Source organism: Yersinia thracica (genome assembly GCF_902170565.1).
Classification (GTDB): Bacteria; Pseudomonadota; Gammaproteobacteria; order Enterobacterales; family Enterobacteriaceae; genus Yersinia; species Yersinia thracica.
In genome coordinates this window covers 57,672-115,342 of the sequence record NZ_CABHXX010000071.1, presented here as the reverse complement: position 1 = coordinate 115,342, position 57,671 = coordinate 57,672, and the positions used below count along the sequence as shown (strand labels likewise).

The following is a 57,671-nucleotide window of genomic DNA, read 5'->3' as shown; positions in this document are numbered from 1 at the left end:
CCGTGGGACGAAGCGGTGCAATTGGTTTTTCCAAGCCTATTTTTACCGATAGATATTCCGGAAGATATGCGCAATGCGCGCCTGACATCCAGTGAGCGCCATCGTATTGTTGAGCGAGTTATTCGCCGGGTCAATGAGCGTATTCCAGTTGCTTACCTGACTAATAAAGCTTGGTTCTGTGGCATGGAATATTATGTTGATGAGCGTGTATTGGTGCCACGCTCACCCATTGGCGAGCTGATTAATAACAATTTTGATGGGCTGATTCGCCATCAACCTAAACATATTCTGGATATGTGTACTGGCAGCGGCTGTATTGCCATTGCTTGTGCCTATGCTTTCCCGGAAGCAGAAGTGGATGCCGTTGATATCTCCAATGATGTGCTGGCAGTCACTGAGCACAATATTCAGCAGCATGGTATGGAGCATCAGGTCACGCCAATTCGCTCCGATCTGTTCCGTGATTTACCGCCTATCAAATATGACCTGATTGTCACCAATCCGCCGTATGTTGATGCCGAAGATATGGCCGATTTACCGGACGAGTTCCGCTTTGAACCTGAGCTGGGCTTGGCTGCGGGTAGCGATGGTCTGAAACTGGCCCGCCGCATTCTGGCCTGTGCGCCAGACTTTTTACAAGATGATGGTGTGCTGATTTGCGAAGTGGGCAATAGCATGGTGCATTTAATGGATCAATATCCAGATGTGCCGTTCACTTGGCTGGAGTTTGACAATGGCGGTGACGGCGTCTTTATGTTGACTAAACAACAACTGATTGATTGTGCGCCACATTTCAGTATATATCGCGATTAATTATTCACTTTAAATCTGTCAGGGTGGCGAATACCGGCCTGACAAAGTGCTTATTAGAATTCAAGGAGCCGTGATGGCTGGGAACAGTATTGGGCAGTTTTTCCGCGTCACCACTTTTGGTGAATCTCACGGCATCGCCTTGGGATGTATTATCGATGGTGTTCCACCGGGCATTCCTATCACCGAGGCTGATATCCAGTTGGATCTCGACCGACGTCGTCCTGGCACCTCGCGCTATACCACTCAACGCCGTGAGCCGGATCAAGTGCGCATTTTGTCTGGTGTATTCGAGGGGGTCACCACCGGTACCAGTATCGGATTGATGATTGAAAATACTGATCAGCGCTCACAAGATTACAGTGCGATTAAAGATGTATTTCGCCCAGGCCACGCCGATTACACTTATGAGCAAAAATACGGCGTACGCGATTATCGCGGTGGTGGCCGCTCTTCTGCCCGTGAAACGGCGATGCGCGTTGCTGCCGGTGCTATTGCGAAAAAATATCTGGCGCAGAAATTTGGTGTGCAGGTGCGCGGTTATTTGGCACAAATCGGTGATATCAGCTGTGATGTGGTTGACTGGGATCAAGTTGAGCAAAACCCATTCTTCTGCCCGGATGTGAGCAAATTGGAGTCACTGGATGCCCTGATGCGCGAGCTGAAAAAGGCCGGTGACTCTATTGGCGCTAAAATTACGGTGGTGGCTGAACACGTCCCGGTCGGTTTAGGCGAGCCAGTTTTTGACCGTTTAGATGCTGATTTAGCTCATGCGCTGATGAGCATCAATGCGGTGAAAGGGGTGGAAATTGGTGATGGTTTCGCGGTGGTCACTAAACGTGGCAGCGAAAACCGCGATGAAATTACCCCGCAAGGTTTCCAAAGCAACCATGCTGGCGGCATTTTAGGTGGGATTAGCAGCGGGCAGCCAGTCGTAGCACATATCGCGTTGAAGCCGACCTCCAGCATCACGGTTCCGGGGCAGACGATTAACCGGCAGGGCGAAGCGGTTGAGATGATTACCCGTGGCCGCCATGACCCTTGCGTCGGCATTCGTGCTGTTCCGATTGCCGAAGCGATGATGGCGATTGTGTTAATGGATCACCTGCTGCGCCAGCGTGCACAGTGCGGTGATGTGGTTTCAGACGTCCCGCGCTGGTAAGCACCATGAAAAAATGGATAGCGGGCTTATTGGCACTGGTTGCCATCAGCCCGGTTATGGCGGTGACGCCATGGCAACAGATTACCCACCCGGTGGCAGGGTCTCCGCAGTCAATTGGTGGTTTTGCCAATGGCTGCGTTATCGGCGCGATGCCTTTGCCGCTTGAATCGACAGATTATCAGGTGATGCGCCCGGATCAACGTCGTTATTTTGGTCATCCTGATTTACTGAATTTTATCCATCGGCTGAGTGATAAAGCCCAGAAAAATCAGCTTGGTACAGTGTTAATTGGTGATATGGCGATGCCAGCAGGCGGGCGTTTTAGCAGCGGACATGCTAGCCATCAGTCGGGGCTGGATGTGGATATTTGGCTACAATTTCCGAAACAGCGCTGGAGCCAGCAGCAATTATTAAAACCGCAACCTATTGATTTGGTAGCTGTTGATGGTAAACGAGTGGTGCCAGTATTATGGCAACCGCAAGTTGAAAGCCTGATTAAACTGGCCGCCAATGATAATGAAGTAACACGTATTTTCGTCAATCCGGCGATTAAAAAGCAGCTTTGTTTAGATGCCGGTACGGACCGTACCTGGTTGCATAAAGTGCGCCCGTGGTTTGGCCATCGTGCCCATATGCATGTGCGCTTGCGTTGCCCAGCAGATAGTCTGGAATGTCTGGATCAAGACACGCCCCCGCCGGGTGATGGCTGTGGCGCAGAGTTAGAAAGCTGGTTCCAGCCTCATCAGCCCAGTGCTAAACCGGGTCAAACCTTACCACCGCCATTGCCGCCTTCCTGTCAGGCTTTGCTGGATAACCATTTCGCTGCGGAATAAATCATGGATTGGTTTACCCTTGGTCCTGCGGTCTTGGGGATATTGTTTTTAGTCGCTATATTGGCCGGATTTATTGATTCCATTGCTGGCGGCGGCGGGCTATTGACCGTCCCGGCGCTGCTGGCGGTGGGGTTACCTCCGGCGCAGGTTTTGGCGACCAACAAACTGCAATCGGTCGGTGGGTCATTTTCCGCCAGCCTTTATTTTATCCGCCGTGGGGCGGTTAATCTGAAAGAGCAAAAGCTTACCATTGCTCTCACTGTGGTGGGGTCAATGCTGGGCGCTATTTTAGTCCAGCATATGCGGGCCGATATTCTGCGCCAAATCCTGCCGCTGTTGGTGATTGGTATTGGTGTCTATTTCCTGGTGACCCCTAAGCTCGGTGAAGTTGACCAGCAACGCCGTTTGTCGGCGGTGCCATTTGCTTTGATTGCCGGTGGCGGTGTGGGCTTTTATGATGGTTTCTTTGGCCCCGGTGCCGGTTCTTTCTATGCATTGGCTTTTGTGACTCTGTGCGGTTTTAATCTGGCGAAATCCACGGCACATGCCAAAGTGCTCAATTTTACTTCCAATCTAGGCAGTCTGATTTTCTTCATTGTCGGCGGCAAAGTGGTGTGGAGTATTGGGTTGGTGATGCTGGTGGGGCAAGTTCTGGGCGCACGCCTTGGCGCTCACATGGTATTGACCCAAGGGCAGAAATTGATTCGCCCAATGATTGTCGTGGTGTCATTGGTCATGAGCTGCAAGCTGCTGTACGACAGCCACGGTGCCGAGATCTCCGCCTGGCTAGGATTACACGTTTTCGCCTAATAATTTGTTTTGCATAACTGAAGGTATCAAAAATAACAGTGAGCTGAATGCCGCTGCTGATACCGCGCTTACGGACCCAAGCATGACTCATGATTATCAGCAACTAATTGATATTTTTAATACCTGTTTTAGCGAGAAATATAATACGCGGTTGGTGAAAGGCGATGATGAACCTATCTATCTGCCCGCCGATGAGCAGTTTTCTTATCATCGAGTGATTTTCGCCCATGGTTATTACGCCAGCGGGATGCATGAAATCTCCCATTGGTGTATTGCCGGGGAAGAGCGCCGTAAATGGGTGGATTTTGGCTATTGGTACTGCCCCGATGGGCGTGATGCATTAACGCAAAGCCAGTTTGAAGCAGTAGAAATCAAGCCGCAGGCGCTGGAGTGGATGTTTTGTGTGGCCGCCGGTTTCCCGTTCAATGTCAGTTGCGACAATCTGGAAGGTGATTGCGAGCCAGACCGCATTACATTTCAGCGCAAAGTACGCGAACAGGTGCTATGGCACCTGGAAAACGGCATATCCCCACGACCAGCGGGCTTTATTCAGGCGCTACAATCGTTTTACAATACGCCACCGTTGGTGCCAGCGCTTTTCCCTTACCCAGAAGATTTAGCTTAATTTTCTGTTTGACTGAACACCCATTATTTTGGATATAAAATATAACCCTATAGATTTCAAGGTGCAGCCAACACACTTGCGGTTTGAAATATGGCGGGTTATTGAGGAAAATTGATGATCGCAGAGTTTGAAACGCGCATTCTGGCGCAGATAGATGACATGGTAGAGTACGCCAGTGATGATGATTTATTTGCTGGCGGCTACCTGCGCGGGCATCTAACATTGGCCGTTGCTGAATCTGAAGAGTTTGGTGAGCACACTGCTGAGCAGCTACATGCTCGGGTGCAGACCAGTCTGGATAAGGCCATCAAAGCCGGTGAGCTTTCTCCACCGGATCAGGCTTTGGTTTTGGGGTTGTGGGATCGTTTATTAGAACAAGCCCAAAATCCCCTTCGCCCTTGAAGTCGCAGGGGTGTTAGCTACGCTCACGCCCCCGAATCACTTACCGGTGTAAGCTCATCGGGACTTGTTCACTTGCTGCCTACCTGCGACGTCAATGACTTTGGGGATTGATACGCCCTTGAAGTCGCAGGGGGCTAGCTACGCGAGTTACTGGCTAAAATAATACTGGAACGCGCTGTTGCACCGGCCGGCCTTTCAGTAATTTTCGAATCCAAAACCGGTTAGGATTCAGTGCCGCCAGCGTGGTTGCATCTAAGGGTTGAGGCTCGCCAAACATTTGTGCGGCCAGAACCTCGGCTACCAATGGCGCACTGCACAAACCGCGCGACCCTAATCCGCCCACCATAAATAATTCCGGCCACACCGGCGCGAGAGGAATTTCTTCACCACGTTGGACTTTGCGCTGTAAATCCTGATATTGCGCCAGTGTTGCGCTGTAATCAGGCACTGCGCCGACCATCGGCAAATGATCACGAATAGCACAGCGCACACCGCAGCGCGCCTGATTATCACTGACATCCACTTGCTGCGGCCAACTGACATTCGGCAGGCAACGTAACAGGCGATCCCGATTTTCTTGCTGTTCATCGGCCCGAAAATCAGTCGCCACATCACCGCGCTGGTAACTGGCACCGATACAGTGATGCTGATTCGTCGGGTTTACCGGCGTCAGGTAACCGTCGTAGCACAGCACTTGCCGCAACTGGCTGAGTACCGGCGTGGTAGGAATGTGAGAAACTTGCCCGCGCACAGCCGACAGCGGCAGGTGCCGGGTTTGTTCCCATTCAGGTAAGCGGTGACCGGTGGCCAACACCACAGTGGCATGTTGTCTGCTTGTCAGTTGCTTGAATCCCAGTTGCCATAACCCGTCAACCCGGTCTAGCTGATGCAGTTCATGCTCATAGTGGCAGGTCATACCCTTTTGTTGCGCCAGCGCCATGAGGGCGGTGGTGAGGTCTGATGGGCAAAGCCAACCACCGGCGGGGTAGTGGATACCGTCGTGCGCGCAATCTAGCCCGGCCAACGCACTCAGTTGCTCACGGCTCATCGCTTCGGCAAGTAATAGCGGCCAGTCGGTTTGCAGCATTTTATCAATCTTGCTGCGACTTTTTTCGTCAAAGGCCAATTGGCTGACACCGCACCATTGATGATCAAAGTGAATACCTTGCTCAAGCAATTGGTCATATTGACGACGGGCAAAGGTAAACGCGCTGGTGAAGAAGGTTTCCAGTGCATCACTTTTACCATTCAGCAGGGGGTAGAGCGCCCCTTGCCGGTTACCTGAGGCACCTTGGGCGGGTTGTGCATCGGCACAGTAAAGTGTGACTTTTGCACCACGACGCAGCAGGGCCAACGCGGTTAATACGCTGACAATTCCTCCACCGATAATCGCGATATCATCACAACGGGCAGCAGAGGGCCGATGATACCAAGGTGCGGATTGGGCCGTAAGCTGGCGGGGTGGCAACGTGCCGGTCAGCATTTCACGTTTCTGGCCAAAACCTTTGACTTTCGCGACGTCAAATCCTGCTTGTTGCAACCCGCGGCGCACAAATCCAGCAGCAGTAAATGTGGCGAATGTGCCCCCCGGCCTGGCCATACGAGCCATGGCACTAAATAGCGCATCATTCCACATATCAGGGTTTTTAGCTGGCGCAAACCCATCAAGGAACCACGCATCTACCTGATTATTCAAGCTGTAATCCAGCTGTGGCAGCAGAGTATTCACATCACCAAACCATAGATCCAGTGTGATAGCTCCACCTGCCAGCAAAATACGGTGGCACCCGGCAAGGGGCAATGGCCACTGAGCACGCAGTTGCTCGGCAAAAGGGGCCAGCTCCGGCCAATGGTCATGGGCTGCGGTTAAATCAGCGACCTGAAGCGGGTATTTCTCGACGCTAATATAGTGAAAACGTTGGAGTTTCGCTGTGGGATGAAGCTGGCGAAATTGGGCGAAATCACGCCATAATGTCAGGAAATTCAACCCTGTACCAAAACCTGTCTCAGCAAAAACACAGTTATCTCGCGGGTGCTGCACAAAGCGCTCGGGGAAGCCATTTCCCTTAAGAAAAACGTGGTGAGTTTCTTCCAGCCCATCTTCATTGGAAAAATAGATGTCACCAAACTGTTCCGATACAGGTGTACCCTGTTCATTCCAGCTTAATGTCGCCGTTTGGATTGGGGAGTGGCTCACGTTTAAAGACTCGTATCTCAAGGGGTAGGGCGATTCTAACTATGTGACCCGCCGCGTGCAAATCGTAAAATTATCTGGGTATATTACGCTGATCGGACTTGTTCGGCGTACAACTGTACGCTAAAGTGCGTTGCAAAATCCCGAATGTAAAATAAGTGGAAGAGGTATTGAATGAAGCGTGCAGTCATTACTGGCTTGGGTATTGTATCCAGCATTGGTAATAACCAGCAGGAAGTTCTGGCATCTTTACAGGAAGGCCGCTCTGGCATTACTTTCTCTCAGGAATTTAAAGACGCAGGTATGCGCAGCCATGTCTGGGGCGATGTAAAGCTCGCACCTGAGACTATTACAGAAAATATCGATCGTAAAGTGCTGCGCTTTATGAGCGACGCCTCTGTTTATGCTTATCTTTCGATGAAACAGGCCATTGAAGATTCTGGGCTGACGGAAGAACAAGTTTCTAATTTCCGTAGTGGGCTGGTAGTTGGCTCAGGTGGCGGTTCACCTCGCAACCAGGTTGCTGGTTCTGATGGCATGCGCGCAAAAGGTCTGCGTGGCGTAGGCCCTTATATGGTGACGAAAGCCATGGCATCCGGCGTGTCCGCCTGTCTGGCAACACCTTTTAAAATCAAAGGCGTAAATTACTCTATCAGTTCAGCTTGTGCGACCTCTGCTCACTGTATTGGCCATGCGCTGGAATTGATCCAGTTGGGCAAACAGGATGTGGTGTTTGCCGGTGGCGGTGAAGAACTGTGCTGGGAGATGTCCTGCGAGTTCGACGCAATGGGTGCATTGTCTACCAAATACAATGAAACTCCGGCAAAAGCTTCCCGTACTTATGATCAAGACCGCGATGGTTTTGTCATTGCAGGCGGCGGTGGCATGGTTGTTGTTGAAGAGTTGGAGCATGCTCTGGCCCGTGGCGCACATATCTATGCTGAGATTGTTGGCTACGGTGCAACTTCAGATGGCGCAGATATGGTCGCGCCATCAGGTGAAGGCGCTGTGCGCTGTATGAAGATGGCAATGGAAGGAGTTGATACGCCAATTGATTACATGAACGTACACGGCACTTCTACACCGGTAGGTGATGTGAAAGAGCTGGGTGCTATCCGTGAAGTCTTTGGTGATAACACCCCGGCTATCTCCTCAACGAAAGCGATGACCGGTCACTCTCTGGGTGCGGCCGGTGTACATGAAGCTATTTTCAGCCTGTTAATGGTTGAGCACGGTTTTATTGCACCAAGCATTAATATTGAAAATCTGGATGAGAAAGCGGTAGGGATGAATATCATCACCGAGCCAACTCAACGTGGATTGACCACTGTGATGTCTAACAGCTTCGGTTTCGGCGGGACTAACGCCACATTGGTTATGCGTAAATACCAGAAATAAGATTAAACGCAGATATTTCTGCTAGTTTATCTTTAATAATTAGGCCTGCGAGAGATCGCAGGCTTTTTTATTTGCTATAAAATAAAATCCCCATCAGATAAACCTATTTTTTGCTAATTTTATCTTTTTATGCAAAAGAAATCGGACTGATCACAGGTTATTCATAAAAATATCTTATACTAAATATTATATATGTATAACACCACACAAAGTAGGTAGTTGAATACTAAGGTGTTAAGATAAATCTTACTGGTTATTAATAAGTTTATATTCTTTTAAGGTCAAATTTAGAGTTAAAAAATCCTTGCCTGCTCAAAACCGTTAATTCACAATATTAGAACAATAATTAAACAAAGTTATTCGTGTCTTTTAATTTATCAACACAGCAGGGTAGTTTAATGAACTATAATCAAAGTGATCATAAGCTTAAGATTGCCGATTTAAACGAGCGTGTTGTTCACGAAATTCTCGAAGTGATAAGTGATGGTATCTGGGATTGGAATGCAAACAATGGGTTTGTTTACCGTAATACCGGTTGGTATGAAATGCTGGGGTATCCTGCCCATGCTTTTGAAAATACAGTGCATACTTGGGAAAAAATTATTCACCCAGAAGATTTTGAAAGGGTTATGTTTCAGTTCGATGCGTATATTAATCAGCAGGCCGAAAAATACCAGATAGAATATCGTTGCCTAACTCATGACGGTGATTATATCTGGATTGAAGATCGCGGTAAGGTGATTGAACGTAATATTGACGGTACAGTGTCAAGAATGATAGGCGCACACCGGAATATTCATGATAGAAAACATCGTCTTGAAAAGTTGGAACTGAAAAATAAATCATTGGAAGCCTTAGTCGAAGAACGAACCGCCGAGTTACGTGAAAGTAATTTTCAGCTTCAGCAGCAATTAAATATCGAAAAGATACTTTCGGAAACGGATGTATTAACTTCCGCTGCAAATCGTTATTTGCTGGAAAAAGTACTGAAGCATGAATATAACCGTGCTAAGCGTTTTTGCCAGCCGTTATCATTGCTTGCGCTGGATTTAGATAATTTCAAATCAATTAATGACAAATACGGCCATTCAGTTGGAGACTTAACATTGACACATGTTGTTGATGTTATTAGCAACAATATTAGGGCGGTTGACCTGTTAGGTCGTTGGGGAGGCGATGAATTTATGATTGTTTTACCTAATACGCAATTAAATGAAGCTAAAAGCATCGCGGAGAAAATTAGGCACTTGATTGAGAGAATGCCTGTAGATGGCGATATTCATGTCACAATGAGTTTAGGTGTGGTTGAGTTGGAACAAAAAGAATCGCAGGAACAGTTATTAATTCGGGCGGATAAAATGCTCTATAACTCAAAAACTGCGGGCAAGAATAGGGTTAGTGGCTGATGTCCTTGGCCCGCGATATTAATATCTTTAGGTATTGCTAGAGTTAAAGATGGAGCTGGAGCGCATATTGTGCCGCTGCTTTGGCGTGTATTGCCGTGGTATCAAACACGGGCACACTGGCATCTTGCGCATTAACTAACAGGGTAATCTCCGTGCAACCAAAGATAATCCCTTGCGCACCCAGCGCCTCTAAATGGCCCATGATACGGCGATATTCCTGACGCGACGTTTCACTGATAATACCCAGACAAAGTTCTTTATAAATAATACGGTTAATAATTTCGCGATCCTCACTGTTCGGCGTAATGACCTCAATATTGTGCTTTTGGGTTAAACGGCCACGATAGAAATCTTGCTCCATAGTATAACGGGTGCCGAGTAAACCGATTTTACTGATCCCTTGCTGTTTGATTTGTGCGGCAGTGGCGTCGGCAATATGTAATAAAGGTAATCCACTGGCGGCTTCAATTTCATCTGCCACTTTGTGCATGGTATTGGTACACACGACAATAGCATCTGCCCCGGCACGTTTTAATGAAACCGCAGCATCAGACAGCATCTGGCCCGCCGTTTGCCAATCCCCCTTGGCCTGCAACTGCTCAATATCATGGAAATCCACACTGTAGAGAATAATCTTGGCGCTGTGCAATCCGCCTAATTGTTCTTTAACTTGCTGGTTGATCAGCCGGTAATAGGGAATGGTCGATTCCCAACTCATACCGCCAATAAGTCCCAAAATTTTCATCATTATTATTCCTATCTTTTGTCGGTGGTAGGCGAAGTATGACGTCATATAAATACCAAGATAACAGCCAGATATGCTGTAAGACAATATGAGGTAATGATGACCAGATGGGATTTTTATTAACGCTATATTATTCAGGATAACCGCCGGAGCGGCTATCCTGAATATGGACTAGAACCAGGCTTCCCACATTGCCCCGATGTTGAAAGAGTCAAGGCGTGTATCTTCGGTGTCAGTGGTGGTCGCAGTATGCTTGTTATCGACTTCACCACCGGTGACATAGAAGCGCAGCATTGGTCTGAAGTCTGCCCCCATCGCGATAGAGACATTCTGAGAAAGTGTCAGCTTCCAGCCTTTGTTATCACCGCCGGTATCATAATCTACGCGCTGATAACCCGCTTCAAGCCAGGTTGAATGGACATCGTTCCAGAAATGCATTGGGCGAATAATGACACCATAATTGCGGCGATTGTCTTCATTATGATGACTTCTGTCGTAATCATGGAATGCCGCGAGGTAAGTTACAGAGGTTTGCTGTGTGAACTTATAGGTGCCCTCAAGGCTGGTATAAACAGTGCGAAGATCGTCAGTTTTGTTATAAACGCTGTTATCTGAATTATCGGAATAGCGGGTAACCCACTTGTTTTCGATATTGTCGCCCTTATGACTGAGTACCACCGCAGTTTGCCAGGCTTTCAACTTTTCTTCGCTTTCAATAGCTTTAGAATCAAAACCATAGTTGGTAAACAGCTCAAAGTCGATTGGCCCCAACTTCACGCCATGTATTTTGGAGGTCAGAGCATAATGGCCGTTATCACCGGTTCCTGACCCTCCAGTACAGGTGATGCGTGATGGATTTGATTGGTCTGCGACAACTTCAGGATTACAGGATTGTACCGAGCCGACCGCGGCGGCATCAAGTTGAACACCACCGAGATCCAAGTTTTTTATCCCAGCGCCTTGTCCATCATGGGTCATCCAGAAATAGTCGTTAATACCTTGTTGTGGGCGCTGATGGAAATCACGACCGGCCCATAAATAGGCATTGGGTTGAGATTCAAATAAGTTAGTCACCCCGGCATAAGCTTTTTTCAGGTTAACTTCGTCACCCCAGTGGTCGAGCATGACCACCACATCCCATATTGCGCCATTATCGCCTTTAAAGGCTTTAGAAAGCTGGAACTCCCCGCCGTTGCCCTCATTTCCCAAGCGGCCAATAGCTGAGGAACCATTATAAGAACCATCAACACCCACATATTTTTGGTCACCCGCCTGGAATTGTGCTCCATAGCGCGCATAAGCATTGAATTTTAGGCCATAGGGGATGGCCATATCTGGAGTGGGTGGTATAGAGGCTTTCTCAACCACATCGACACTGGGTTTTTGAATCGTAGCGGTTTCTATTTTTTCCTTACGTTCCGCGAGCGCCTTTTCTACCGCATCGGCCACTATTTTATTAAGTTGTTCGGTCGTAATGGTTGTCACAGTTTCTTGTGCCAGTACAGAAATAGGGCAAAGCGCGGCGATAACCGCCATTGCTAAAGGAAGTTGTTTGTATATTGTCATTGCTATCTCATTTTATAATTATCCCCTTCGTACTTGAAACTACAGGGGTGTTAGCTATTATCACTCACCCGAATCACTTACTCGAGTAAGCTCATCGGGATGAGTTCACTTGCTGCCTACCTGTAATTCCAAGTTCTTTGGGGCTAGTTTAGATAATAATTATCCTGCCTGAATTTGACAGGATAATAGTGCTATCACCAAAGTAAGGTTGTCTCTATGATTTCATTAGAATAAGGTTTATTTAAATTTTAGGCGTAATAATCTCTCCGTTTAAGATGGGTAATATATACCCGTCATACTTCAAACTGCATGTGCGTTGGCCGCCCTCCTGCAACTCGAATTATTTAGGGTCTAATATTTTTTAATTTAAAAGTTAACGCTGATAAAGGTGAATAATTTCTTCTGATAATTCACGAGCCAGCAAAGACGTCATTAAATGGTCTTGCGCGTGAACCATAATAAGCGTCATTGGCTGTCTGGCTTCTCCTGCATCCTGTTCAATCAGCTTGGTTTGCATATGGTGTGCCTGACGGGCAAAGCCATCAGCTTCCTGTAGCAAACTTTTGGCTTTATTAATGTCGCCTTTTCGCGCGGCCTGTAATGCTTCAAAGCACAAGCTGCGTGATTGCCCGGCATTAACAATAATTTCCATTACTGCTTCTTCTAATTCGACCATTATTTATTCCTGGGTTAATCGAAACCATTATTAACAGCGGTAGTGGCAAACCATTCTCCGCTTTTTTTGACTGTACGTTTCTGGCTAGATAAATCTAATTGAATAAAGCCATAGCGGTTTTTATAACCATTGCACCAAGACCAGTTATCAATAAATGTCCACATGTGGTAACCAAGACAATGACAGCCTTCACTTATTCCTTTATGCAGCCATTTAAGATGGTCGGAGACAAAATCTATTCGATATTGATCGTTAATTTTTCCATCTTGTAAAAAACGCTCTTCATTTTCAACACCCATGCCATTTTCGGAAATAAAGCAACGAGGGTTACCGTAATTAAGCCGTAAATTGGTCAAAATATCGTAAATTCCAGGCTCATAAATTTCCCATCCCCGATAAGGATTCATTTTACGGCCAGGAATTTCGTAGGCATCAAACAGCCATTCCGGCATAAAAGGAGCTTGTGGGTTTACTGCACTGTCACGGCATTTTACGCGCCGTGGCTGATAGTAATTAATGCCCAGTAGATCGATTCTGCCTTCAGCAATGAGGGCTTTATCCCCTGGCTGGCGTACCGGCATCTGGTCGTAATCACACAGTAAATCAATCAGTTCCTGCGGATATTCACCGCGCAATGCCGGATCCAGGAAGCTGCGGTTAAACAATAGATCGGCATATTCGGCCGCTTTCAAATCGGCAGGGTTCTGCGAGCGTGGATATGAAGGTGTTAGGTTCAGCACGATACCTATTTCCCCCTCATACTGACCAGCGCGGTAAACTTTAACCGCCGTCGCATGTGCCAACACCGTGTGATATGCCACCGTCGCTGCTCGTCTAAAATCCACCACATTGGGATAGTGGAAGTCATACAGATAGCCGCCTTCAACAGGAACAATCGGCTCATTGAAAGTAAACCAATGCTTAACCCGGTCGCCGAACAGCTCAAAACACACTTCAGCATAGTGCTTCCAGGCATCAATCACTTCACGGTTTTCCCAGCCGCCTATCTCTTGCATCGCCATCGGCATGTCAAAGTGGAACAGCGTAATAAAGGGCGTAATATCTTGGGCCAGAAGTTCGTCTATCACATTGTTATAAAAGGCGACAGCTTCGGGATTGACTTCACCAACGCCATTTGGAATCAGGCGAGCCCAACTTAATGATGTTCGAAAGCTGTTGTGATTCAATTGTTTAAGCAACGCAATATCTTGCCGCCAGTGGCGATAGAATGTTGAGGTATCATTCGGGCCAATCTGTTGGTGAAAGCGCGATGGTTGGCTGGCGTACCAGGCATCCCAAGTTGTTGGGCTTTTGCCACCGTGCAGACTTTCTCCTTCAGTTTGCAGTGCTGAGCTGGCACTGCCCCACCAGAAGTTATCCGGAAATTGGTATTTCATTAATCTAGTCTCTTTATGAATTGTTATCAGTTGCTACGGACGGTATCTGCAAGGGATGGGGCGTTGTTCAGCGATTTCTCCACTTCGGTTTTCAGCAATGAACGTTCATAAGCACGCAGGAATGGCAGATAGATTAGGGCGGAAACCATCATACATATCAAGCACATCACTACCGGGCTAAAGGCCCAATTCGCCGCCCAGGATGCACCAATTGGAGCCGGAGTTGTCCATGGTGTCAGGGAGACCACTTGAGCCAACCATCCCAGTTTGGTTGCGCCATAAGCCAGAATGGCATTGATCATGGGTACGCAGATAAAAGGTATGAACATTATTGGGTTCATAATGATGGGAGCACCGAACAAGATAGGTTCATTAATATTGAAGAAGCTTGGTACCACACCTAATTTTCCAATGGTGCGTAAATGAGTGACTTTGCTACGCAACAGTAAGAAAGCCAGTGGTAATGTGGAACCTACGCCACCAATCAGTAAGTAGTGATCCCAAAAACCTTGCAGATAGATATGCGGTAAGGTTGCGCCAACGGCCAGTGCGGCCTGGTTTGCAGCCAGATTGGTCATCCAGAATGGGCTCATGATGCCCGTCACAATCAATGAGCCGTGAATGCCGGAGAACCAGAAAATCTGGCACAACAAGACGGACAGTAACATTGCTGGCAATGAGTCTGATGCGGAAACCAATGGAGCCAGTAAATGCATGATAGCTTCTGGAATGATCATGCCGGTCTGCGATTCAATGAATAAATTGAGTGGGTGCAGTGTGGCAATAATAACCAATACTGGGATCAATATTTCAAAAGAGCGCGCAACACCTGTTGGCACCTCTTTCGGTAAGCGAATAGTAATATTGTGTTGCTTCAATGCGGCATAAACACGGGTGGAATAAATAGCCGTAATCAATGCAGTGAAGATCCCTTGGCCAGAAAGATACTGAGTCGAGATTTTTCCGTCGGCAAAGGGGGCTGCAACAAGCAAAAATGCCATAAATGCCAGCAAGCCGGTCATTACCGGGTCGAGATTAAACTGCCGTCCCAGACTGGCACCCACCCCGACAGAAATGAAAAATGTCATGACCCCCATGCTCAGATTGAATGGCAGCATGAGCTGCGCACGATAGGTCTGAGAAAAGTCCAGCCATGACCGGGCGAATCCTATGGTGGTATCAGCCGAAAATGGAGGGAAAATAAACACCAGCATAAATGAGCCGATGATCATAAAGGGCAGTGCTGCGGTAAAACCATCACGGATAGCAATAACATATTTTTGCTGCCCGAGACGTCCGGCTAACGGAGTAATAGATTGTTCAATAACAGCAACCATCGATTGATAGAGAGAACTCATTTGAACACCTTCTTAGTGGGTCGCGTTAATGAGCGACAGTGCATAGTCCAGGACTTTATCGCCACGCTGCATTCCGTAATCCATCATATCGATGGACTGAACGGGAATACCCTGAGCAGCGGCTTTTTCTGAGAGCATACCTAACATGTATTTCACTTGCGGCCCGAGTAGAACAACCTGATAGCGTGGAAACTGAGTATCAAATTCAGATACGCCAAAAGCATCAATCTCGACAGGTATTCCTCTCTCCTCGGCAACTGTCCGCATCTTCCTCACCAGCATGCTGGTGGACATACCGGCGGAACAACACAACATAATCTTGAACATCGACAACCATCCTCAAAATATAAAAAACAGTGTGAAAAACGGGTTTGACACTCTATGGAAACCGTTTTCCAATTAGGTAATGCGGTTGTTTCGGCAATGATTGGATATCATACGGAAACCGTTTTCCATCCAAAGAGAATGGAATTGTGATAGCCATCAAAGTCCAGTATGTAAAGGGATTATTTATTTGATGAACATCACAGCTTTGGGGGTTGGATAACTATTTTGGATAGTGATGGAAATTCGGTTTCCATGGCAAATGGAAACGATTATACTCAGGAAGCTGCAATTTTTGGGCCAGAGCTATATTTAGGAATGATTGCAAGGACTAAAGCCTGCCGAGGAGAGAATCATGTCTACAATCAACGATGTATCACGTTTGGCTGGGGTTTCTAAAGCCACAGTATCACGGGTGTTGAGTGGTTCACGTGGCGTTAAGGAAGCTAGCCGCCTGGCCGTTTTAAAAGCGGTCGATGAACTCAATTATCGGCCAAATGTTATCGCGCAATCATTATTAAGTCAGTCAACAGGCTGTATTGGTGTTATCTGTGCGCAGGAAAACATAAACCAAACAACCGGTTATCTTTATGCGCTTGAAAAACATCTGAGCCAGCATCAAAAGCATTTGCTGCTGCGTTTTGCCAATAACAAATCTGAAGTTATGCAGGCACTGGATGAGTTGACCTGCGGTTTGTGTGATGACGTGTTGGTCATTGGTGCCCGTTTCCCACTTAATCTTGCGGATGAAAGTATCATTCTGGTCGATTGTATGGATGTCGATGCCACTAATAGTATCCATTTTGATCATGCTTTTGCCGCAGAAACCGCCTGTAATTATTTAATAAAACAGGGCAGAAGAAAAATTGCCTTAATAAATCCGGATACCAGCGGGTATGTGGACGAGGTGCTATTAGGTTATAAACGAGCACTGGAAAATAACTTTTTGCCTTTCAATCGTGACCTGATTTTTATGGATTCATCCTCGTCATCGGTTGCGTTACAAGTGCTGCTTAATAGTAGTGCGACACTCAATTTTAATGCTTTGTTGGTTGCTGATGAGCGGGAAGCACAAAGTGTTATTCCACAACTTCAGGCGTTTAATAAATCCGTTCCTGATGACATCATGGTATTTAGCCTCGCCGGATCGTTACATTATCCGGGGGTTCCAACCATTCCTGCGATTGAATATTCTATGGACGCCATGGCGGCGAAAATAGTGGCATGGCTTAATGAGAAAACCAAAAGTGTGCTAGGTTCCTATGCATTGCGTGGGGATTTAATTATTCCAGATATGCCCACCAGGAAATGATTTCTGTTTAAAACAGCGCGGTGCTAACACGCAGATGACTCCCCAAATACCCTAAATAATTCGTGGAACTGTGATGAGACTCCACTTTTACCTCTTTTCTGTATCTATCATGTCTGTTGTAACAAATCTGTAGCAATTGAAAGTCTACCGATTCTTATATCCACAGCGCTTGGTTTGTAGCTTACCCTGCAATGCCAGGCGGCAGGGGATATACCATCAACTGGATGACGGAGCTTGAGATGATAAAAGTAAAAACGGCCTATACCTTGACCTTATTGGCAATACTCCTACCTGTTTCAACCCCTATTATGGCTCAAGATAAAAGCGATAATTATAAACTTGAACAGGTTTTGGTCATGAGCCGCCATGGTATACGTGCACCTCTGGTGAATTATGGCGATATGCTTTCCAGTGCAACACCGGATAAATGGCCGCAATGGACAACACCCGGCGGTTATCTGACGCCAAAAGGCGCAGAACTTGAAGCGATGATGGGCGGATATTTCCGCGAGTGGCTGGCAAATACCAAGTTATTAAAATCAAGCGGATGCCCAGCACCTACCTCGGTATTTACCTACGCCAACAGCTTGCCAAGAACGATTGGAACTGCGCAACATTTCTTATTTGGTGCTTTCCCCGGTTGTAATGTACCCGTTGTTCACCAAAAAGAAATCGGCAAAATGGACCCGGTATTTAATCCAATTATTACCTTGGACATTACTCCAGAGTTTAAACAAAAAGCGCTGGCTTCTATTAATCAACATGCCGGGCCGGGTGGGGTAGAGGGCTTAAATAAGCGCTTGCAACCTAACTATGATTTGTTGTCCAAGGTTTTGGATTATAAAAACTCACCTGCGTGCTTAGTAGATAAGAAATGTGATTGGAGCACGCAACCGACAGATATTGTATTAGTGCAAAATAAAGAACCGGGTATTACCGGCCCACTGAGATTGGGCACCGGTGCATCGGATGCTTTCATGCTGCAGTATTATGAAGGTTTTCCGGCCAAAGATGTCGCATGGGGGCGTATTCAGTCATCGGAAGAGTGGCGCAAATTAATCGATATTAAAAACCTTTACCATGAAACTTTATTCGGCTCACCCGCTATAGCAGATAATGCTGCTGAGAAGCTGGTTGGTTTTATCAGTTCAGCCCTTGATCCCGTGGGTGAGAAAACGCCGAATGAATTAGCGGCACAAAAAGCCAAATTGGCGGTATTGGTCGGGCATGACTCCAATATTGCGTCATTATTGGCCGCACTCAAGACCAAAGAATATCAATTGCCAGATCAATATGAGAAAACCCCCATTAGCGGCAAGGTGGTATTTGAACGCTGGAAAGATATTAAACAAAACAAAGAATTGATGAAGATTGAGTATATTTATTTGTCGACCGAACAAATCCGTAATAAAACACCGTTATCACTTCAAGCTCCGCCTAAACGTGTCACACTGGAAATTGAAGGTTGCCCGATCGATGCTAAAGGATTCTGTTCTATGGATGACTTTAGAAAAGCGGTAAAACAAAATACCCAAATCTAGCTTGAGGCCACTGGCTGTATGTAAGCTTGGCAGTGAACAGAGATTCGCTGCCATTCTTATTCTGGAGTGCATTAGTCGGCTGGCTATTATTAGTGCTCTGAGAGGATAGTGGTCACTTTATTGGCTCAGGGATAAATAACCTAAGCCAATAAGTCGTGACTCAACGCGCTTAAAGAAAAATAGCCAATAAAATGGCCATGACAATAATGAGCGCGATAAAAGCCAGTGATGGTTTTTGCAACAAAGGCTGTAATGATTGCGGCAGTGCGGCAATCAGCGGGTTAATCAAAGGCTGAAGGGTTTTTTGATCTTCAGCCAAACGCTGGGCGGCATTAGCGCGGTCTAATCGGGCGGCAAACAGAACATTAATAATGTCGTTTAACTGCGCCTGTGTCAGCGGTGTGGTTGGGTTGGCCTGGAAGCGATTCAGACTATAATCAATCAATAGCTGCTGTTCCTGTGCATCGGCGGGCTGTTTGAGTGCAGTTTGCAGATTAATTAATGTCGGGGCCGTTTGTTGGCTGAGGGTCACTTTGGCCTGTAAAAACTGGCTGAGTATCTGAAAATGACGAGCAGGCAGCGGGTCATGATTTTTCACTCCCACCATATCAAACAGTGCTTGCCAAATTTTAGTCGGTTGCTCGCCGGTTGCCGCACTGAGTTTCGCCACCAACGATTGAATGTGTTGATGTTCCGCAGGTAACAATGGCCTGTCAGTTATGGTTGTTAACTGAGGTTGTGGAATATTCAGCGTGCCGGATTGCAGTAATACCAGCACCTGTTGCAGCTCTGCATGGCTTAACTGGCTTAACACCGTGTGACCAAATTGCTGGCGGATAAAGTCACTCACTGCCTGGCGGTTATTACCTTGGGGCAGTAACTCGGTAAGTTGCTGGCGCAGTTGGTGATTGGCATGGTTTTCCTGCGCTTGCGACAAGCGGGTTTGCAGCAATTGCTCTGCCGGTTGGAAGTGGCGAGCCAGTAAATCGCTGGTGCTGCTAAGGGATAAATCGTGGCGCAAGCCCGCCCAAATCTCGGCAGATTTTATTGGGCTGAGCGCGATGATCCGTACAATCAGTTTTTCCAGCGTGGTGCGCTGTGCTGGAGTTAGTGCCCTATCTTCCACTTGGCCCGGAGAGGGCAGTTTAGTCGGCGCGACATTGCTGCCACTCGCAATAGGAACACTTGGGCCGTTCAAAGGTTGCATATAACCCGTCCTTCGCAGTGGGGCGACAGTGTGGAAGATTTATCGGTGACCCGCGGGTTGATGCAGGTTACAGATATATACCCGTCATCTTTCAAGATGCAGGGTTGTTGGCTGCCATCAATCCCCCAAGTCATTGAGTTATCTCAACTCCTTGGGTTCATTTCGTTGCCGCCTACCTGCAACTCGAAATCTATTGGGTATAATACCTGTAAATGTGGGCGACCAATACATCCTGGTTATGTTTTTGGCCAAATGCTTTTGTAATTAAATGTCACTTTGACTGATTGTTTAGGTTCAAAGATTGATAATCTTAATTATGCCGCTAAGATGGGCGCTCAACCTTAAATGGAATTGATTTAATCATTTAAGGGATAACTCATTCAGCTGGTGGCTGATAATAGTTAAGCATGGATAATGGTCAAATACGGATGATGTTTAAATACAGATGATGTTTAAAAGACAACGCGCCGCCAAATGGTTTCTCTCTCTGGCTTGCCTGGTCATACTGGTTTGTATGACGCAACGCATCGCCAGCTTGCACGCGCTGGAAAAAAGTCTTCTTTTGACGTCATCATCACAAGTGGTTACCGATGCAAATGACGGCCCAACCTCTTGTGAGTTAAGTGCCAAATCCTTGCTAGCATCCCCCCCTGTTCTGTTCGAATTAGCCATTTTCTCTCTGGGCTTATTGCTTCTGCTGTTGATCCCCATCATACCAGCCAGTATGCGGTTCCCTCCGCCCAGAGTCATATCACCCAGTGGTTTGAGGGTGCATTTGCGATTATGCATTTTCCGGGAATAGCTCAGCAACTTTCGATGTTGTTGTAATTAATCTATTTTTGGAGAAAATAATGCTCAATTTAAGCAAGACAGCTTTGTTCTGTCTGTTGCTGCTCTGGATGCCGACTCTTTGGGCGGCAGATAGCGGCTGGCTGGTCAGTGCGCAAAATGATCATGCCAAGGTTCGCATTCGTGCCGAGCCTTCTGCTGGCAATGAAACCCGCATGTTACTTAGCGTCCAGTTGGAAAAAGGTTGGAAAACCTATTGGCGTTCGCCGGGGGAAGGGGGTATTGCACCCACTATTGCCTGGTCGCCGCCTCTCGACGCGGTGAAATGGTACTGGCCGGTACCCCAACGTTTTGATGTGTCTGGGATTTCTACTCAGGGATATCATGAGCAGGTCACTCTGCCGATGGTGATTTCCGGCAAGGTTCCCGACATATTAAGCGGAATACTGACTCTGTCGACATGCAGTAATGTCTGTATTTTGACCGACTATCCCTTTAGCCTCGATTTGTCCTCTGCCGTCAGCGCGGAAAATCAGCAGCAGTTCGAACACGATTTTGCCCAAGCGATGGGGCAGGTACCGATTGCCAATGCGTTGACTCCGCATATTCAGGCCGGTTTTAGTCAAGGAGAAGTGCAAATCCTTGCTCAGCGTGATGAGGGTTGGCAGAAGCCGGAATTGTTCTTCGATACTCTGGAAGATGTCGATCTTGGCAAGCCTATCGTCACTGTGCAGGGTAATCAATTGTCGGTGCGGGTACCCGCCACAGATGGTTGGGGGGAGAGCGTGGGAGACCTGCGCGGCAAGCCATTGACTCTGGTGCTGACGGATGGCGGGCTGGCGCAAGAGGCCAGGGTGACTATCGGGCAAGCGCTGACGTTACCGCAATCCAACGCCTCATTTTGGTCTTGGGTTCTGATGGCGCTGGCGGGGGGATTAATCCTTAACCTGATGCCCTGTGTGCTGCCAGTATTAGCAATGAAGCTGAGTTCGATTCTGCAAACCGAGCAGCAAACTCGCCGTCAGGTGCGGTGGCAGTTTTTGGCCTCATCGGCCGGAATTATCACCTCATTTTGGTTGCTGGCCTTGCTGATGACGGCTTTACGTCTGGGCAACCATGCGCTTGGCTGGGGGATTCAGTTCCAAAATCCGTGGTTTATCGGTTTTATGGTCTTAGTCACCGCACTTTTTACCGCCAATCTGTTCGGCTTATTCGAGATTCAGCTATCTTCCTCGTTGCATTCCCGCATCGCCGCCCCGCGCGTCGAGAAGCCGGGCGCACGCGGTCTGGTTGGCCACTTTGGGCAAGGCGCTTTGGCAACTTTGCTGGCAACTCCGTGCTCAGCTCCCTTCCTCGGCACGGCAGTGGCTTTTGCACTGGCGGCTCCGTTACCGGCGCTGTGGGGGATATTTACCGCACTCGGTGTTGGGATGAGCTTGCCGTGGTTGGCGGTTGCCGCATGGCCCAAACTGGCATTGTGCTTACCGCGCCCCGGCCGTTGGATGAGCCACTTGCGTATCGCCATGGGGGTGCTGATGCTGGTGTCCAGTCTGTGGCTACTGAGCTTGATGGTCAGCCACATCGGCCTACAAGCCGTCATTGTCATCGCCGGAATCCTCTTGCTGGCGCTGCTACTGGCTATTGGCTGGCGTTACGGCACCCGCATCGTCGCGATAGTCAGTTTAATCGCGCTGCTGATTGTCGGTGGCTTACTGCTGATGGGGGCGCTAACCGCCGATTTATGGCGCAAGCCGCTGCATGACAATATCCCGTGGCAGCCGTTAACAGAATCCGCCATTAAAAAGGCACTCGCCGAAGATAAAAGCGTGTTTGTTGATGTCACTGCCGATTGGTGTGTGACTTGCAAAATCAACAAAATACATGTGCTGATGCGCGATGATGTGCAACAAGCTTTGCAAGCGCCGGACGTGGTGGCGTTACGCGGAGATTGGACACGTCCTTCTGCGGATATCACCGCATTTTTACGTGAACGCGGCAGTGTTGCCATCCCGTTCAATCAAATTTATGGGCCACAGCAGCCGCAGGGAGTGGTACTTTCTCCGCTGCTGGGCAGTGATGTTCTGCTGAAAGTGTTGGCCGATGCTAAAGGAAATGAAAAATGAGCATGTTGACTGTAATGAGAATGTTGAGTGTATTACTGTTGCTTCTGTTTTCGACGCCTCTATGGGCGGCGGCTCCCTTCACCCCGGAACAGGAAGTCCGCATTAAAGAACTGATCCGCGAAACATTAATCTCTAACCCAGATATTCTGGAGCAATCGGTCAATGCCTGGCAGCAGCAGGCCAATGAAGCACAGGGGCAACAACTGAGCCAGTTTATCGCCGCGAATAAGCAAGCTCTGTATCAAGACCCCGGTAGCCCGCGTTTTGGCGCGACTACCCCGCAACTGACCGTGGTTTCTTTCACCGACTACAATTGCCCATTCTGCAAAACATTTGACCCATTGCTGGAAAAGTTAGTCAAAGACTACCCACAGGTGGCGGTGGTGATAAAACCCTTGCCATTCAAAGGGGAAGGCTCAGTGAGCAGTGCGCGATTGGCATTGACATTGTGGCAACAGCATCCTGACCAATGGATGGCTTTTCATCAGCGTTTGATGGCGAAAAAGGGCCTCCATGATGCCAGTAGTATTGCCGCCGCTCAGAAAAAAACCGGGGTGACGGCCGTGGAGCCAAGTGAGCAAAGTTTAAATGTGCTGCGCTCCAATCTGAAGTTGGCTGAGCAACTGGGTATTCAGGGCACACCGGCCACCTTGATTGGCGAACAAATGATTCCGGGGGCTATTTCTTATCAAGCACTGGAGGAAATAGTGAAACAACAATTGGCGCAGGCGGGTAAATGAAACGCTTAAAGCGCTGGGGCAAAGAACTGCTGGTTTTATTGCTGCTGGCGGCGGTGGTTTCATTCGCCATGGATTGGCTGCGTAGCCCACAAGCACCAACTGACTGGCCGGATACGCCATGGCAAACACTGGCGGGAAAGACGGTGTCCTTGCAGGAGATGAGTCAGGAAAGACCGCTGCTTATCTATTTCTGGGCGACATGGTGCGGTGTCTGTAAATTCACCACACCCAGTGTCAATCAGTTGGTGCAAGAGGGGGAGAATGTCCTGACTGTGGCGCTGAGGTCAGGAGCCCCCGCGCAAGTTGAGACTGGGTTGCGCAAGAAAGGCTATCAACTGCCGGTGATAAATGACCCACAAGGCCAGTTATCAGCCCAGTGGCAAATTAATGTCACGCCGACGGTGGTTATCCTCTATCAAGGCAAAATGGTGCAGCACACCAGCGGTTGGACTAGCTATTGGGGAATGAAACTGCGCCTGTGGTTGGCCTCTTTCTAAGATAATATTTTCCTTATCACTCGCCCGGTGTGATTATGCCGGGCTTTTTTTTGCCTGATTGACGGAGGGATTACTGATTTTTGCGTAATGGTGTGCGCAGACGTTGAGCTAATATCACCCCTGCGAGAGTAATACCGCCGCCAATCAGGTGGTAACTGTGCAGTTGCTCATGCAAGAAAGTCACGGCGATAATGGCAGTAAACACCGGTGTCAGGTTCATAAATATTGACGCGGTGTTTGCGCCCAGCCGCATGACGCCGTGGATCCATAAATAAGGCGCAATAATAGAGGCCGGGATACCTGCAAATAATACCAACGGGATATTTTGTGCGGTTAATTGAACATCCGCTGCCAGCAGGAAGTTGGGTATTAACAGCACCACGCCAAAAACAATTTGCATATAAAGTGATTGCCAGTTGGGCAACTGAATTGCCCAGCGCTTGGTTAATACCCCGTAGAGAGCATAGGAGGCCGAGGCGGCAAACATCATCAGCTCGCCTTTACCAATGCCCTGTTGCAGCAATTGCGCTGGGTTACCCGCGCTGACTAACCACACCAATCCCCCTAATGACAATAGGCTACCCAGTGCTATTCCGACGGTAGGCGCGACTCGCAGCACCACAATACTAATAAGCACGGTGAGTAAGGGGATAAGCGAGCTAAGAATGCCCATAAACAGGGCGCTGACACTATGGGCGGCGTAATAAGCCAGACTTTGGTAGAGCACCATGCCCAGCAGCCCCAAAATCATCAATTTCCACCAATAGACGCGGATGGCCGGCCAGTTGCGGATAACACCCAGCAACAAAAATGGCGTGAGGGTCAGCAATGCCAGTACCCAGCGATAAAAGGAAATGGCGGCTGGATCGATAGCGGTGGCGGACATCTTGCTGACCACGGCATTGATTGACCAGATAATCACCGCGAAGAGGGGAAATAACACATTCATGCTGATAATTCTCATCTAACTCATATTAAGCGTAGTGTATCCTTGTCTGATTTATTCTATATACTGATAACCAGACAATGTTTGCTGTGATTAGGACAACTTTAGCGGGCAGAGGTATTGCCGCGGGGGATAAATAACCATGACAAAAGCTAATTTCCCGGTGGTGGCGGCTATCGCGCCGCAGAATCTGTCTTTTCGCTGTGAAATATACAATGCTGATACTGAGTTCTTGCCACATACCCATACCTACGGGCAATTGATATGTGTTAAATCGGGTGTGCTGGCAATGAATATCGGCGGCCAGCGCTTTCTGGCCCCACCTGAATTCAGTGTTTGGATCCCCGCCGGGGTCGAGCATTCCAGCTATAACCGCAAACCGATGCATTTTCGTGCTATTGATATCGCGCTGGAACTCTGTGATGGGCTGCCCACGTCAGCTTGCCTGATCAATGTCAGCCCGATTTTTAATGCTATCGTGGAGAATTGCTTCTCCCGTGGTGTGTTAATGCCGGAAAGTGAGCCAGATATGCGCTTAGGATCTGTGCTGATTGACCAGCTCAAAATCTCGCCGGTGCAGTGCACTTATTTGCCAACCTCACAAGATAAGTTGCTGTCGCCCATTCTGACAGCACTGGAGCGCTGCCCATCAGACAATACCTCACTGGCACTTTGGGCTAAACGGGTCTATACCACTGAACGCACTTTATCGCGCCGTTGCCAGCAGGAATTGGGCATGGCGTTTAGCGAATGGCGGCAACGATTACGTTTTTTACATGCCATTTCGCTACTGGAACAAGGGCGAACGGTGCAAAGTGTGGCACTTGATGTCGGCTATAGCTCAGCCTCAGCGTTCATTGCCATGTTCCAACAGGTATCAGGGACCACACCGGAGCGTTTCCGCAGATACAATAGTGGCCTATAATGTCCCCCCTTCCTGTTTTTAGGGCAGTAAGCTGCCGGAGAACAAAGTGAAAATTCTGGTTGATGAGAATATGCCGTATGCCGATGCGCTCTTCCAGCGGTTAGGTGATGTACAGGCGGTGCCGGGGCGGCCAATTCCCCTTGATGCACTCGCGGGTGCTGATGCGCTGATGGTGCGCTCGGTCACCAAAGTGAATGAGGCGCTGTTGCAAGGCACTTCCATTCGCTTTGTCGGCACGGCGACCGCCGGTACTGACCATGTTGATGAAAACTGGCTACAGCAACAAGGCATTGGTTTCTCCGCAGCGCCCGGCTGTAATGCTATTGCCGTGGTTGAATATGTTTTTTCTGCGCTAATGATGATGGCTGAACGCGATGGCTTCCAGTTGCGTGATAAAACTGTCGGTATCATTGGTGTCGGCAATGTGGGGGCGCGACTGAATGCTCGCCTGCAAGCTCTTGGCGTAAAAACGCTGCTGTGTGATCCTCCGCGCGCGGATCGGGGCGATAAAGAGGCTTTCTGGCCACTGGAAAAACTGGTGCGCGAAGCTGACGTTCTCACTTTCCATACGCCGCTGAATAAAACTGGCCCTTATCAAAGCTTACACATGGCGGATGATGAGCTGTTGGCGGCCCTACCGGATGGCCGCATTCTGATTAATGCTTGCCGTGGCGCGGTGGTCGATAATGCCGCCTTGCTCCGTGCGCTGGAGAAAGGTAAAAAGCTCAGTGTGGTGTTGGATGTGTGGGAACCGGAGCCGGAGTTATCTTTACCGCTTTTGGCCCGCGTTGATATTGGCACCCCGCATATTGCCGGATACACCTTAGAAGGCAAAGCGCGCGGCACCACCCAAGTGTTTGAAGCATTTAGCCAATATCTGGGCCAGCCGCAATCTGTCGAACTTGCCAGCTTGCTGCCAACCCCAGAATTTAGTCAATTACGATTAAATGGTGAGCTGGACGAAGGCAAATTAAAACGATTGATGCACTTGGTGTATGATGTGCGCCGCGATGATGCGCCGCTGCGCCGTGTTGCTGGCCTGCCGGGCGAGTTTGACCGCTTGCGCAAGCATTATCAGGAGCGGCGTGAATGGTCATCACTTTGCGTGCAGTGCGATGATGCAGCCAGTGCCGAGTTGCTACAGAAGTTAGGGTTTAGCACCAATACCCTTCGTCCTTGAAGCTACAGGGGTGTTAGCTACGCTCACGAACCCGAATCACTTACTTATGTAAGCTCATCGGGATTATGAGCCTCTAATGAGACTCACCCTGAGGGCCAGCGCAAGCGCTGTTCAACATGGTTTACAACCAAGTTGTCGTTCGTTTGCTGCCTACCTGCAACTCCAATGACTTTGGGTATGCCGAATTAATTCATTAGTAAATGACCATTCTGTTATTTGCATAACTCTTTGTAATTTAATGAACGTTAGTGGAGAAAACCAACATGTCTGACGGCTGGAATATTGCTCTGTTAGGAGCAACGGGCGCAGTAGGTGAAGCTTTGCTGGAGCTGTTAAGTGAGCGCCAGTTTCCGGTTGGTGAATTGTATCCGCTGGCCAGCGAGCGCAGCGCCGGTGCGACTGTGCGCTTTAATGGTAAAAGTGTGCTAGTGGAAAATGTTGCAGAATTTGACTGGTCGCAGGCGCAGTTGGCTTTCTTTGTTGCAGGCCGTGATGCTTCTGCACAATATGCGGAAGAAGCGGGGAATGCTGGCTGTCTGGTCATCGACAGCAGCGGCTTATTCGCAATGGAGCCGGATGTGCCGTTGGTGGTGCCGAGTGTGAATCCTCAAGTATTGGCCGATTACCGCAATCGCAATATTGTGGCGGTCGCCGATAGCCTGACCAGCCAACTGTTGACCGCGATTAAACCGCTGACTGAACAGGCCGGTTTATCCCGCCTGCATGTTACCGCGTTGCTTTCGGCTTCTGCCCACGGCAAAGCCGCAGTGGATGACCTTGCAGGGCAAAGTGCTAAATTACTCAACGGTATCCCAGCCGAGCCGGGCATCTTCGCCAAGCAATTGGCATTTAACGTTTTGCCGCTGTTGGCGGATGAAGAGGGCAGTGTACGCGAAGAGCGCCTCTTGGTCGATCAGGTGCGTAAAGTCTTACAAGATGACGGCTTACCTATCTCCGTGACCTGCATCCAGTCGCCGGTATTTTATGGCCAGGCACAGGTGGTTCATCTGGAAGCGTTACGCCCGATCTCCTCAGACGAAGCTCGCAGTGAACTGGAAAGTTGCGAAGATATCCAATTATCTGAAGAAGATGATTATCCGACTCAAGTCAGTGATGCTTCTGGTAGTGATGTCTTAAGTATTGGTTGTATCCGCAATGACTATGGTATTCCCGAAGTGTTGCAGTTCTGGTCGGTGGCCGACAACATTCGTTTTGGTGGTGCATTGATGGCAATTGAAACGGCGGAGCGCCTGTTGCAGGAGCAACTATACTGATGTCCGAACTTGAGTTAACCCAGCCAGAAAGCACCGTGGCTAAAGCTGCGAGCATTAAAATTGCGCTGGGTATTGAATACAACGGTAGCCGCTATTTTGGTTGGCAACGCCAGCAGGAAGTGACCAGCGTCCAAGCTTGTCTGGAGGCCGCGCTCTCGACAGTCGCCAATGAGCCTATTGGCGTACTTTGTGCTGGGCGAACGGATGCTGGAGTGCACGCGACCGGGCAGGTGGTTCATTTTGTTACCACGGCTGAGCGCAAAGAAGCCGCCTGGACGATGGGGGTCAACAGCCATTTACCCCCCGATATTGCCGTTCGTTGGGTCAAAACGGTTGATGATGATTTTCACGCCCGCTTCAGTGCTACGGCTCGTCGCTACCGTTATATTATTTTTAATCATCGCTACCGCCCTGCAGTATTGGCGCAAGGGGTGACCCATTGCTATCTGCCGCTTGATGCCGAAAAAATGCAACAGGCTGCGCAAAGTTTGCTCGGCGAGCACGATTTTACCTCGTTCCGTGCCGTACAATGCCAGTCCCGTAGCCCGTGGCGAAATGTAAAACATGTCAAAGTTACCCGACATGGCGCATATATCGTGGTAGATATCAAAGCCAACGCATTTGTTCATCATATGGTGCGTAATATTGTCGGCAGCTTGATAGAGGTGGGTTGCGGCAATCAAGATGTCACTTGGATGGCAGAGTTGCTCGCACTGAAAGACCGAGCACGTGCAGCGGCAACCGCAAAAGCGGAAGGATTATATTTAGTCGCCGTCGACTATCCTGAACACTTTGCGTTACCGAAAGCGCCGATGGGGCCACTTTTTTTAGCTGATGACTGATATCGTAGCCTTATTTTATATCACTTTATTTTAGATAATAAGGCGAGTTTGACTGTCTGGTGAGCGGGGGTTAAGGAATCCCTAAGGAAGTTCAGCTAAACTCGCTCAATCAAAGATTAAGCTCGTTTACCTCTCGAGAGTATTTATGGAATTTATACGTTTCGTTATTGATTTTATTTTGCATATTGATGTTCATCTAGCGGAGTTGGTGGCGCAGTATGGAATCTGGGTTTATGCCATTTTATTTCTGATTTTATTCTGTGAAACTGGCCTGGTAGTGACGCCGTTTTTACCGGGTGATTCTCTGTTGTTTGTGGCTGGAGCTTTAGCCTCTTTGCCCTCCAATGATATTAATGTCCATGTTATGGTTGCTTTGATGGTCACGGCTGCCATTCTGGGTGATGCTGTCAACTACGCCATTGGCCGGGTATTCGGTGAAAAACTATTCAGTAACCCGGACTCCAAAATTTTCCGTCGCAGTTATCTGGATAAAACCCATCAGTTTTATGAAAAACATGGCGGCAAAGCGATTATCCTGGCGCGATTTGTCCCTATTATCCGTACTTTTGCGCCGTTTGTCGCGGGTATGGGGAAAATGTCCTATCGTCACTTTGCCGCTTATAACGTGATTGGGGCATTAGTATGGGTGCTGTTATTCACCTATGCTGGCTACTGGTTTGGTAACATGCCGTTTGTTCAGGAAAATCTGAAATTACTGATTGTCGCCATTATTGTGGTGTCAATTTTGCCCGGTGTATTCGAGGTTTGGCGCCATCGGCGTGCGAGTTCTCGTCAGAAAAATCAGTAAAAATGTTACCTGAGCCGTGGGTTCGACCAGTTTTTTATCTACACTGTCGAGCCAATATGGTTTAATGAGTAACATTTATGGTCTGTTCCTGTAGATAATCCGAGTTTAGTGCCAGTTTAGTGCTTTGGTTACAGTTACGCTGTACCGGCCTATAACATGGGCATTTTTATTGGTTTTTTCAGGAAGATGGTTAAAGCACGCACAGCGGACTGGCAATAGCCAGGTTCAAACAGAAAGGTCATCGATGAGCTGGATTGAACGAATTCTTAACAAAAGCAATATCACACAAACCCGTAAAGCGAGTATTCCTGAAGGGGTGTGGACGAAATGCGACAGTTGCGGTCAGGTACTTTATCGTGCCGAGTTAGAGCGCAATCTGGAAGTGTGTCCTAAGTGTGATCACCACATGCGAATGTCCGCCCGCGCGCGGTTACATATGCTGTTGGATGCTGGCAGTGAAGTCGAATTGGGTAGCGAACTGGAGCCGAAGGATATCCTGAAATTCAGGGATTCCAAAAAGTATAAAGATCGTCTCTCTGCTGCACAAAAAGAGACAGGCGAGAAAGATGCTTTGGTTGCCATGAAAGGAACCTTGCAAGGGATGCCTATTGTGGCGGTTTCATTTGAATTTGCCTTCATGGGCGGTTCAATGGCGTCAGTGGTAGGTGCTCGCTTTGTTCGCGCAGTAGAAAAAGCGTTGGAAGATAATTGTCCACTGGTGTGTTTCTCTTCCAGTGGCGGTGCCCGTATGCAGGAAGCATTGATGTCTCTGATGCAGATGGCAAAAACCAGTGCTGCTCTGGCGAAAATGCAAGAGCGCGGTTTGCCCTACATATCAGTGCTGACTGACCCGACCATGGGCGGCGTTTCCGCCAGTCTGGCGATGTTGGGTGATATCAATATTGCTGAACCTAAAGCATTGATTGGTTTTGCTGGCCCTCGGGTTATCGAACAAACTGTACGTGAAAAACTGCCACCGGGTTTCCAGCGCAGTGAATTTTTAATTGAAAAAGGCGCGATCGACATGATAGTTCGCCGTCCGGTTATGCGTCAGACGCTAGCCAGCATCTTGTCGAAATTGACTCATCAGCCGCAGCCAAGCGTGGTTGAAGTCAAGGCTGATGCAGCGGTGACTGATAATCAGGCTGATGCCTGATTAACTGAACGGGCATCACCCTGATAAGGTGGTGCCCGATTATTGTGCATTGTCGCAACTTAAGCTTTGTCGCTCTCTATAAGAAAAGATATATCCAACGTTATTGGAATTGCAGGTAGGCAGCGAGCGAACAAATCCCGATGAGCTTACGCTGGTAAGTGATTCGGGTGCATGAACGTAGCGAACACCCCTGCAATTTCAAGTACGAAGGATATAAAGGCCAGTGGTGGGACTCATGGACAACAATCAAATTCCCCAAGCCACATCGCCTTTGGCCGCGTGGCTTTACTATCTCGAACGTTTGCATTCTCAGCCAATCGAGCTGGGGCTGGAGCGTGTTAAACAGGTTGCTGAGCGTTTGGATTTGCTTAAACCTGCCCCTAAAGTATTTACCGTTGCCGGCACTAATGGCAAAGGCACCACCTGCTGTACCTTGGAATCCATTTTACTGGCTGGGGGTCTGCGGGTCGGGGTGTATAGCTCACCTCATCTTCTGCGTTATACCGAGCGCGTCCGTATTCAGGGGCAAGAGCTACCTGAAGCCGAACACAGCCATTCTTTTGCCAACATTGAAGCCGGACGCCAAGATATATCACTGACTTACTTCGAGTTCGGCACCTTATCTGCATTGCAACTGTTTAAGCAGGCTAAGCTTGATGTGGTCATTCTCGAAGTGGGCTTGGGGGGGCGTTTGGATGCAACTAATATTGTTGATTCGGATGTTGCCGCTATCACCAGCATTGCAATAGACCATACTGACTGGCTGGGGTTTGACCGTGAAAGCATTGGCCGGGAAAAAGCCGGTGTATTCCGTGCGGGTAAGCCCGCAGTGGTAGGGGAACCTGATATGCCACAATCTATTGCAGATGTTGCTGCAAAACTCGGTGCACACTTATATCAGCGGGATATTGCCTGGCAATTCAGTCAGCAAGAAAAAAGCTGGAAATGGCACTGCGATGGCCGCCAATGGAGCGAGTTACCGTTGCCGAATGTGCCGCTAGCCAATGCTGCGACGGCGCTGGCAGTATTGCATTATTCCGGGTTGTCATTGAGCGAAGAAGTCATTCGCCAGGGGTTGCAGGCCGCCAGTTTACCTGGGCGTTTTCAGATAGTCAGTGAGCAGCCACTGTTGATTTTGGACGTGGCTCATAATCCGCATGCAGCGCGTTATTTGACCGATAAACTGGCTAAGTTGCCCAAACAAGGCAAAGTGCGCGCAGTGGTCGGGATGTTATCGGATAAAGATATTGGTGGTACGCTGGCATGCTTATCTGAGCAAGTTGATGAATGGTACTGCGCGCCGCTGGAAGGGCCGCGTGGGGCCAGTGCGGAGCAATTAGCCGAGCAGTTGGCACAATCACGCCAGTTTAGTGATGTCGAAACTGCCTGGCGACAAGCTATGCAGGATGCAGAACCACAGGATGTGGTCATTGTCTGTGGCTCTTTCCATACAGTTGCTCACGTCATGGCAGCATTGAATTTGTAACAGATTGAATTGATAAAGCATTGAGGGGCGAGTGAGTGGCAAGTAAGTTCCAGAACCGTTTAGTTGGGACCATAATTTTGGTGGCTTTGGGCGTGATTGTGCTGCCGGGGTTACTGGATGGTAAAAAGAAGCATTATGAGGATGAGTTTGCTGCCATTCCATTAGTGCCAAAGCCCGGTGATAGCCAGGAGATTGATGCGGTTCCGCCGATCAATCAGCCTCTACCTATTGCGCCGCCGGAAGGTGCAGCGCAGGCCGTGGAAGTCCCTAAAGATGATTCCGCCTCTCAGGCTGCTAATGATGCCGGTAATTTGCCGTCTGAACCCACTCTTGTGGCACCGCCACCGCTACAAAGTAAGCCGGTTGAAGTGAAACCTGTCGAGAAGAAACCGGCTGAAGTTAAACCAGTAGAAAGTAAGCCAGTTCCGGTCGAGAAAAAACCGCAGGAAGTTAAGCCAAAACCTGAGGTTAAACCGGAAACTCAGCCGGAAAGTAAACCGGCCATGGAAGAAAAAGCACCTGTAGGGCAGGCCTATGTTGTCCAACTTGGGGCGCTAAAAAATGCGGCCAAAGTGAATGAAATTGTTGCGACGCTGCGCTTGTCAGGTCATCGGGCATTTACCGTGCCAGCAACGCCGGTTCAGGGCCAGATTACCCGCGTATTCGTGGGGCCGGATGCGTCAAAGCAAAAGCTACAATCAGCCTTGCCAGAACTTAATTCACTGAGTGGTCTGAATGGGCAGGTTAAGCCCTATGGCACGGGGCGCTAAAGTTTATACTCGTCATACTTCAAGCTGCATGTGCGTTGGCTGCGCTCAATAACCCGAATCACTTACTACAGTAAGCTTATCGGGATTTTCTCGCTTGCCGTCTTCCTGCAACTCGAATTATTTAGAGTATAAGACATAGGATGTGCGGGGGGGTTCGCGTTAAGTTTGTGCGGCGATTGTTGTTTTTAAAATCGCCGCACTTTAATTTGTCGCCGGTCATAATTCCTCTACGCAAACGTTTTCTTTTTCTGTTAGAATTCGCCGCGAACAGGATGCAGCGGCGATTTCGTCATTGGAATAGTCATGGTCTGGATTGATTACGTCATTATAGGGATTATCGGATTTTCTGCTTTAGTCAGCTTAATCCGGGGCTTTGTCCGTGAAGCATTGTCACTTGTAACATGGGGATGTGCGTTTTTTGTTGCCAGTCATTTTTACACTTACCTTGCTGTCTACTTCACTCGTTTTGAGGATGAAGTGGTTCGCAACGGAATTGCTATCGGCATTTTGTTCATCGCGACATTGATCGTCGGGGCTATTGTTAACTATGTGATTGGTTCGCTGGTTGAACGTACTGGATTATCAGGAACTGACAGAGTGCTGGGGGTCTGTTTTGGGGCGCTGAGAGGCGTTCTGATTGTCTCTGCCATGTTGTTCTTTCTGGACACGTTTACCGGTTTCTCACAGAGTGTTGACTGGAAACAGTCGCAATTAATCCCGCAGTTCAGTTATATCATCAGGTGGTTTTTTGACTATCTGCAGAGCACGTCGAGTTTCTTACCGAATCAATTACCGATTCGGAGCGGCTTATGAGGAAAAGACAACATGTGCGGTATTGTCGGTATCGCCGGTTTTGCACCGGTAAACCAGTCGATTTATGATGCGCTGACGGTGCTTCAGCACCGAGGCCAGGATGCTGCGGGCATCGTTACCATTGATGCCCATAATGGGTTCCGGCTGCGTAAAGCAAACGGCTTGGTGAAGGATGTATTTGAAACCCGGCATATGCTGCGCTTGCAGGGGAATATGGGGATTGGTCATGTTCGTTACCCAACGGCAGGCAGTTCCAGTGCTTCCGAGGCTCAGCCTTTCTACGTTAACTCACCGTTTGGCATCACTTTGGCTCATAACGGTAATCTGACTAACGCTCACCAGTTGAGAAAGAAATTATTCGAAGTTTCTCGCCGTCATGTGAATACCACTTCTGACTCGGAAATTCTGCTGAATATTTTTGCCAGTGAATTGGACCGTTTCCAGCACTATCCGTTGGAGTCTGACAACATTTTTGCCGCTGTTGCCGCTACGCATCAGTTGATTCGTGGTGCCTATGCTTGTGTCGCGATGATTATCGGTCACGGTATGGTTGCTTTCCGCGACCCTAACGGCATTCGCCCACTGGTGATTGGTAAACGCACTCTTGCTGACGGCCGTAATGAATACATGGTCGCGTCTGAAAGTGTGGCGCTGGATACCCTTGGTTTCGAATTCCTGCGTGATGTTGCGCCGGGCGAAGCCGTGTACATCACCGAAAAAGGCCAGTTGTTCACCCGTCAGTGTGCGGAAAATCCGAAATACAATCCGTGCTTGTTTGAGTATGTTTATTTTGCCCGTCCAGACTCCTTTATGGATAAAATTTCTGTTTACAGTGCGCGTGTGCGCATGGGCCAGAAATTAGGTGCAAAAATTGCCAAACAGTGGGAAGACCTGGATATCGATGTTGTTATTCCTATCCCAGAAACTTCCTGCGATATCGCGCTGGAAATCGCCCGAATTCTGGATAAACCGTACCGCCAGGGGTTTGTGAAAAACCGCTATGTTGGGCGTACCTTTATCATGCCGGGCCAGCAGGAACGCCGTAAATCGGTACGCCGTAAACTGAATGCCAACCGCGCAGAATTTCGTGGTAAGAATGTATTACTGGTGGATGACTCTATTGTGCGCGGTACCACATCGGAACAAATTGTCGAAATGGCGCGTGAAGCTGGGGCAAATAAAGTGTATTTCGCCTCTGCCGCCCCGGAGATTCGTTTCCCGAATGTGTATGGCATTGATATGCCAAGTGCCAATGAGTTAATCGCACATGGTCGTGAAGTCGACGAGATTCGCCAGCTAATTGGCGCTGATGCGCTGATTTTCCAAGATCTTACCGACCTTATCGAGGCTGTACGCGAAGATAACCCAGATATCACCCAGTTTGAGTGCTCAGTCTTTAACGGCGTTTACGTCACTAAAGATGTGGATCAAAGCTATCTGGAATATCTGGAGTCGTTACGTAACGATGATGCACAAGCATTACGTAATCATAACGAAGCGGAAAACCTGGAGATGCATAACGAAGGGTAATACCCGTCATCTTGAAATCTGTCGGGTATATTTAGTGAAAAAGACAAAGTGAATTAAAAAGGTGCAACCAGCGTTCAAGCGCGGTGCACCTTTTTTTATGTAAGCTAGCTTAGCGCCATGACTTGCTAATCATTACCTGATGCGGCAAAGTTTGGCCTTATTCCATTATGCTGCGCATAATTATTGTTAGCGATTTTCAGTTTGAGGCAGTTTTCCATGAAACGACTTATTATTGGCATCAGTGGTGCCAGCGGTGCCATTTATGGTGTTCGCCTGTTACAGGTGTTGCAGCAGGTCGAGGGCGTGGAAACCCACTTGATTATCAGTAATGCGGCGCGTCAGACGCTAGCGCTCGAAACAGAGCTTAGTGTTAAGGAGGTGCAGGCGCTGGCGGATGTGGTACACGATTCTCGTGATATCGCCGCGTGTATCTCATCGGGGTCATTCAAGACCAGTGGCATGGTTATTTTACCTTGTTCAATCAAAACGTTATCTGGCATTGTTCATAGCTATACCGATGGATTATTGACCCGCGCAGCCGATGTTATATTGAAAGAACGCCGCCCATTGGTGCTATGTGTGCGCGAAACTCCGCTACATTTGGGCCATTTACGGCTGATGGTACAGGCGTCTGAATTGGGCGCGGTTATCATGCCGCCGATGCCTGCATTTTATCACCGCCCGGAAACCATCGAGGATATGATTGATCAGACCGTTAACCGGGTTATTGATCAATTTGATATCGAGCTACCTAAAGATCTATTCATTCGCTGGCAAGGTTCTAATTAACATTTCCCCACAAATTGATACATTTGTGCAACATCGCACTGAAATGGGGCGCATTATGCACCACAATAATGCTGTTTCAGAACGTGCACTGTTGCATAGATTGTGTATTCAGTTTTTACCTACGACCTAATGCCCACATTGAGTGGTTTTTATGCCAATAAAGCAGTGATGAAATGAGCTTTCTCTCCTGATAATTACTGGCACGATTACTGCACATCGATTTATGGAACCTTATTATTAGGGACGCTAAGGGTTGTAGAGAAAACTAACGTACTTTGGGCATCGAAAATCAATTTGAGGATTATGTATGAATAAGAAGATTTTGGTTCTGCCTTTAATATTAGCATTGGCTGCTGCCAGCAGTGCTTTTGCTGCTATTCCTAAAGATATCAAAATTGGTACAGACCCAACTTATGCTCCTTTTGAATCGAAAAATGCCAGTGGTGAATTGGTAGGTTTTGATATTGATATAGCAAAAGAGCTATGCAACCGTATTGATACCAAATGTACTTTTGTTGAAAGTGATTTTGATGCACTGATTCCCTCGCTGAAAGCTAAAAAAATTGATGCGATTATCTCTTCACTCTCTATTACTGAAAAACGCCAAAAAGAGATTGCCTTCACCGACAAACTTTTTGCAGCCAATTCCCGCTTGATCGCCACTAAAGGCAGCAAAATAGAGCCAACATTAGTGGCCTTAAAAGGTAAACGTGTTGGGGTATTGCAAGGTTCTACTCAAGAAGCATTCGCCAATGCTGAGTGGCAGCCAAAAGGTATTGATGTTGTTGCCTACCAAAATCAGGATCTGATCTACTCTGATTTGGCTTCTGGTCGCATTGACGCGGCTTTCCAGGATGAAGTCGCAGCCAGTGAAGGTTTCCTGAAACAAGAGGTTGGTAAAGATTATGCTTTCGCCGGGCCATCAGTCAAAAATGATCAATTCTTTGGTGTAGGCACCGGTATGGGCTTGCGTAAAGATGATGTGGAACTGAAAGCGGCATTGGATAAAGCCTTTGCAGAAATGCGCAAAGATGGCACCTACGACAAACTCGCAAAAAAATATTTCGATTTTGATGTTTACGGTGGTTAATTCCGCTGGCTGAAATAACCCTTGCCCTAATTTGGGCAGGGGTTGTTATTGGGCTATTAACCCAAAGTCATTAACCAGACTCCTTACTCAGTAAAATAGGATAACCCAGATGCTGGATGGATATTCCAAACTGATATTTGAAGGTGCGCTGGTGACGCTGGAGTTAGCATTGTGTTCAGTGCTGCTATCAGTGATTATCGGCTTAATAGGTGCCGGTGGCAAATTATCATCAAATCGCCTTTTATCAGGCTTATTTGAGTGTTACACCACGCTGATTCGTGGTGTGCCTGATTTAGTTTTAATGCTGCTGATTTTCTACGGATTGCAGATATTCCTAAATAGCATTACTGAATCTCTCGGTTTCGAACAAATTAATATTGATCCTCTTTCAGCTGGGATTATCACCCTCGGGTTTATCTACGGAGCTTATTTCACTGAAACTTTCCGTGGCGCTTATATGGCGGTTCCGGCTGGTCAAATTGAAGCAGCAAGAGCATTTGGTTTCTCTTCCAGCCAGATTTTCCGCAGAATTATGTTTCCTGCCATGATGCGCTACGCACTACCAGGTATCGGTAATAATTGGCAAGTCATTCTCAAGGCGACGGCATTGGTCTCTATTTTAGGACTGAATGATGTGGTCAAAGCCACACAGTTAGCAGGGAAAGGTACTTATCAGCCGTTCTTCTTCGCATTGGTGGCTGGTGTGGTTTATCTGATTTTTACCACCATCTCGAATGGTGTCTTACTGTGGTTGGAACGGCGCTATTCCCATGGAGTGAAGAGGGCCGAACTATGATAGAAATCTTACATCAATATTGGCAAGCCCTGCTTTGGAGTGATGGCTATCGATTTACCGGCATGGCTGTTACCCTGTGGCTATTAATTAGTTCCGTCGTGATGGGGGGGTTATTGGCAATTCCGTTGGCAGTAGCGCGGGTAGCCGAGCGGCGCTGGATTCGCTTACCGGTATGGATCTTTACCTATATCTTTCGTGGTACGCCGTTATATGTGCAATTACTGATATTTTATTCTGGAATGTACAGCTTGGAGATAGTCCGAGGTAACGATCTACTTAATGCCTTTTTTCGCAGCGGGCTGAATTGCACTATTTTGGCACTAACGCTCAATACCTGTGCTTACACCACGGAGATCTTCGCGGGCGCGATTCGTTCGGTGCCTCATGGCGAAATAGAAGCAGCCAGAGCCTATGGTTTCTCACGCTTTAAAATGTATCGCTGTATTATTTTACCCTCTGCGCTACGCATTGCTTTACCGGCCTACAGTAATGAAGTGATTTTAATGCTGCATTCCACCGCATTGGCTTTTACGGCCACAGTGCCAGATATACTGAAAATAGCACGTGATATTAATGCTGCGACGTATCAGCCATTTTATGCTTTTGGTATTGCTGCCGTACTTTATCTGATTATCTCGTTTACGCTAATTAGCCTGTTCCGCCAGGCAGAAAAACGTTGGCTGGCACATATAAAACCTCAGGCATCACATTAAGTACGGAGAACCTTATGACTGATACATTAAAAACCATGACTGACACATTAGAAACTAAAATAGCTGAAACCAAGTTGTCCGTGACGGAATTGCATAAATATTATGGCGAACATGAGGTCTTAAAAGGCGTTTCACTTTCAGCCAAAGCCGGAGATGTTATTTCCATTATTGGTTCCTCAGGCTCGGGGAAAAGTACTTTTTTACGTTGCATCAATTTTCTGGAGAAACCCAGCGAAGGGTCGATCAGCGTCAATAACCAAAATATCCGATTGGTTAGAGATAAAGACGGACAACTAAAAGTTTTTGATAAGAAAGAGCTACAATTACTTCGCACGCGTCTGACGATGGTATTCCAGCATTTCAATTTATGGAGCCATATGACGGTGTTGGAAAATGTGATGGAAGCCCCTGTTCAAGTCTTAGGGTTAAGTAAATCGGTGGCTAAAGAGCGAGCGATTCGCTATTTGGATAAAGTCGGGATTGATGAGCGCGCGCGTGCTAAATATCCAGTGCATCTTTCTGGAGGCCAGCAGCAACGTGTTTCCATTGCCCGGGCATTGGCGATGGAGCCTGATGTACTCTTATTTGATGAGCCAACCTCCGCATTGGATCCTGAATTGGTTGGTGAGGTTCTGCGGATAATGCAAAAACTGGCAGAAGAGGGGAAAACCATGGTGGTGGTGACTCATGAAATGGAGTTTGCCCGTCACGTTTCCAGCCATGTTATCTTCCTGCACAAAGGTGTTATTGAAGAAGAAGGCCCGCCAGCCGAGCTTTTTGGTAACCCTAAAAGCCTTCGTTTGCAGCAATTCCTTTCTGGTGCATTGAAGTAAGTCCGGGTTGGGCGGGATAGTTATTTTATCTATCCCGCGTTAATTCAATTAGGCGATAGGTTTATTCAGTACATTACGCAGGGCTTCTTCTAACTCAAAATAGCGGAAAGCAAAACCGGCTTCTTCTAAGCGTTTAGGTATCGCCCGCTGCCCACCTAATACCAAAGCTGCAGATTCTCCTAGTAACAAGCGAATAGCTGCCGCAGGGGTGCGAATAACCGCTGGGCGGTCTAGCACTTCAGCCAACGTGGCAATAAATTGTTCATTATGTACCGGATAAGGGGAAACCATATTGAATGGGCCATTAAGACCAGCAGTCGTCAATAAATAATAAATGCCATGAACCATGTCATCAATATGTATCCATGGCAGATATTGACGGCCATCACCGATCGGGCCTCCTAGACCAAGGCGTAATAGCGGCACCATTTTTGCTAACGCGCCGCCATGGGGGGCCAACACAATACCGGTACGCAGCAGGCAAACCCTTGTCTGGCTGCTTTCAGCTGCCCGAGCAAGGTTCTCCCAACGTTCACATAACATATGGGTAAATTCATTCTGTGGTGCTTCATCTTCGGTGACCACCGCTTGCCCTTGATCGCCATAAAATCCGACCGCAGATCCTGAAATAAATACGGCTGGCGGCTGACTGCTGGCCTTAATTAAGGTCGTCAGTTTTTCGGTTATCTGCCAACGACTTTGACACAAAATCTCTTTCTGTTGTGGCGTCCAGCGTTTTTCAGCAATAGGTTCGCCCGCGAGATTAATGACGGCATCAAAATCATTAAGGTCATGTTGGTCATTTAATGTTGACCAGCAGGTGACTTGTGAGCCAAGCGCTTTATTTGCTCGTTGAGGATCACGGGTTAGTGCTGTTATTTGATGAGCTTGCGACAAAAGGAATGCGGTCAGACTGCGCCCGATGAGCCCTGTAGCTCCAGTGATTAAAATACGCATAGCCAATCTCCGTTTATACCCTTCTTACTTGATACCTACCTGCAATTCCAAATTCTTTGGGGATAGCGGCAGTCTGGTTTCTTTTCAGCATAGGTCATCTCGCACTCTTCTCCTACGACACTGAGCACACCCTGAGTGAATTTTTTAACAAAATAAAAAATAATAACTAAATAAATTCCCCAATTGATCCGATTAATACAATTATTACCCAGTGAGTGGTCGAGCCTTCGGCGTTATGTGCCTTATGGTTTCTGACCGCTAACCATGGTTATAAGCCATTTCGGTGACTTTAAGGCTGAATTCGCGATTTTCTGCTAGAGTCAATATACTCATCGGAATGAAAAAGAGGCCGTCAACCTCTTTTGTCTTGTTATGTGGATGTTTTCATAAATAAAATTTGAGTATTTTATAAAAACTGACGGTGGCTTATTAACCCTCCGGCTGAGGTCAGGCTGCTGCCTTATTGTTGACCCTACACTTTTCAGGTGCGCATGAAGCTAAACATTGAAGTTAATTGTTCTTATGTATGTGAACCTATATATAAACAAGACGGTAGTTTATTAGCAGTCGAGCTATTAAGCCGATTTTCAGCCAAATCGGTAGATTTACCCATTGATGTTGAAAATTTTATTAATGAATTGGATATCAATAGAAAGGCCGACTTATTCCAGGATCAATTATGTGCTGTGAGAGCTTATAGCGAGTGGTTTATCACGCATAATGTCCTGCTTTCAATTAATATCGATTTTGACTTAGCGAGTGTGATTGTTACTGATGAGCCGACTCGTCGGATGCTTGATGAACTGCCTTTCCTGCGACTGGAAATTATGGAAACTTTCTCCAATTTATCTGATGGAATGAATAATCCACTGTTACGCGATTTAGCTGAGCGATATCCACTATGGTTGGATGACCTGGGTAGCGGGGGGTGCACTTTAAATGCAGTGACTGCTAATATTTTCGAATATGTGAAAATTGATAAGCATTTCTTCTGGCAGCACAACAAACACACTTTCCCAGTCTTGATCAATAATATTAAGAAATATTGTCTCGGGGTGATTGTGGTTGGCGTAGAAAATGAGGATGAAGCGGAGCAACTCAAAGGCAGTAATATTGATGCAATGCAGGGGTACTTATTCAATCAGTTGACGCTGGATGAGTTGGTATCGCAGCCTTCTCTATAACAAATTCCCCCATTCAATCCCGTACAACGCTGACAGTATTCTTTCATGTCGGCATTGTTTTTTGTGATAAAAGTTTTTTACGATAAAATTTTCTTATGGTGGATAGTGGCTTTTCTCGGATTAATCTGACTGATTGGATGATAGAATGAAGCCTTATTGAGTTCTCATTATGTATATCGGTGGCCGGTGCCACTTGATTTACTGAGAGTAGGCCTAAGAGAAGACGATATCATGAAGTTAATATTTGCTTCTGATCTGCATGGGTCGCTATCGGCCACTGAAAAAGTTCTGGAGATATTTGACCGCAGTGGAGCGCAATGGCTGGTGTTATTGGGGGATTTACTCAACCATGGGCCACGGAATGCGTTACCGACGGGTTATCAACCCGCCGCAGTTGCAGAACGTCTTAATCCCTATAAAAACAAGATTATTGCTGTGCGCGGTAATTGCGACAGTGAAGTCGATCAAATGTTATTGCAATTCCCTATTATGGCCGGCTGGCAGCAGATTATAATGCCAGAAACACGTTTATTTTTGACGCATGGTCACCTTTATCATCCGGGGGCGCTTCCTCCGTTGCGTAAAGGGGATGTCTTAGTCTATGGTCATACTCATCTACCACAGGCGGAATGGCAAGATGACGTCATATGCTTTAATCCCGGCTCAGTGAGTATCCCGAAAGGGGGATATCCAGCGAGTTATGGCATGCTGGATGAGGGGGTTTTACAGGTTCTGACCCTACAAAATGATGAGCCAGTCATCCAGTTGGCACTAAAAACCATATAATATAATGAGTTGCAAACTCTTTGTTAACAATTGCGCGCGTATAATCGCGCCCAGATAGAAGGTTTCAGAGGATGGTGGAGCAAAATCCAGCAGCAGTCATCGAGTGGGTTGATATTGTTGATGAGCAAAATGAAGTTATTGCTCAATCCAGTCGTCAACAAATGAGAGCTCAACGACTACGCCACCGTGCTACCTATATTGTGGTGCACGACGGAATGGGAAAAATACTGGTACAACGCCGTACTGAGAGCAAAGATTTCTATCCCGGAAAACTGGACGCGACGGCCGGTGGCGTGGTGCAAAGTGGTGAAAACTACCTTGAATCTGCTCGGCGCGAGGCGGAAGAAGAGTTAGGCATTGCCGGAGTGCCTTTCGCTGAACATGGTCAGTTCTACTTTGAAGAAGAGTGCTGCCGCGTATGGGGAGCCTTGTTTAGCTGTGTTTCTCATGGCCCATTTGCATTGCAGGCAGAAGAAATAGATGAAGTCCGTTGGATGCAGCCAGAGGAAATCACTGCACGTTGTGACGAGTTCACGCCGGATTCTCTGAAAGCCTTATCTCTGTGGCTAACCCGCAATAATGAGCAAGATTACGGTAAAATAACCCCGCGCGAGGATTAATCCTCATCAGCCATAAATACGAAAGCCCCTTTGCAGGGGCTGTCGTATTTATAGTGCTTATGTTACTGATTATCGGACAATAATACCCAGTAAAATACCCAGCGCACCGAAGTCAGCATCACTGAACGTGGTGTTGGCGAACCCGATATCACCCAAGACTGGCAGCAGGAATACTGGCAGGAAGGTGATTAACAAGCCTTGAGCAAAGGCACCGAGAATGGCACCACGACGCCCGCCTGTGGCATTACCAAACACCCCTGCGGCAGCGCCGACGAAGAAGTGAGGAACAACACCGGGAATAATCACGGTCATATTCATCAAATACAGGGCGAACATACCGATAAGTCCAGCAGCAAAGCTGCTCAGGAAGCCAACCAATACCGCATTTGGCGCGTAAGGGAACACTACCGGGCAATCCAGTGCAGGTTTAGCATTGGGCACTAATTTGTCGGAAATCCCTTTGAAAGCCGGTACGATTTCAGCAATAACCATACGCACACCTTGCAAGATGATGTATACACCTGCGGCGAAAGTAATGGATTGCATCAGTGAGAACATGAACCAGTTTTTACCGCCACTTAGGCTTTTCACCACTTCCGGCCCGGCAAACAAGCAGGTTACGATGAAAATGATACACATGGTAAAGGAGATAGCGACCGGCGTATCGCGCAAGAACAGCAGACTTTTCGGCACATTCATGTCTTCAGTCGAATGTTCTTTATTACCAAACTTACTACCGATAAAACCCGCTAATACATAAGACAGGGTAGAGAAGTGGCCAATTGCCACGTCATCTGAACCTGTGACTTTTTTCATGTAAGGGTGGGCAATAGCAGGGAAGAACACCATCGCAATTCCGACGACCAGGGAGCCGATCACAATCAGAGTCACACCACTAATGCCGGCGGTCGCCAGAATCACTGCTACCATCATCGACATAAACAACGTGTGGTGACCGGTCAGGAAGATAAATTTCCACGGCGTAAAGCGGGCAATCAGAATATTGATAACCATAGCGAAGAACATAATCATCGCCATTTCTTTACCGAAACTCTTTTGCGCCACAGACACAATGGCTTCATTATTCGGTACCACGCCCTGAATACCGAATGCATGTTGGAAGATGTTGGCGAAATCCCCCAGAGATGAAACCACCAAGCCCGCACCCGCACCTAAAATCACAAAACCCATAATGGTTTTTACAGTGCCTTTAATGCACTCCGTTACCGGTTTTTTCTGTGCAATTAGGCCGATTAAGGCAATCAAACCGACCAATATAGCCGGTTCGGAAAGCACATCACTCATTAAGAAACGAAAGAAATCCATGCCAGCCCCCGCTTACAAAGCGCCTAATTCGGTTAATGCCACAGACAAACGCTCTTTCATGGCTTTTTTGTCGATCATATTATCCAGCGCTACGATTTTACCGCCCACGGCTTGAGCCACTAATTGTTCGGCAATATCTTTGGTACCGATGAAAATGTCGCTGGGTGTCCCTTTGGCGGAACCCAAATCAACATGATCAACTTCTGCCGTGACCGCCAATTCTTTCAGAATATTTTTGATGCTGATTTCCATCATCAGGCTGGTACCTAAACCGTTACCGCAAACCACTGTAATTTTCATTTTCTTTCCCCTTAAAATTATTATCCAAACTCAATGCTGAAATTAATAACGTGCAATAACGGACAAAATATCCTGCTGCGTTTTGGCATTAAGTAAGGCTTGTACATCGTTATCGTTATCGAACAACTGAGCGAGTTGAGAAATAGCCTCAATGTGGCTAGTGCTGTCTGTCGCCGCTAACACTATGAGCAGTTTTACCGGATCGTTACCTTCAGCATTGAAAGTGACGCCCTCGGTGATGACGGTTAAGGCCAGGGAGAGTTTATTCGCACCTTCCTCTGGGCGGGCATGCGGCATGGCAATCCCCGGCCCGACCACGTAATAAGGGCCAATGGCCTCATGGGAGCGATAAATTGCCTCGACATAACGGGCTTCAATGGAGCCATTATCAATTAACGGTTGGCATGAAATTGCGATGGCATCGCGCCAATCTTTTGCCTGGCTGACCACCTGAATGACGTCTGGCGTTAACAGTGTTTTTAACATGATATTTATGACTCCCGATGACTGTTAACGTGAGAGTAGATATTTATCATCGTCATTAATGTGATGAACCTCTCATTTGATAGCGCTACCTGATAGCGCTATCAAATTTTGTGATAGCGCTATCATTTGTCACACCATAGGCTTTAGCTATCTCCAAATAAGCCATATACAATGCGATGTATGGTATATGGCCAATGTATTGTCGAGGGCCAATATGAGAATGGTTTGACCAGACAAGAAATTTTAATCAGGCAGGAATCAGCATGGAAAAAACGCGCAAGCGCCGTAATACCGGGCGGGTCACTCTATCGGACGTGGCGAATTATGCCGGGGTAGGGTCGATGACTGTTTCCAGAGCGCTGCGAACGCCGGAGCAGGTTTCAGATAAATTACGTGAGAAGATAGAACAAGCGGTTGAAACTCTGGGCTATATTCCTAACCGTGCTGCTGGGGCATTGGCATCCGGTCACAGTGATACTGTCGCTGTTTTAATTCCGTCATTAACGGACAAAGCCAGCTCTAGGTTTATGCAGGCGCTGCAACAGATTCTGAATAAAAATGAGTTTCAACTATTACTGGGTTGCCACGAATATAACCAGCGCAAAGAAGCTGAAATATTGATGACCTTGCTGCAAAGTAACCCCGCGGCGGTGGTGATATTTGGCTCACAGCTGGCAGATAAAACTTATCAATTACTGGAACGCGCACATATCCCCACCGTCAACGTTGTCGGCTCTTATTTCAAAGGGGCCAAAATTACTCTTGAGGCGGCTTTTTTTGAGTCGGCTTATGAATTAAGCCGCCATTTATTGGAGCGCGGCTATCATAATATTGGGTTTATCGGCGCTCATAGGGATAACCGTCTGCAACGCCAGCAATTGAATGGTTGGCACAAGGCGATGTTGGAGCATTATAAAAATGCAGATCAGACGGTCACTACGCCCGAAACGGCCAGTTTACAGTTTGGTCGCTATGCTTTGACCGAAATACTCCAGCGTCAGCCAGAACTGGATGCGGTAATATGCAGCCATGAAGATATTGCGCTCGGCGTATTATTTGAATGCCAGCGGCGGCTTTTGAAAATACCAAGCGGTATTGCGGTGGCGTGTTTAGATGGCTCTGACAGCTGTGATCAAACTTACCCGACTCTGACTTCAATGCGCATTGATTACAAAAAAATGGGCAAAGAAGCCGGTAAGATGTTGATTGATATGCTGGATAATGACGAAAATGGTGAGGCACAAGAACCCGTCAGCCAAAGTTTTAGCTATAAATTTGAACTGCGGCAAAGCACTTGAAGATAGAGCCAGATTTTGAAGGAAAGCCGCCCCGAAGGACGGCTACCTATTTTACTTGCCTGATGTGTTGATGATTACCGTGATTGAATTGTTGAAAATACTCCAACCCCCATTCCAGGATGTTAACAACGCACCAAATACAACGAGCACAATACAAAAGTATCGTTTCATTGTGCGGTCCATGCTTAGACCGCTTCACGCCAGCACCATCGGCGACACTGCCGTGAATACAAGCACGGGAGAGTGCTTGCGTTTACGGCCGTTGGAACTCCTTTCCCTAAACCGATGCCCGCTTGCTTAAGGCGGCGAAAAGGCCCGACGCGAGTGTACATTAATGTTGGGTTGTTAAAAACTTGACAGCCAATCCTAAGCAAGACAATATGCCCAACACGGGGGAGTGCTTGCGTTACAACGGCAATACAAACCTGCTGGAAAGGCCGCTTACCGGACCAGCGCAGAAAAACCGTCTTTATGGCGGTTTTTTTGTGCCCGCGCTGTGCCCTAACAATAAAAAGCCCCAATAAAAACGCCAGCACGAGGCTGGCGTTGGTGCTTCTTATACATACTTAATCGTGAAATTAAGACGCGCTCGCGTCAGCCTGAGCTGATTGAATGGCAGTCAGAGCCACGGTATAGACGATATCGTCTACCAGCGCACCACGGGACAAGTCGTTAACTGGCTTACGCATGCCTTGCAGCATCGGCCCGATAGAAATCAGGTCGGCAGAACGTTGTACCGCTTTATAGGTGGTGTTACCGGTGTTCAGGTCTGGGAAGATGAACACGGTGGCTTTACCGGCTACCGGTGAGTTCGGCGCTTTGGATTTAGCCACATCCGCCATGATTGCCGCGTCATACTGCAACGGACCATCGATGATCAGATCTGGGCGTTTTTCCTGTGCCAGACGGGTTGCTTCGCGAACTTTTTCTACATCGCTACCTGCACCAGAGTTACCGGTGGAGTAAGAGATCATCGCCACACGCGGTTCGATGCCGAATGCCGCCGCAGAATCAGCAGACTGGATAGCAATTTCTGACAATTGCTCAGCGGTTGGATCTGGGTTAATCGCGCAGTCACCGTAAACCAGAACTTGGTCAGGCAGCAGCATGAAGAATACAGAAGACACCAGTGAACTGCCCGGTGCGGTTTTGATCAACTGTAATGGTGGGCGGATAGTGTTCGCGGTGGTATGAACAGCACCAGACACCAGACCATCAACTTCGCCTTTCTCCAGCATCAAGGTGCCGAGAACCACGTTGTCTTCCAGTTGTTCACGAGCTACTACTTCGGTCATGCCCTTGCTCTTACGCAGTTCCACCAAGCGGGGAACATACTGCTCACGCACAGCAACCGGGTCGATGATTTCAACGCCTTTACCCAGCTCAACACCTTGAGCCGCAGCAACACGTTGAATCTCTTCTGGATTACCCAACAGCACGCAAGTCGCAATACCGCGTTCAGCACAGATAGCCGCAGCTTTAACAGTACGTGGCTCATCACCTTCTGGCAGCACGATACGTTTGCCTGCTTTACGAGCCAACTCGGTCAGTTCATAACGGAATGCTGGTGGAGACAGGCGACGTGAACGCTCAGATGTGGCGCTCAGAGAATCAATCCACTCGCTGCTGATATGGCTGGCGACGTAGTTTTGCAGTTTCTCAACACGCTCATGGTCATCTGCCGGAACTTCCAGATTAAAGCTTTGCAGGCTCAGGGAAGTTTGCCAGGTGTTGGTATCAACCATAAATACTGGCAGGCCAGTTGCGAAAGCACGCTCACACAGTTTTTCGATTGGCTTATCAATTGCGTAACCGCCGGTCAGCAGAATGGCACCGATTTCAACACCATTCATGGCCGCCAAACAAGCGGAAACCAACACATCTGGGCGGTCTGCGGAAGTCACCAACAGAGAACCTGGACGGAAATGTTCCAGCATGTGCGGGATGCTACGGGCACAGAATGTCACAGATTTAACGCGGCGAGTTCTGATGTCACCTTCGTTAATAATGCGTGCATTCAGGTGCTTACACATATCAATTGCGCGGGTTGCAATCAGCTCGAAGCTCCATGGCACGCAACCCAGAACCGGCAGCGGGCTGTTGGCAAACAGCTGTTTTGGATCGATGCTCGCCACACTGGCCTTGGTGGAATCATCAAAGATTTCAGACAGGTCAGGGCGGGTACGGCCTTGCTCATCAACTGGCGCATTCAGTTTGTTGATAATAACGCCGGTAATATTTTTGTTTTTGCTGCCACCGAAGCTGGAACGAGCCAGTTCGATACGCTCTTTCAATTGGTCTGGTGAATCATTACCCAGCGCAATCACAAACACGATTTCCGCGTTCAGCGTTTTGGCGATTTCATAGTTCAGCGCATTAGCAAACTGATGTTTGCGCGTTGGCACTAAACCTTCTACCAGAACCACTTCGGCATCTTTGGTGTTTTCGTGGTAACGGGCAACAATCTCTTCCATCAACACATCTTGCTGGTTAGAACTCAGCAAATTTTCCACATGATTCATATTCAGCGGCTCAGCAGCAGTAATGCTGGAGTTCGCACGAATAATCGTGGTGGTTTGGTCTGGTGCATCGTTGCCAGCGCGTGGCTGGGCGATAGGCTTGAAGACGCTCAAGCTAACACCTTTTTGTTCCATGGAGCGGATGACACCCAAGCTGACGCTGGTTAAACCAACACTGGTGCCGGTAGGGATCAACATTATTGTACGGGACACGGCTAAACCTCTTAAATGACTTTGGATATATGTCAAAAATTCTTACGCGGTCAGACGGGCTGCGTCTTGGGCGATGACCAGCTCTTCATTGGTCGGGATAACCAGAGCCAGGCGGCTGCCATCTTTGGTGATGGTGCCGGACTTGCCAAAGCGTGCTGCCAGGTTGCGTTCGTGGTCAATTTCAAAGCCCAGCAGGCCCAGTTTGTCCAAGGTCAATTCGCGCACCATGGCTGCGTTTTCACCAATACCGCCAGTGAATACAACGGCATCCAAGCGGCCATCCATCAGCGCAGTGTAAGCACCGATATATTTTGCCAGGCGGTGGCAGAATACATCCATTGCACGTTTGGCATCTGTTTTGGTGTCATAGTTGTCTTCAACATAACGGCAGTCACTGGTGACTTCAGTCAGACCCAACAGGCCAGACTCTTTGGTCAACAATTTGCTGATCTGTTCCATGCTCATGCCCATGGCATCATACAAATGGAAAATGATTGCTGGGTCGATATCACCACTACGGGTGCCCATGACCAGACCTTCTAGTGGCGTCAGGCCCATAGAAGTATCAACACATTTACCATTACGAACCGCAGTGACGGAGCCGCCGTTGCCCAAATGGCAAGTGATGACGTTCAGTTCTTCCAATGGTTTGTTCAGGGTTTTTGCCGCTTCCTGGCTCACATAGAAGTGGCTGGTGCCGTGTGCGCCATAGCGACGGATACCGTTTTCTTTGTATAAGCTGTACGGCAGGGCATAGAGATAAGACTCTTCCGGCATGGTCTGGTGGAAAGCAGTGTCAAAGACTGCAACATTTTTATCAGCCAGATTCGGGAAGGATTTCAATGCTTCAGCAATACCGATCAGGTGCGCTGGGTTATGCAGAGGTGCAAACGGGATGGAATCTTTGATACCCTGAATAACTTCTTCGGTAACGATAGCTGATGCAGTGAATTTCTCGCCACCATGGACAATACGGTGACCGATAGCCGTCAGCTGAGCGGAAAGCTCTGGTTTTTGTGCCAGAATAGTATTAACAATGAAATTCAGTGCTTCGCTGTGTGCTGCACCAGCACCCAATGCTGCTTCCTGTTTGCCACCATCAAGTTTCCATTTGATGCGGGCTTCCGGCAGATGGAAGCATTCGGCTAAACCAGAGAGGTGTTCTTCACCGTTGGTCGCGTCGATGATAGCAAATTTGAGGGAAGAGCTACCGCAGTTAAGAACCAGTACTAGCTTACTCGACATGGAAGTACCTATTTATAGTCGTGTCCGGCGCTTGTTTTTACATGACCGATACAAATATTGTATCAAGGGTACAAAAACAGCGAAAAACACGTGGTTAATAAAACGTCAATCTGTCCAAAAGCGTAGCGCATATTGGCGTCGACATTAATGATTAACATCATGCGATAGTGAAAAAGGCATGATGATGGAAAAATCGCGCTTTAAATGTTAACGCCTGGTGGTAAAAACTTGCGCGGTTTAACAAAATTGATTTAAACGCTGTAAAAAGTTGACATATTTTGCGTCATCTTCTAGCGGCCAAAAGGCCGGGCTAGGATACCGATAGCGCCGCCTAAAAACAAAATATATTTAACAGACTAATTTTTAGTTTGTGGATTGTAAAAAAAATTTTAATTTTTGCTTGTGAAGTTGAGGTGAGCCATGACAACAAAACCTTCTGATTCCGTAAGTTGGTTTCAGGTACTCCAACGCGGTCAGCACTATATGAAGACCTGGCCAACTGACAAACGTCTGGCACCGGTATTTCCGGAAAATCGCGTGGCGACGGCGACCCGTTTTGGTATCCGTTTTATGCCGCCGCTGGCTATCTTTACGCTCACCTGGCAGATAGCGCTGGGCGGGCAATTAGGGCCAGCCATCGCCACGGCATTATTCGCCTGCGGTTTGCCCCTGCAAGGATTATGGTGGTTAGGTAAACGCGCTATTACGCCGTTACCGCCAACATTATTACAGTGGTTCCACGAAGTGCGGAACAAGCTGGCTGAAGCGGGGCAGGCTGTCGCGCCGATTGAACAAACGCCGACTTATCAATCTCTGGCGGACGTGCTCAAACGCGCCTTTAAGCAGTTGGATAAAACCTTTCTTGATGATTTGTAAAGCGAATGACGGGTTATTGTCTTTTATGATGTGTCGCGCGGCATTGTCAGGGAACTGACATTATCAGGGAAAATAGAGACCGGGGCTTTATTGGCTGCCGGGGTTTTTTATGTCTCGGATAAACAGCAATACAAAATCCCTTGTCAAATCAAAGTATGACCTAACTCTGTATGCGATGATTTCCTCATTATTTATGTCTTAGGAGTTTAGTGATGGATATGACAAACGCCCAACGGCTGATTCTGTCGAATCAGTACAAAATGATGACCATGCTAGACCCAGAAAACGCTGAGCGTTATCGTCGTCAGCAAACTATCGTCGAACGTGGCTTTGGTTTGCAGATGCGTGAACTGGACCGCGATTTTGGTGAAATGAGCGAAGAGACTTGCCGTACTATCATTAATATCATGGAGATGCATCACGCCCTGCAAGTCTCTTGGGGGAACCTGAAAGACCAGCAAGATTTGGATGAACGGCGGATTGCGTTCCTTGGTTTTGATGCTGCTACCGAATCCCGTTATCTGAGTTATGTGCGCTTTATGGTTAATACCGAAGGGCGCTATACGCACTTCGATTCAGGAACACACGGTTTTAATTCTCAAACTCCAATGTGGGACAAATACCAACGTATGCTGGCTATTTGGCAATCATGCCCGCGCCAATATCATTTGAGTGCCGTTGAGATTTCGCAAATTATTAATGCCTAAAATTATTAATGACTGATAGCGCGTAATGATCGCGACATAGGTTTACTGACGAGGATGTGCTTGTGGAGTGTAAAGGTTTTCTTTTTGATTTGGACGGGACTCTGGTTGATTCATTGCCTGCTGTTGAAAGAGCCTGGATTGGCTGGGCGCAAAGCCGCGGTATCGACCCCGTGGAAGTGCTAGATTTTATCCATGGTAAACAAGCAATTACCTCTCTTCGTCATTTTATGCCAGGCGCAAGTGATGCCGAACTTAAAGCCGAATTTCTGGCATTAGAACAGGTTGAAGCCCAGGACACCGATGGTGTGACCGCGCTACCGGGAGCGGTGTCTCTGCTGGAGCGGCTTAACAGCCTGTCTATTCCGTGGGCTATCGTCACTTCCGGCTCGGTGCCGGTTGCTTCTGCTCGCCGTGCTGCGGGTCATTTGCCGGTGCCGGAAGTTTTTGTGACGGCCGAACAGGTGAAACATGGCAAACCGATGCCTGATGCGTACTTGCTTGGTGCCGAACGTTTAGGGCTGGCACCGGCGGATTGTATCGTGGTGGAAGATGCTCCAGCGGGGATTCTGTCAGGGCTGGCAGCGGGTTGCCAAGTGATCGCCGTGAATGCCCCTGCGGACACACCTAAACTGGATCAAGTCGATTTAGTCCTCAGTTCACTTGAGCACATTGATGTTGAAAAGACAGCGAATGGTGCGGTAGTTCGTTTTATCGGCTAATCCTGTTGGTTGAATCGGTTCTCAAGAGCGCCTAATGGCGCTCTTTGACTTTTTAGCGCTGACCGGACAGTGATGATGCAGACAGCGGCGGTAAACTCTCTTCCAGGCTGTGAAGGTTTTGTGGTTTTACCCGAATAATCCCACCGCGCGGGCTATCAATATCGGCGATGAGCATAAAAGAGAATGAAATCACTAACGGTAATATCAAGTTCATTACCCGGCCATTTTTACCCTGCTTGGAACCATAACCAACCAACATACAGCTACACACCGCAATAATTGACATCAATGCCCATGCCGCCAACGGGATCCTGTTCCACCATGCCGCCTGGGTATAACCTGCTGAATTCAAAACATCATTCATACCAGCAACCACTAATGCCCGAATGGGATCTGGGCGCTGGTTGACCGGCAGCAGCAATTCTGCCCACAGGGCATTTTCAATCTGATTGGTTTGGTTATTCACGGCCGCCAATTGGATGGCATCTCTGGTGGTATAAAACAGGATTCGTTGATCAAGATAATAGGCTAGTAGTGCTTTGGTCGCGTTTGCTGAGCTGGTCGGTAGAAAATCAGCACGTAGATATTCAGTTCCAATAGCATTGGCCTCCGCCTCTTCATAGTTTTTACGTAGGTCGTAACGATTGATAGCCATTGAAAAACTGAAGCCAATAATCAAACCCAGTAATGTTAAAGTCGCCCCTTGAATGACATTAAAGTTTTCACGGACATTATCCTCCAAATCCCTGCCTCGTCGAAAAAAAGCCTGACCAACATGGGCAGAGCCTGACAATACAGCGAATGAAAGCAGAAAAAGAATAATCGGATAATCGGTGATATTGCCCATTTACTGTTCCTGCTGGCGGCTCATAATTCAATATCATCAGTATAGTCAGCCGCTTAAATGTCGTTGAATATCCAAATAATTCAGTGATATTTTTTTTATTGGCGAATACTCCATCACATAATCGGCGAACTATTTTTCAAAAAATATATAATTAATGCAGCCATAGGATGGTAAGCGCATAAATTTACAGTCATTATTGATCTCAAACAGCGGCCTCTATTGAATTTAATGTTTTACTGTCAGAGCCGGATATTCCCTTTCACTTTTTGCCAATGAGGCCATTTTGAACAGCGAACTATTGTGGGTGTTGACGCTACTTCTGATAGCTATTGTGCTGTTTACCACCAATAAACTGCGGATGGATGTCGTGGCATTGTTGGTGATTATTGCCTTTGTGATGAGCGGCACGCTGTCGTTGGGTGAGGCCACCAGCGGGTTCAGTGACCCTAACGTGATATTGATCGCGGCGTTGTTTGTGATTGGGGAGGGGTTGGTCAGAACTGGTGTTGCTTATCAAGTGGGCGATTGGTTGGTGAAAGTTGCCGGTCACAGTGAAACTAAAATGTTGGCATTGCTCATGGTGACCGTCGCCGGTTTGGGGGCCTTTATGAGCTCAACCGGGGTGGTGGCGATTTTTATCCCGGTGGTACTGAGTGTTGCTAACCGGATGAAAATTTCGCCGGGGCGGTTGATGATGCCGCTGAGTTTTGCCGGGCTGATCAGTGGCATGATGACTCTGGTCGCGACCCCGCCAAACATGGTGGTTAACAGTGAGTTACTGCGCGAGGGCATCAAAGGCTTTGGTTTCTTTGGTGTCACGCCGATCGGTCTTATCATTTTGCTGATGGGGGTCGGTTATATGTTAGTCGCCCGCCACTGGCTGGGTGGAAAACAGGAAAGCTCAGAAAAAGAGCAGCAATGGAAGCGCCGCACTTTCCGTGATCTTATTCGTGATTATAAACTCACCGGCCGAGCTCGCCGTTTGGCCATCCGCCACGATTCCCCTTTAATTGGCCGTTCTCTTGATGAGCTGCATCTTCGCGCCCGCTATGGTGCCAATGTGGTCGGGATTGAGCGTTGGAAACGTTTTCGGCGGGTGATGGTCAGTGCGACGGGGTCGTCTGAACTGCGCGAAAATGATGTTTTGCTGATTGATATGTCAGATTGCGATATGGATTTACGCGAGTTTTGCACCGAGCAAATGTTAGAGCCGATGGTGCTGCGCGGCGAATATTTTTCAGAACAGGCGCGTAACGTCGGGATGGCTGAAGTTTCTCTTATTCCAGATTCCGCCCTGCTGGGAAAAAGCTTGCGCGAAGTGACCTTTCGTACCCGCTATGGTTTGAATGTGGTGGGTATCCGCCGCAACGGTAAGACATTGGAAGGTAAACTGGTTGATGACAAATTGCAGTTTGGTGACATCTTATTGGTGATCGGCGACTGGAAACTTATCCGCCAATTGCAGCAAAAAACGCGTGATTTTATTGTCCTGAATCTACCGGCTGAAGTTGACGAAGTCGCGCCAGCTATCTCACAAGCGCCCCATGCTTTGTTCTGTCTGGCGCTGATGGTGGCGATGATGCTGACCGACGAAGTGCCGAATGTGATTGCGGCGCTGGTGGCGTGTTTGCTGATGGGGCAGTTCCGTTGTATTGATATGGAAAGTGCTTACCGCTCAATCCATTGGCCGAGTTTAATTCTGATTATCGGGATGATGCCTTTTGCACAAGCGCTACAAAAAACCGGCGGGGTAGATTTGATTGTCCGAGGTTTGATGGATGTTGCCGGTGGCATGGGGCCAAGGGTGATGTTGCTGTGCTTATTTGTGCTGTGCGCCACCATCGGGCTGTTTATCTCTAATACGGCGACGGCGGTGTTGATGGCACCGATTGCCATAGCGGCTGCTCGTGAGATGTCAGTTTCCCCATATCCATTCGCGATGATTATTGGTATTGCTGCATCCGCGGCCTTTATGACGCCCGTTTCATCGCCGGTGAATACTTTGGTATTAGGCCCTGGGGGTTATAAATTCGGTGATTTCGTCCGAATTGGGGTGCCGTTCACTGTATTGGTGATGATCGTGAGTGTGATGGTGGTGCCATTATTATTTCCCTTCTAATTTATCCTTCGGCCTTGCCGCTACAGGGGTGTTAGCTGCGCTTACTCACCCGAATCACTGACAAAAATGTCAGCTCATCGGGATTCTTGCGCTGGCTGCCTACCTGTAACGGCAATGACTTTGGATAATTTTATTCGGCAGCTCAAATGTGCTTTTAAAAATCGACTTCAATCCAGTGAATCAAGGCTGATTTCGTCCAGCGACAAGCTAAAGCTGGGGACGAAGACTTCCATAAAGTAATCCATTTCCGGGCTTTGGCGCATAGCGAGAGTTTTCTCTAACCGCGCTTTGGCTTGAATAAACTCATTATTACCGGCGGATAATTCTTCTAAACATTTTAGATAAGCGCATAGCGCATCAGCTTGTTTAACCAGCGCTTTTTCTTCTTCACTATAATAATGCTCATCCAACAGACAACGAAAATCGTGCTGTAACTCTTCTGGTAACATTTCAATCAGTTTTTGCTGCGCGACTTTTTCTATCTTCTTGTATTCATGGGCAATCTGAGGATTGTAATACTTGATTGGGGTGGGTAAGTCACCGGTTATCACTTCACTGGCATCGTGATACATCGCCAACAGCGCAATACGGTCGGCATTGAGATTGCCATTAAATTTCCGGTTTTTGATGATAGCCAATGCATGAGCGACAAATGCCACCTGCAAACTGTGCTCAGAAACATTTTCAGTGCGGACATTACGCATCAGCGGCCAGCGGTTGATGAGTTTCAAGCGGGATAGGTGGGCGAAGAAGTGACTCATAGATTTCTCTCTTTGTGGCTTTTAAAGGTAGTACGGGGGTAGCATATCAGATTGGGTTTTGGTTGATGTTGGATTTGATCGGATCCTATTTCGGTTGTTATTCGTTCATTGATTACTTTATCTCTGCGGCCTCAACCGAGCAGGAGGGCAAGCCGGCCCGCCAGCGGAATGATGAGTGAGGGAATCCACGAAGTGGACAAGCGATACGTGCGCTAGCGCAGGGGTTCCAAGGGGGTTACGCGCTTGTAACCCTTTTGGCGGTTGAGGCACCTGTAGTTAAGTGAACACCGATCCCATATCAACCGAATCGATTACCTAATCAAATCTCAACCGAACTAATCACCAAATCAAACCCTAATCAAACAATTACTGATGATAGGTCTCCAGGAATCGCCCTAACTTACCAACTGCCATCTCCAACTCATCCACGCGCGGTAAGGTCACAATTCGCACATGGTCGGGATACGGCCAGTTAAAGGCACTGCCTTGCACCAACAATACTTTTTCCTGTAACAGCAGATCCAATACCAATTTCTGATCGTCTTTCAGATTGAATTTTTTCTGATCAATGCGCGGGAACATATACAGTGCGCCCTGAGGTTTTACGCAGGAGACACCGGGGATCTGGTTGATAAGCTCCCAGGCGCGATCGCGTTGTTCATATAAACGCCCACCCGGTTGGATAAACTCACTGATGCTTTGATAGCCCCCCAGCGCGGTTTGGATTGCATGCTGCATTGGCACATTAGCGCACAACCGCATGGATGCCAGCATTTCCAAACCTTCAATGTAACCTTTGGCATGCTTCTTCGGCCCATTCAGTACCATCCAGCCCTGACGGA

The 57,671-nt window shown here is 47.9% G+C and carries 55 protein-coding genes (2 of these 55 cut by a window edge); 37 read left to right on the top strand and 18 right to left on the bottom strand.

Annotated elements, in window-relative coordinates; all coding sequences use genetic code 11:
- From prmB to FTA91_RS09465, 6 genes are all read left to right on the top strand, one after another.
- Positions 1-813, top strand: partial view of a 50S ribosomal protein L3 N(5)-glutamine methyltransferase gene (prmB, locus tag FTA91_RS09490; protein WP_038631700.1) — the 3' portion only. Its footprint begins 120 nt before the window's first position; only the last 813 of its 933 coding nucleotides appear in the window; its start codon lies off the left edge, out of view; it ends in the stop codon at positions 811-813.
- A 73-nt stretch (positions 814-886) separates the two neighbouring features.
- Positions 887-1,972 carry a chorismate synthase gene (aroC, locus tag FTA91_RS09485; RefSeq protein ID WP_038631702.1) on the top strand — a complete coding sequence of 362 codons (1,086 nt, stop codon included), beginning with the start codon at positions 887-889 and terminating at the stop codon, positions 1,970-1,972.
- Between the two features lie 5 nt (positions 1,973-1,977).
- The gene (gene mepA, locus FTA91_RS09480; RefSeq protein ID WP_050112949.1) at positions 1,978-2,805 is read left to right on the top strand and encodes a penicillin-insensitive murein endopeptidase; all 828 of its coding nucleotides are present in this window, start codon (positions 1,978-1,980) and stop codon (positions 2,803-2,805) included.
- A gap of 3 nt (positions 2,806-2,808) precedes the next feature.
- Positions 2,809-3,615, top strand: a complete 807-nt coding sequence (locus FTA91_RS09475) for a sulfite exporter TauE/SafE family protein (protein ID WP_145583230.1) — start codon at positions 2,809-2,811, stop codon at positions 3,613-3,615.
- Between the two features lie 82 nt (positions 3,616-3,697).
- Positions 3,698-4,240, top strand: a complete 543-nt coding sequence (locus FTA91_RS09470) for an elongation factor P hydroxylase (RefSeq protein WP_050113138.1) — start codon at positions 3,698-3,700, stop codon at positions 4,238-4,240.
- 114 nt (positions 4,241-4,354) lie between these two features.
- Positions 4,355-4,642 carry a YfcL family protein gene (locus tag FTA91_RS09465; protein ID WP_038631710.1) on the top strand — a complete coding sequence of 96 codons (288 nt, stop codon included), beginning with the start codon at positions 4,355-4,357 and terminating at the stop codon, positions 4,640-4,642.
- A 154-nt stretch (positions 4,643-4,796) separates the two neighbouring features.
- Here FTA91_RS09465 and mnmC read toward each other — a convergent pair whose 3' ends face one another.
- Positions 4,797-6,839, bottom strand: coding sequence for a bifunctional tRNA (5-methylaminomethyl-2-thiouridine)(34)-methyltransferase MnmC2/FAD-dependent 5-carboxymethylaminomethyl-2-thiouridine(34) oxidoreductase MnmC1 (gene mnmC, locus FTA91_RS09460; RefSeq protein WP_145583229.1), 2,043 nt, complete (start codon positions 6,837-6,839; stop codon positions 4,797-4,799).
- Between the two features lie 171 nt (positions 6,840-7,010).
- Here mnmC and fabB point away from each other — a divergent pair, with 171 nt between their 5' ends.
- On the top strand, positions 7,011-8,234 hold the full coding sequence (gene fabB, locus FTA91_RS09455; RefSeq protein ID WP_050112952.1) for a beta-ketoacyl-ACP synthase I: 1,224 nt from the start codon (positions 7,011-7,013) through the stop codon (positions 8,232-8,234).
- A gap of 398 nt (positions 8,235-8,632) precedes the next feature.
- Entirely contained in the window at positions 8,633-9,640 is a 1,008-nt protein-coding gene (locus FTA91_RS09450; protein WP_145536115.1) for a sensor domain-containing diguanylate cyclase, read from the top strand.
- 43 nt (positions 9,641-9,683) lie between these two features.
- Here FTA91_RS09450 and FTA91_RS09445 read toward each other — a convergent pair whose 3' ends face one another.
- From FTA91_RS09445 to FTA91_RS09420, 6 genes are all read right to left on the bottom strand, one after another.
- Positions 9,684-10,385, bottom strand: a complete 702-nt coding sequence (locus FTA91_RS09445; protein ID WP_186366636.1) for an aspartate/glutamate racemase family protein — start codon at positions 10,383-10,385, stop codon at positions 9,684-9,686.
- A 171-nt stretch (positions 10,386-10,556) separates the two neighbouring features.
- Positions 10,557-11,951 (bottom strand): carbohydrate porin, encoded by a 1,395-nt coding sequence (locus FTA91_RS09440; protein WP_050112955.1) that lies wholly within the window; start codon positions 11,949-11,951, stop codon positions 10,557-10,559.
- Between the two features lie 373 nt (positions 11,952-12,324).
- Positions 12,325-12,627 carry a PTS lactose/cellobiose transporter subunit IIA gene (locus FTA91_RS09435; RefSeq protein ID WP_050112956.1) on the bottom strand — a complete coding sequence of 101 codons (303 nt, stop codon included), beginning with the start codon at positions 12,625-12,627 and terminating at the stop codon, positions 12,325-12,327.
- A 14-nt stretch (positions 12,628-12,641) separates the two neighbouring features.
- Positions 12,642-14,024, bottom strand: a complete 1,383-nt coding sequence (locus tag FTA91_RS09430) for a glycoside hydrolase family 1 protein (protein ID WP_050112957.1) — start codon at positions 14,022-14,024, stop codon at positions 12,642-12,644.
- A gap of 26 nt (positions 14,025-14,050) precedes the next feature.
- Positions 14,051-15,382, bottom strand: coding sequence for a PTS sugar transporter subunit IIC (locus FTA91_RS09425; protein ID WP_050112958.1), 1,332 nt, complete (start codon positions 15,380-15,382; stop codon positions 14,051-14,053).
- 12 nt (positions 15,383-15,394) lie between these two features.
- A complete protein-coding gene (locus tag FTA91_RS09420) occupies positions 15,395-15,709 on the bottom strand; it encodes a PTS sugar transporter subunit IIB (protein ID WP_050112959.1) in 315 nt (104 codons plus the stop codon).
- A gap of 352 nt (positions 15,710-16,061) precedes the next feature.
- Between FTA91_RS09420 and FTA91_RS09415 the strand changes: the two genes are divergently transcribed.
- Together FTA91_RS09415 and agp are read left to right on the top strand one after the other, a co-directional pair.
- Positions 16,062-17,018 carry a LacI family DNA-binding transcriptional regulator gene (locus tag FTA91_RS09415; protein ID WP_050112960.1) on the top strand — a complete coding sequence of 319 codons (957 nt, stop codon included), beginning with the start codon at positions 16,062-16,064 and terminating at the stop codon, positions 17,016-17,018.
- Positions 17,019-17,257: 239 nt separating this feature from the next.
- Positions 17,258-18,559 carry a bifunctional glucose-1-phosphatase/inositol phosphatase gene (gene agp, locus FTA91_RS09410; RefSeq protein WP_145583227.1) on the top strand — a complete coding sequence of 434 codons (1,302 nt, stop codon included), beginning with the start codon at positions 17,258-17,260 and terminating at the stop codon, positions 18,557-18,559.
- Between the two features lie 169 nt (positions 18,560-18,728).
- Here agp and flk read toward each other — a convergent pair whose 3' ends face one another.
- Entirely contained in the window at positions 18,729-19,766 is a 1,038-nt protein-coding gene (gene flk / locus FTA91_RS09405; RefSeq protein WP_050112962.1) for a flagella biosynthesis regulator Flk, read from the bottom strand.
- Between the two features lie 448 nt (positions 19,767-20,214).
- Here flk and FTA91_RS09400 point away from each other — a divergent pair, with 448 nt between their 5' ends.
- The 4 genes from FTA91_RS09400 to FTA91_RS09385 are packed head-to-tail and all read left to right on the top strand — an operon-like array spanning position 20,215 to position 23,915.
- Positions 20,215-20,568, top strand: coding sequence for a hypothetical protein (locus FTA91_RS09400; RefSeq protein WP_050113140.1), 354 nt, complete (start codon positions 20,215-20,217; stop codon positions 20,566-20,568).
- Between the two features lie 49 nt (positions 20,569-20,617).
- Complete coding sequence (locus FTA91_RS09395) at positions 20,618-22,678, top strand: protein-disulfide reductase DsbD family protein (protein ID WP_145583225.1); 2,061 nt, start codon at positions 20,618-20,620, stop codon at positions 22,676-22,678.
- 14 nt (positions 22,679-22,692) lie between these two features.
- Entirely contained in the window at positions 22,693-23,418 is a 726-nt protein-coding gene (locus FTA91_RS09390; protein WP_145583238.1) for a DsbA family protein, read from the top strand.
- Positions 23,415-23,915 (top strand): protein disulfide oxidoreductase, encoded by a 501-nt coding sequence (locus tag FTA91_RS09385; RefSeq protein WP_050112964.1) that lies wholly within the window; start codon positions 23,415-23,417, stop codon positions 23,913-23,915. Before FTA91_RS09390 ends, FTA91_RS09385 begins: the two co-directional genes overlap by 4 nt.
- A 70-nt stretch (positions 23,916-23,985) precedes the next feature.
- Here the strand turns inward: FTA91_RS09385 and FTA91_RS09380 are convergent, their stop codons facing one another.
- Positions 23,986-24,864 carry a DMT family transporter gene (locus tag FTA91_RS09380; protein ID WP_145536121.1) on the bottom strand — a complete coding sequence of 293 codons (879 nt, stop codon included), beginning with the start codon at positions 24,862-24,864 and terminating at the stop codon, positions 23,986-23,988.
- Between the two features lie 139 nt (positions 24,865-25,003).
- On the opposite strand from FTA91_RS09380, the gene FTA91_RS09375 reads away from it, so the two are divergent.
- From FTA91_RS09375 to hisP, 15 genes are all read left to right on the top strand, one after another.
- Positions 25,004-25,786, top strand: coding sequence for an AraC family transcriptional regulator (locus FTA91_RS09375; protein ID WP_145536122.1), 783 nt, complete (start codon positions 25,004-25,006; stop codon positions 25,784-25,786).
- A 46-nt stretch (positions 25,787-25,832) separates the two neighbouring features.
- The gene (pdxB, locus tag FTA91_RS09370; protein WP_050112966.1) at positions 25,833-26,966 is read left to right on the top strand and encodes a 4-phosphoerythronate dehydrogenase PdxB; all 1,134 of its coding nucleotides are present in this window, start codon (positions 25,833-25,835) and stop codon (positions 26,964-26,966) included.
- A 263-nt stretch (positions 26,967-27,229) separates the two neighbouring features.
- Positions 27,230-28,240 carry an aspartate-semialdehyde dehydrogenase gene (locus FTA91_RS09365; RefSeq protein ID WP_050112967.1) on the top strand — a complete coding sequence of 337 codons (1,011 nt, stop codon included), beginning with the start codon at positions 27,230-27,232 and terminating at the stop codon, positions 28,238-28,240.
- Complete coding sequence (truA, locus tag FTA91_RS09360) at positions 28,240-29,082, top strand: tRNA pseudouridine(38-40) synthase TruA (RefSeq protein ID WP_145536123.1); 843 nt, start codon at positions 28,240-28,242, stop codon at positions 29,080-29,082. The genes FTA91_RS09365 and truA overlap by 1 nt, the downstream gene beginning before the upstream one ends.
- A 145-nt stretch (positions 29,083-29,227) precedes the next feature.
- Positions 29,228-29,890 carry a DedA family protein gene (locus FTA91_RS09355; protein ID WP_038631759.1) on the top strand — a complete coding sequence of 221 codons (663 nt, stop codon included), beginning with the start codon at positions 29,228-29,230 and terminating at the stop codon, positions 29,888-29,890.
- A 244-nt stretch (positions 29,891-30,134) separates the two neighbouring features.
- Positions 30,135-31,046 (top strand): acetyl-CoA carboxylase, carboxyltransferase subunit beta, encoded by a 912-nt coding sequence (gene accD, locus FTA91_RS09350; protein ID WP_004391607.1) that lies wholly within the window; start codon positions 30,135-30,137, stop codon positions 31,044-31,046.
- 235 nt (positions 31,047-31,281) lie between these two features.
- A complete protein-coding gene (folC, locus tag FTA91_RS09345) occupies positions 31,282-32,532 on the top strand; it encodes a bifunctional tetrahydrofolate synthase/dihydrofolate synthase (protein ID WP_145536124.1) in 1,251 nt (416 codons plus the stop codon).
- 35 nt (positions 32,533-32,567) lie between these two features.
- Positions 32,568-33,302 carry a cell division protein DedD gene (gene dedD, locus FTA91_RS09340; RefSeq protein WP_050112970.1) on the top strand — a complete coding sequence of 245 codons (735 nt, stop codon included), beginning with the start codon at positions 32,568-32,570 and terminating at the stop codon, positions 33,300-33,302.
- A gap of 303 nt (positions 33,303-33,605) precedes the next feature.
- Positions 33,606-34,115: a colicin V production protein gene (cvpA, locus tag FTA91_RS09335; RefSeq protein WP_050112971.1), complete on the top strand. Its 510-nt coding sequence runs from the start codon at positions 33,606-33,608 to the stop codon at positions 34,113-34,115.
- A 12-nt stretch (positions 34,116-34,127) separates the two neighbouring features.
- Positions 34,128-35,645, top strand: coding sequence for an amidophosphoribosyltransferase (gene purF, locus FTA91_RS09330; RefSeq protein ID WP_050112972.1), 1,518 nt, complete (start codon positions 34,128-34,130; stop codon positions 35,643-35,645).
- A gap of 216 nt (positions 35,646-35,861) precedes the next feature.
- Complete coding sequence (locus FTA91_RS09325) at positions 35,862-36,434, top strand: UbiX family flavin prenyltransferase (protein ID WP_050112973.1); 573 nt, start codon at positions 35,862-35,864, stop codon at positions 36,432-36,434.
- A 307-nt stretch (positions 36,435-36,741) separates the two neighbouring features.
- Positions 36,742-37,524, top strand: coding sequence for a histidine ABC transporter substrate-binding protein HisJ (hisJ, locus tag FTA91_RS09320; RefSeq protein WP_050112974.1), 783 nt, complete (start codon positions 36,742-36,744; stop codon positions 37,522-37,524).
- Between the two features lie 109 nt (positions 37,525-37,633).
- Positions 37,634-38,320 carry a histidine ABC transporter permease HisQ gene (locus FTA91_RS09315; RefSeq protein ID WP_050112975.1) on the top strand — a complete coding sequence of 229 codons (687 nt, stop codon included), beginning with the start codon at positions 37,634-37,636 and terminating at the stop codon, positions 38,318-38,320.
- Positions 38,317-39,033 (top strand): ABC transporter permease, encoded by a 717-nt coding sequence (locus tag FTA91_RS09310; protein ID WP_032820323.1) that lies wholly within the window; start codon positions 38,317-38,319, stop codon positions 39,031-39,033. The genes FTA91_RS09315 and FTA91_RS09310 overlap by 4 nt, the downstream gene beginning before the upstream one ends.
- A gap of 35 nt (positions 39,034-39,068) precedes the next feature.
- Positions 39,069-39,866, top strand: coding sequence for a histidine ABC transporter ATP-binding protein HisP (gene hisP / locus FTA91_RS09305; protein WP_072082487.1), 798 nt, complete (start codon positions 39,069-39,071; stop codon positions 39,864-39,866).
- Positions 39,867-39,914: 48 nt separating this feature from the next.
- Here the strand turns inward: hisP and FTA91_RS09300 are convergent, their stop codons facing one another.
- A complete protein-coding gene (locus tag FTA91_RS09300) occupies positions 39,915-40,823 on the bottom strand; it encodes a TIGR01777 family oxidoreductase (protein ID WP_050112976.1) in 909 nt (302 codons plus the stop codon).
- Between the two features lie 491 nt (positions 40,824-41,314).
- On the opposite strand from FTA91_RS09300, the gene FTA91_RS09295 reads away from it, so the two are divergent.
- The 3 genes from FTA91_RS09295 to yfcD all read left to right on the top strand — a co-directional run bounded on the left by FTA91_RS09295 (position 41,315) and on the right by yfcD (position 43,413).
- Positions 41,315-42,007, top strand: coding sequence for an EAL domain-containing protein (locus FTA91_RS09295; protein WP_186366633.1), 693 nt, complete (start codon positions 41,315-41,317; stop codon positions 42,005-42,007).
- A 231-nt stretch (positions 42,008-42,238) separates the two neighbouring features.
- Entirely contained in the window at positions 42,239-42,793 is a 555-nt protein-coding gene (gene yfcE, locus FTA91_RS09290) for a phosphodiesterase (protein WP_050112978.1), read from the top strand.
- Positions 42,794-42,864: 71 nt separating this feature from the next.
- Entirely contained in the window at positions 42,865-43,413 is a 549-nt protein-coding gene (gene yfcD, locus FTA91_RS09285) for an NUDIX hydrolase YfcD (protein WP_004391627.1), read from the top strand.
- 69 nt (positions 43,414-43,482) lie between these two features.
- On the opposite strand, the gene FTA91_RS09280 is transcribed toward yfcD, so the two are convergent.
- The 3 genes from FTA91_RS09280 to FTA91_RS09270 are packed head-to-tail and all read right to left on the bottom strand — an operon-like array spanning position 43,483 to position 45,525.
- Complete coding sequence (locus FTA91_RS09280) at positions 43,483-44,739, bottom strand: PTS ascorbate transporter subunit IIC (protein ID WP_050112979.1); 1,257 nt, start codon at positions 44,737-44,739, stop codon at positions 43,483-43,485.
- A 12-nt stretch (positions 44,740-44,751) separates the two neighbouring features.
- Positions 44,752-45,039, bottom strand: a complete 288-nt coding sequence (locus FTA91_RS09275) for a PTS sugar transporter subunit IIB (protein WP_004391630.1) — start codon at positions 45,037-45,039, stop codon at positions 44,752-44,754.
- 42 nt (positions 45,040-45,081) lie between these two features.
- Positions 45,082-45,525 carry a PTS sugar transporter subunit IIA gene (locus FTA91_RS09270; RefSeq protein ID WP_004391631.1) on the bottom strand — a complete coding sequence of 148 codons (444 nt, stop codon included), beginning with the start codon at positions 45,523-45,525 and terminating at the stop codon, positions 45,082-45,084.
- Positions 45,526-45,788: 263 nt separating this feature from the next.
- Here FTA91_RS09270 and FTA91_RS09265 point away from each other — a divergent pair, with 263 nt between their 5' ends.
- Complete coding sequence (locus FTA91_RS09265; protein ID WP_050112980.1) at positions 45,789-46,823, top strand: LacI family DNA-binding transcriptional regulator; 1,035 nt, start codon at positions 45,789-45,791, stop codon at positions 46,821-46,823.
- Between the two features lie 578 nt (positions 46,824-47,401).
- Here FTA91_RS09265 and pta read toward each other — a convergent pair.
- Complete coding sequence (pta, locus tag FTA91_RS09260; RefSeq protein WP_050112981.1) at positions 47,402-49,540, bottom strand: phosphate acetyltransferase; 2,139 nt, start codon at positions 49,538-49,540, stop codon at positions 47,402-47,404.
- Positions 49,541-49,597: 57 nt separating this feature from the next.
- On the bottom strand, positions 49,598-50,800 hold the full coding sequence (gene ackA / locus FTA91_RS09255; protein ID WP_145536126.1) for an acetate kinase: 1,203 nt from the start codon (positions 50,798-50,800) through the stop codon (positions 49,598-49,600).
- Positions 50,801-51,220: 420 nt separating this feature from the next.
- Between ackA and yfbV the strand changes: the two genes are divergently transcribed.
- The 3 genes from yfbV (at position 51,221) to FTA91_RS09240 (ending at position 53,102) form a co-directional block, all read left to right on the top strand.
- The gene (gene yfbV, locus FTA91_RS09250; protein ID WP_050112982.1) at positions 51,221-51,676 is read left to right on the top strand and encodes a terminus macrodomain insulation protein YfbV; all 456 of its coding nucleotides are present in this window, start codon (positions 51,221-51,223) and stop codon (positions 51,674-51,676) included.
- Between the two features lie 212 nt (positions 51,677-51,888).
- Complete coding sequence (locus tag FTA91_RS09245; RefSeq protein WP_050112983.1) at positions 51,889-52,383, top strand: YfbU family protein; 495 nt, start codon at positions 51,889-51,891, stop codon at positions 52,381-52,383.
- Positions 52,384-52,445: 62 nt separating this feature from the next.
- On the top strand, positions 52,446-53,102 hold the full coding sequence (locus FTA91_RS09240; protein WP_174634983.1) for a sugar phosphatase: 657 nt from the start codon (positions 52,446-52,448) through the stop codon (positions 53,100-53,102).
- Positions 53,103-53,154: 52 nt separating this feature from the next.
- Here FTA91_RS09240 and FTA91_RS09235 read toward each other — a convergent pair whose 3' ends face one another.
- Positions 53,155-53,949, bottom strand: coding sequence for a bestrophin-like domain (locus tag FTA91_RS09235; protein ID WP_145583223.1), 795 nt, complete (start codon positions 53,947-53,949; stop codon positions 53,155-53,157).
- Positions 53,950-54,232: 283 nt separating this feature from the next.
- Here FTA91_RS09235 and FTA91_RS09230 point away from each other — a divergent pair, with 283 nt between their 5' ends.
- The gene (locus FTA91_RS09230; RefSeq protein WP_050112986.1) at positions 54,233-56,068 is read left to right on the top strand and encodes an SLC13 family permease; all 1,836 of its coding nucleotides are present in this window, start codon (positions 54,233-54,235) and stop codon (positions 56,066-56,068) included.
- A gap of 167 nt (positions 56,069-56,235) precedes the next feature.
- Here FTA91_RS09230 and yfbR read toward each other — a convergent pair whose 3' ends face one another.
- Together yfbR and FTA91_RS09220 are read right to left on the bottom strand one after the other, a co-directional pair.
- The gene (yfbR, locus tag FTA91_RS09225; RefSeq protein WP_038631811.1) at positions 56,236-56,829 is read right to left on the bottom strand and encodes a 5'-deoxynucleotidase; all 594 of its coding nucleotides are present in this window, start codon (positions 56,827-56,829) and stop codon (positions 56,236-56,238) included.
- Between the two features lie 366 nt (positions 56,830-57,195).
- Positions 57,196-57,671: the end of a pyridoxal phosphate-dependent aminotransferase gene (locus tag FTA91_RS09220; protein ID WP_050112987.1), read on the bottom strand. It continues 739 nt past the right edge of the window; only the last 476 of its 1,215 coding nucleotides appear in the window; its start codon lies beyond the right edge, outside the window; its stop codon occupies positions 57,196-57,198.

Bases quoted from the DNA above. Each gene is read 5' to 3' on its own strand.
- aroC (WP_038631702.1), top strand. From the start codon at position 887: ATGGCTGGGAACAGTATTGGGCAGTTTTTCCGCGTCACCACTTTTGGT.
- mepA (WP_050112949.1), top strand. From the start codon at position 1,978: ATGAAAAAATGGATAGCGGGCTTATTGGCACTGGTTGCCATCAGCCCG.
- FTA91_RS09475 (WP_145583230.1), top strand. From the start codon at position 2,809: ATGGATTGGTTTACCCTTGGTCCTGCGGTCTTGGGGATATTGTTTTTA.
- FTA91_RS09470 (WP_050113138.1), top strand. From the start codon at position 3,698: ATGACTCATGATTATCAGCAACTAATTGATATTTTTAATACCTGTTTT.
- FTA91_RS09465 (WP_038631710.1), top strand. From the start codon at position 4,355: ATGATCGCAGAGTTTGAAACGCGCATTCTGGCGCAGATAGATGACATG.
- fabB (WP_050112952.1), top strand. From the start codon at position 7,011: ATGAAGCGTGCAGTCATTACTGGCTTGGGTATTGTATCCAGCATTGGT.
- FTA91_RS09450 (WP_145536115.1), top strand. From the start codon at position 8,633: ATGAACTATAATCAAAGTGATCATAAGCTTAAGATTGCCGATTTAAAC.
- FTA91_RS09445 (WP_186366636.1), bottom strand. From the start codon at position 10,385: ATGAAAATTTTGGGACTTATTGGCGGTATGAGTTGGGAATCGACCATT.
- FTA91_RS09440 (WP_050112955.1), bottom strand. From the start codon at position 11,951: ATGACAATATACAAACAACTTCCTTTAGCAATGGCGGTTATCGCCGCG.
- FTA91_RS09435 (WP_050112956.1), bottom strand. From the start codon at position 12,627: ATGGTCGAATTAGAAGAAGCAGTAATGGAAATTATTGTTAATGCCGGG.
- FTA91_RS09430 (WP_050112957.1), bottom strand. From the start codon at position 14,024: ATGAAATACCAATTTCCGGATAACTTCTGGTGGGGCAGTGCCAGCTCA.
- FTA91_RS09425 (WP_050112958.1), bottom strand. From the start codon at position 15,382: ATGAGTTCTCTCTATCAATCGATGGTTGCTGTTATTGAACAATCTATT.
- FTA91_RS09420 (WP_050112959.1), bottom strand. From the start codon at position 15,709: ATGTTCAAGATTATGTTGTGTTGTTCCGCCGGTATGTCCACCAGCATG.
- FTA91_RS09415 (WP_050112960.1), top strand. From the start codon at position 16,062: ATGTCTACAATCAACGATGTATCACGTTTGGCTGGGGTTTCTAAAGCC.
- agp (WP_145583227.1), top strand. From the start codon at position 17,258: ATGATAAAAGTAAAAACGGCCTATACCTTGACCTTATTGGCAATACTC.
- flk (WP_050112962.1), bottom strand. From the start codon at position 19,766: ATGCAACCTTTGAACGGCCCAAGTGTTCCTATTGCGAGTGGCAGCAAT.
- FTA91_RS09400 (WP_050113140.1), top strand. From the start codon at position 20,215: ATGTTTAAAAGACAACGCGCCGCCAAATGGTTTCTCTCTCTGGCTTGC.
- FTA91_RS09395 (WP_145583225.1), top strand. From the start codon at position 20,618: ATGCTCAATTTAAGCAAGACAGCTTTGTTCTGTCTGTTGCTGCTCTGG.
- FTA91_RS09390 (WP_145583238.1), top strand. From the start codon at position 22,693: ATGAGAATGTTGAGTGTATTACTGTTGCTTCTGTTTTCGACGCCTCTA.
- FTA91_RS09385 (WP_050112964.1), top strand. From the start codon at position 23,415: ATGAAACGCTTAAAGCGCTGGGGCAAAGAACTGCTGGTTTTATTGCTG.
- FTA91_RS09380 (WP_145536121.1), bottom strand. From the start codon at position 24,864: ATGAATGTGTTATTTCCCCTCTTCGCGGTGATTATCTGGTCAATCAAT.
- FTA91_RS09375 (WP_145536122.1), top strand. From the start codon at position 25,004: ATGACAAAAGCTAATTTCCCGGTGGTGGCGGCTATCGCGCCGCAGAAT.
- FTA91_RS09365 (WP_050112967.1), top strand. From the start codon at position 27,230: ATGTCTGACGGCTGGAATATTGCTCTGTTAGGAGCAACGGGCGCAGTA.
- truA (WP_145536123.1), top strand. From the start codon at position 28,240: ATGTCCGAACTTGAGTTAACCCAGCCAGAAAGCACCGTGGCTAAAGCT.
- FTA91_RS09355 (WP_038631759.1), top strand. From the start codon at position 29,228: ATGGAATTTATACGTTTCGTTATTGATTTTATTTTGCATATTGATGTT.
- accD (WP_004391607.1), top strand. From the start codon at position 30,135: ATGAGCTGGATTGAACGAATTCTTAACAAAAGCAATATCACACAAACC.
- folC (WP_145536124.1), top strand. From the start codon at position 31,282: ATGGACAACAATCAAATTCCCCAAGCCACATCGCCTTTGGCCGCGTGG.
- cvpA (WP_050112971.1), top strand. From the start codon at position 33,606: ATGGTCTGGATTGATTACGTCATTATAGGGATTATCGGATTTTCTGCT.
- purF (WP_050112972.1), top strand. From the start codon at position 34,128: ATGTGCGGTATTGTCGGTATCGCCGGTTTTGCACCGGTAAACCAGTCG.
- FTA91_RS09325 (WP_050112973.1), top strand. From the start codon at position 35,862: ATGAAACGACTTATTATTGGCATCAGTGGTGCCAGCGGTGCCATTTAT.
- hisJ (WP_050112974.1), top strand. From the start codon at position 36,742: ATGAATAAGAAGATTTTGGTTCTGCCTTTAATATTAGCATTGGCTGCT.
- FTA91_RS09315 (WP_050112975.1), top strand. From the start codon at position 37,634: ATGCTGGATGGATATTCCAAACTGATATTTGAAGGTGCGCTGGTGACG.
- FTA91_RS09310 (WP_032820323.1), top strand. From the start codon at position 38,317: ATGATAGAAATCTTACATCAATATTGGCAAGCCCTGCTTTGGAGTGAT.
- hisP (WP_072082487.1), top strand. From the start codon at position 39,069: ATGACTGACACATTAGAAACTAAAATAGCTGAAACCAAGTTGTCCGTG.
- FTA91_RS09300 (WP_050112976.1), bottom strand. From the start codon at position 40,823: ATGCGTATTTTAATCACTGGAGCTACAGGGCTCATCGGGCGCAGTCTG.
- FTA91_RS09295 (WP_186366633.1), top strand. From the start codon at position 41,315: ATGAAGCTAAACATTGAAGTTAATTGTTCTTATGTATGTGAACCTATA.
- yfcE (WP_050112978.1), top strand. From the start codon at position 42,239: ATGAAGTTAATATTTGCTTCTGATCTGCATGGGTCGCTATCGGCCACT.
- yfcD (WP_004391627.1), top strand. From the start codon at position 42,865: ATGGTGGAGCAAAATCCAGCAGCAGTCATCGAGTGGGTTGATATTGTT.
- FTA91_RS09280 (WP_050112979.1), bottom strand. From the start codon at position 44,739: ATGGATTTCTTTCGTTTCTTAATGAGTGATGTGCTTTCCGAACCGGCT.
- FTA91_RS09275 (WP_004391630.1), bottom strand. From the start codon at position 45,039: ATGAAAATTACAGTGGTTTGCGGTAACGGTTTAGGTACCAGCCTGATG.
- FTA91_RS09270 (WP_004391631.1), bottom strand. From the start codon at position 45,525: ATGTTAAAAACACTGTTAACGCCAGACGTCATTCAGGTGGTCAGCCAG.
- FTA91_RS09265 (WP_050112980.1), top strand. From the start codon at position 45,789: ATGGAAAAAACGCGCAAGCGCCGTAATACCGGGCGGGTCACTCTATCG.
- pta (WP_050112981.1), bottom strand. From the start codon at position 49,540: ATGTTGATCCCTACCGGCACCAGTGTTGGTTTAACCAGCGTCAGCTTG.
- ackA (WP_145536126.1), bottom strand. From the start codon at position 50,800: ATGTCGAGTAAGCTAGTACTGGTTCTTAACTGCGGTAGCTCTTCCCTC.
- yfbV (WP_050112982.1), top strand. From the start codon at position 51,221: ATGACAACAAAACCTTCTGATTCCGTAAGTTGGTTTCAGGTACTCCAA.
- FTA91_RS09245 (WP_050112983.1), top strand. From the start codon at position 51,889: ATGGATATGACAAACGCCCAACGGCTGATTCTGTCGAATCAGTACAAA.
- FTA91_RS09235 (WP_145583223.1), bottom strand. From the start codon at position 53,949: ATGGGCAATATCACCGATTATCCGATTATTCTTTTTCTGCTTTCATTC.
- yfbR (WP_038631811.1), bottom strand. From the start codon at position 56,829: ATGAGTCACTTCTTCGCCCACCTATCCCGCTTGAAACTCATCAACCGC.